The sequence below is a fragment of the Alistipes sp. An54 genome (genome assembly GCF_002159375.1).
Classification (GTDB): domain Bacteria; phylum Bacteroidota; class Bacteroidia; order Bacteroidales; family Rikenellaceae; genus Alistipes; species Alistipes megaguti.
In genome coordinates, this window is sequence record NZ_NFIA01000004.1 from 114,865 (window position 1) to 170,929 (window position 56,065).

Consider the following 56,065-nt stretch of genomic DNA (forward strand, 5'->3'; position numbering starts at 1 on the left):
GCGAGTAGACCGCACCGCCGGCGCACGGTCCGAAGATGGCCGAGATCTGCGGGATGACACCCGAAGCCATCACGTTGCGCTGGAAGATGTTGGCATAGCCGGCCAGGGCGTTGACACCCTCCTGGATACGGGCGCCGCCCGAGTCGTTCATGCCGATGCACGGGGCACCGTTGCGCATGGCCATGTCCATGACCTTGCAGATCTTGTCGGACATCGACAGCGAGAGCGAACCTGCCGTCACCGTAAAGTCCTGAGCGAAGACATAGACCAGACGTCCGTCGATCGTACCGTAACCGGTCACCACGCCGTCGCCGAAGAAGTGCTTCTTCTCCATGCCGAAGTCGTAGCAGCGGTGCGTCACGAACATGTCGAACTCCTCGAACGAACCCTCGTCGAGAAGCATCTGGATACGCTCGCGGGCCGTATACTTGCCCTTGTCGTGCTGTTTGTCGATTGCCTTCTGGCCGCCGCCCATGCGGGCCGTCTCGCGGTTCTCGATCAGTTGGTTGATCTTTTCCTGAATTTGGCTCATAATGTTGATATTGTCCGTCCGGGAGGGTTCCGCCTTACACACGGAACGATCCCGCCCGGAGCGGAATCGTTTGTATTGGTTACTTGTTCTTGTTCTCGCAGAGTTCGGTCAGGATGCCCTGAGTCGATTTCGGGTGCAGGAAGGCGATCGTCATACCCTCGGCGCCCTTGCGCGGCGTCTTGTCGATCAGGCGGATGCCCTTGGCCTCGGCATCGGCCAGCTGCTCTTCGATGTTCTCGCAGGCCAGGGCCATGTGGTGGATACCCACGCCGCGGTTTTCGATATACTTGGCGATGGTCGAGTCCTCCGAAGTGGGCTCCAGCAACTCGATCTTTGTCTGACCCAGTTTGAAGAAGGCCGTACGCACCTTCTGGTCGGCCACCTCCTCGATGGCATAGCATTTCAGACCCAGAACGTTCTCCCAGTAGGGAATGGCTTCATCAAGGCTCTTCACCGCGACGCCAAGATGCTCGATATGAGAAACTTTCATAATTTAGTGGAATTATTGGTTGATTGTTTGTCTTGTTGCTGTTTCAGGCAGTGTTATTTTGCGAACACAAAGATAGGTGAATCTTTGAGATTCGCCAAAATTCGACGGACTTTTTTTGGCCGAAATCGGAACAAGATACGCACGAAAAGCGCCCGCAGGGAAAATTCCGTCCTCGGAAGGGTATTCTTAAATTTTAATAGGAAGTTATGAGAAATGTCCCTTGTTTGAATGAAATACGGCAAAAATTCCCTACCTTTATAGCATTAAAAGTTCATAACCATACTGATTTACAGAGATGAATACGGTTTTGCCATATATGACCATGCCCGGGAATCTTTCGGTTTCCGATAAGGAGTGCCATGTATGTAAAACTGGCTTGTGGCACCTGTCGGCGCAATACACAGGCAACGGAATCTCCCTTGCCTGTGTATGTCGCCGATTTTCATTTATCCGGACAGGCAACGAAATAAACTTCAGCAATATATGACGGACATAAGACGAATATTGATTACAACGGTACTCGCTCTGGTTGTTGGATCCCTTGCGGCGCAGGAGAAGCCCGATACGGTCTATACGTTCCGCTTCGTCACCGATAAATTTTATGTGCCTTTCAACGGTAACGACACGGAACTGGCTCGGTTGGAGCAATGCGTGGAGCGATACAGGCAGGAGATCCTTGCCGGGAACATCCGCGTCCATGTGGACGGCTGGTGCACCGCCGGAGAGAGCGAGGCCGACAACCTTGCGATGGCGAAAGTCCGCTCCAACCGCGTGAAGTCGGAACTGATCGTGCGCCGGCAGCTCACCGAAGCGTGCTTCATCACCCGTAACCACTCCGGGAGCGGCGACTACGTGACGGTACGCATCAGCGTGCCGGAAGAGGAGGCTGTGGCACGGAAGGACGAAGGACGGCAGACCGGGCAGGAAAGTGCCGATACACAGCAGCCGGTGGAAGAGCCGCGCGAAACGGAAGAATCACGCTTTGTTGCCGAACAGATAAGGGCGGACAGCATGGTCGTGGTACATCCCGAAGCCGATGTTCCTGCGGAAACCACCGGGACGGATGCGGAAGGAACCTCCGGCACAGACAGCTACACGCTCTCCCTGCGTGCCAACCTGCTGCGCTGGGCTACGCTCACGCCCGACCTGGGCCTGGAGTGGCGCATCACTCCGTCATGGGGAATCCTCGTGAACGGCTCGTGGACCTCGTGGTCGTGGAACGACAAGGAGCGCCGCTACGCCCTCTGGGAGGTCATGCCGGAAGTGCGCCGGTATATGGGCAGGGAGAAGCGCGGCTACCTCGGTGCGATGTACAAGGCAGGTGGGTTCAACTACAAGTTCTCCGCAACCGGCAAGCAGGGCGACCTGATGGGCGGCGGCATCTGCGGCGGCTACCAGCTCCGTCTGAATAAAGCCTTGTCGCTGGACTTCAATGTGGCCGTGGGCTGCCTGCACGCGGATTATGAGAAATACACGGTCCTCGACGGCGTGCGGGTGCGCCGTGGAACGGAATCGAAAAACTGGTGGGGCCCGGTCAATGCGGGTGTCACCCTGGTATGGAAAATATATTAAAAGAAAATCATGCATATGTTCGGAAAGAAAACCGGCGATTATTGGGACAAGTGTGGCATCCTACGGCACGGGTATAAACTTTTTGCAGTCCTCCTCCTTGCCTTCGGCATGGCGGCGTGCGACGACGACAACACGGCTCCCGAACCGGATCCGGAGCCGACCTCTACCTTCCAGATACACATCGGCGAGGGAAACATCGTGCAGGCGGATTTGGGCGCCCCTGACAACTATCCTCCCGCATACATGGCGGTGCTGGTCATGGAGGACCTGCCGGCCGATGAGAAAATCATCTACATGGGCAGCGTTTATTCGACCGAGGATCGGGAGCCGGACGTGAACGACTGCACCTACCTCATCGACTACTCGGATGACGACCTGATCCAAGGCTGGCAGTGGGAAGTGGAGCCGCTATACTATGGATGCCTGTACCTCTTCCATCCGCTGCCGGGAGCGACGTATTACGTGCGGGGCTATGTGAAGACCAACAAGGCGGAGTACTACTCCAACACGATAGAAATCCGCTCCAGCCTCACCGCCCCGGTAGCGGAGAACCCCGAAGCCTACGAGATTCCCGTGGTCTTCCACCTCTTCCCGGATGCCGAAGGCAACTATCCGGTCAAGGACTGGATGGTGAGGGAACAGCTGGACTATGCCAACCATGTGTACAGCCACTATTTCAACCTCCCCGGGCAGACAGAGACCGGCGTGCGCTTTGTGGCCGCCACCACAGCGCCCGACGGGCAGCCGCTTGAAACTCCCGGCATCGTCCACGAGAAGGAGGCCGTGGAGATCGACTACACGAACGTCGAGCTTGACGACCAATATATCTGGGACAATGAGCACGCGCTCAACGTGTGGGTCGCCCCAATCAATAATGTGTACGTGGATGAGAACAGCATATTTGCCGGGTTCTCGTTTTTCCCCTTCTTCGATGAAGGCGATATGTTGCCGGGGTGCGACACGCCGTATGAGCCAGGTGTCGTCACAGGCATATTCCTGAATACCAGGGCAATGGTGTTGGCCAACGATGTGATGGCGTTTGCCCATGAGGCAGGACATTTCCTGGGATTGGAGCACGTCTATATCGAGGGAGACGACTACTGCGATGATACGCCCTGGTACGATCGCAAAGCCTATGTAGAGACCATGCGGGGCAACATCTCCTTTAAGCGCACGAATGCCGCTACGGGAGAATCCTTCTGGTCCGACAACATCATGGATTACGAGTATGGCTTCATGGCCGGCATCACGCCCGACCAGGTGAAGCGCATCCAACACACCTTGCAGTACGCCTACCTCATTCCGGGCGAAGCGGGCAAGGAAGCGCCTGCGGTACGCTCCGCCGGGCAGCCGCGCCGCTTCGGAGACAAGCCGGTACGGTAAACTGAAAAAACATCCTGCGGATATGAAAACAAGAAAAAGGAGATATGCGACAACGATTCTGGCGACGGCCCTGCTGTTCGCTCCGGGCGGCTGCGTGAAGGACGAACTGCACGACACGCCGCATCCGGACAAGGGCGTAGTGGCAGTGTCAATCGACCTGCCGCAGGGCGCAAGCCGGGAAGACTATACGGTAGAGATTGACGGCACGACCGCCGACGGCAAGGAAGGCCGCTACACCGTTTCCGACCCGCTGCCTCCCGGCGAGTACACCGTGCTGGTCTACAACACGCCGCAGGGGTTCACCGTGACGGACGGCATCGCCCGCGTGGAGCGGACAGACGGCACGGTACGCGCCCTCACCGACTTCATCAATCCCCTGCCGGACTATCTCTATTCGGGTACGAAGCGGATAACCGTCGTGGCGGATGACATCCTGCGCGTGGACCTAAGCGTAGCACAACGGGTGCGCGACCTGCACATCGAACTGACCGTGACCGAGGGCGACCCGGAGCGCATCGCGGCCATAACGGGTACGCTCGGCGGCGTGGCGGAAGCCTACGACCTGTATCGCGGGACACTGACCGGCGAAGCGGTCAGCACACGACCAACCTTCGCCCGTGAGGGTGACAAGGTGTCGGCAGACCTGCGTCTGCTGGGAGTACGGGGCGATGCGCAGACACTGACGCTTGTCCTGACCTTCACCGACGGACAGACACAGACGGTAGAGAGCGACCTGACGGAAATCCTCGCGGACTTTAACGGTGACATGGAAGAAGCCCTGGGCATCGAGGGTGAGCTGCACACGCCGGTCAGGGCCGGTATGGAAGCCACCATAAAGGATTGGAACACCATTCCGGGCGATCCGGTGGAAGCCATGTAAACAGGATAACAAGCAATCTATTATGAAAGCAACCAGATTGAAATGGACTCCCGCCGTCATCATGGCCTTGACGATGACTCTGGCGGCTTGTAATAACGAAGAAACGGCGAATGACCCGCTTGCCGACGGACCGGTAGCCGCACAGGTGACGGCAGGTATCAGTGGCACACGGATCCGGGTCAGTGTTCATGGACAATCGGCAGCGTTTACCGCAGGCGATGTAATTCATGTGGTGGCAGACGGAACAGCCGCCTATGACTATACGTTGCAGGACGGCGGTTCCTGGTCTGCGGGCAGTAACCCGTATTATTTCCAAGACCGTAACGGGGTGTCTTTCCGGGCATGGTATGCCGACCCGGCATTAATTCCTGCGGCCAATGTAATCGACATCGACACCAAGTCGCAGACAGTGAATGCAGAAAACGGCTGGAACCAGTGGGACATTCTCGTCACGCCTGTGGTAAGTACCAGCGTATCTTCCCCGAAAATCAACTTTACGGGTGACTACGCTTTCAGCCATATCATGTCGCAGGTTTCGTTCGTATTCAAGGCAGGCAACGGTATCAGCAACCTTGCCGCATTGACTGGCTACACCGTAAAGGATGTTACCACCGATGCCTCATTCAACACGCAGTCTTGCGATCTGACGACCGGCAGCACCTCCGGCAACATTGCCATGACCGTAACCGGCGAAGCGGACAAACAGGTGGATTACACCCCGATAATCATGGTGCCGCAAACCGTCAGCGGCACATTGAACCTCGAAGTGACCTGTAACGGACAGACCTACAAGACGGCGCTCAATCCTCCGACAGGCGGCCTGCAAGCCGGTTACAGCTATACTTACACCGTGACCATCAGCAATACCGGACTGGAAGCGGGCAACGCGACAATCAACGATTGGTTTACAAACAGTGATCGCGACGGCTCCGGAGATGTCACGTTGCAATAAAACATAATCAACGAAAAACACGAAACCATGAAACCCTATATTCTTCTCGCAGCTACGGCACTTATGCTCGCCGCCTGCACCAACGACGAAGTGACCACCGTGCCCGACGGCGAGGTGGCCCTCAAAGTGAACGCCACCATCAGCGGCACGAATACCCGCGCCAGCGGTACGGACTGGGCGCATGGCGACCGGATCGGCATCACGGGCGGCAATTATACCAACAGGCCGTATGCCTACGAAAGCGGTAAATTCGCCGCAACCGGACAGGAGATCTACTTCGAGGACCCGAACCCTGTAACATTCCGTGCCTACTATCCATACGCCGAGGGTGGCGGAACCGTCACCGCCACTACCGGTGCCGACATGCAGACCGCTGACCAGCAGCCCAAGATAGACTTCCTCCATGCCGGCGGTGCCACAGCCAGCAAGGGCAACCCCGTGGTGAACTTCACGGGCGAGCACGCCTTCTGCCACCGCATGAGCCAGATTACCCTTGAGTTTACCGAGGGGGCAGACATGGACTTCGACAACGGGATGCTGACCGGCTACACGCTCGGCGGTTTGAAGTTGCAAGGCTCGTTCAATACGCAGGACGGAACAGCCACGGCGGACGACAATGCATCGGCAGCCGAACTCACCATCGCACTCAGCGGCGTCACCACCACGAATGACAGGTACACGGCCTCTCCCGTCATCGTCTTTCCGCAGTCAGCCATCGGCATTGACCTCGCCGTCACGGTGAACGGGCAGACTTACAAGGCCAAGCTCACCGTACCTGAGTACAACTCGGCCTTCGGTCTGCAGCCGGGCGTGAACTACCTGTTCCCCGTCATCGTCAGCAAGACCGGACTGACGGCAGGCTCGGCTGACATCAAGGAATGGGTGACCGTAACCGATGATGACAACACGGCCCTGATGTAAACGGCAACAGCCATCCCGTGCGGCAGCGTAAGCACGGAGATATACTATATATGGTGTATCGGGCGGCATCGCGGCCGCCGGTGGCACGAAACCCAATAAAGAAAAACATGACGAGCAAGATGAAACATACTTTAATCCTCGCGGCCACGGCACTCGTGCTTGCCGCCTGCACGCAGGACGAACCGGCCGAGCAAGGCAACGCCTTGCCCGAAGGCGAATACCCCCTGGAACTGACAGCTACCGGTATGATGCAGGCTGTGGCGGCACCCTTTTCGCGCAGTACGATAGACAGCGATTGGGAGGGCGTGCAAAACGTAGCTGTGCAGGTAGGCAACGAAACGAAGGTGTACACCCTTACTTCCTCCGGCGACTACAAGACTGCCACGCTGACCTCCACCAACCCCTTCTATTGGACGAGCACCAACGAGACAAAGACGGTGGAAGCCTGGTATCCCTGCCTTACCACGTTGCCTGAGACATGGGAGGTGCCTGTCGACCAGTCCGCAGGGATGCCCGCCGATAAAGACTTCCTTCATGCCAAACAAACGATCGCATTCGCCGACAGGAACGAAGCGGGGCTGACATTCGGGCATTGCCTGGCGAAGGTAGTGATAAACATCCAGCAATCCGACTATCTCGATAGTTTCGGCGGCGATTTGTCCGTGCTGCTGACTGATTTTCTAACCCGCGGAGAGGTAGATCATAATAACGGTTCGATATATATAGAGGGGGATCGATACTCGAAGGGTGCCTCCATCACGCCGCACCGGCTTGATACACCGGCTGACGGAGCTTTCGCCTCCTACGAAGCGCTTGTCATACCTCAAAGTTGTTATGTGGATCCTTCGCGCTTATCCGCGATAGAAGTCCGTGTAGGAGGCGCTGCCTATAAAGCGAGAATATCAGAATTGACAGGCTTGGGTATCAGTTATTCGTTTCAGGCTAACTCTGTACACACCTTCGACATCACCGTAAAGGAAGAAGGCCTGGAGGTATCGGTCGATACCGGCAGCATGACTTGGGAAGACGGCGCGGATGGCAGTGGCTCGGTAGTGCTATGACCTTACAATACGAAAGAAAATGATACGCAAAAGATGGACATATTGCATCGGAGTATTCCTCTTCCTCTTGCTCGCCTCGTGCGGCCGCAATAACAGGGGTACCGGCACGGATGCCGCCACCTTCATCCCCGATGCGCCCGACTATGCCGACGCCACGATGTGGTACACCCGCCGGAACAGCACGGCGGACAGGAGTGCGGACGTGTTCTACCTCGTCTCCACCTGGGAGACCGACTGGACTGCGGAAGACGGGCGCGTCTGCCACTATGCCGACGTGCATAACGCCACGCACCGCGCCAACATGGACAAGGAGATTTCCCGCATCGCCGGTTATATGGGCGAGGCAGGAGACTTCTATTCGCCCTACTACCGTCACATCACCATCGAGGGCTGGGCGACGCTGAACGAGGATACCATCAGCAACCGCTTCCGCACCGCCTTCAGCGATGTGCAGGCGGCCTTCGACACCTTCCTCCGTCAACGCCCCGACCCCGACCGTCCCTTTGTGCTGGCGGGCTTCAGTCAGGGCGGCAAGGCGGTGGTGGAGCTGCTGAAGACGATGCCCGCAGACGTGGCAAGCCGTCTGGTGGCGGCCTACGTGCTGGGCTATAAGGTGACACCCGCCGACACCCTCGCCACGGAGAACATCCGTCCGGCGCATGGAGCCACGGACACGGGCGTGACCATCTGCTACAACTCCGTGTCCGACGTGCGCTGCATCCAGCCCGTGGTGGCAGCTCCCTGCGCGATGTGCATCAACCCCGTGAACTGGCGCACCGATGCCACGCCCGCCACGCTGCACGACACCATCACCGTCACGGTTTCGCCCCGGCACCATGTGTTGGTAGTGAAGGGCTACAGCGGCTCGGAATACCGGCCCATCCTGGGCTTCCTCAATGTGGGTGACTTCCACAGCGCCGAGCCGTGGCTCTACGAGGAATGTCTGCGCGAGAACATCCGGGCACGGGTGGAGGCGTATTATAAGAATGAAGAAGGAGGAACGAAGAATCAGGAAGGAGAGAAGATATGAAGAGAAACAGATTATTTACAGCAATATGCCTTGCGGCGGCAACCCTGCTCACCGCCTGCACGCAGGACGAACTGGCCGAGCCAGGCAACACCCTGCCCGACGGCGCATATCCCTTGCAGATAGGCCGTGTAAGCATCACCGCAGAAAGCAGCGCAAAACCCTGGACGCGCGTGGCGGAAAACGAAACGGACGGCATGGGCAGCCACTGGACGGGCGGTGAACGCATTGGCGTGCGCATTGGCGACAATGAGGAAACGGGCCTATATATCATAAATGTAGATGATGCGGGAAATGTCACAGTCACCCCCGAAACGTCCGTCTATTGGAAGAACTCCCGGACTGCCGAAGTCACTGCCTGGTATCCCGCTACGGATGGCACAGTAAACCTCCGCAACCAGGACAGGAACGGGCTGACCTACGTGCTGCGCGGCATTGGCACGGGCAACCACCAAACACCCGTCACCCTCAGCTTCACCCACCAGCTTGCCAAGGTGCGCGTGGTGACCAAGGGCACAGCCCGGGTGGGAGGGATTGACATCCATAATAATCCGGTAAGTTGTAACATCCGGCAAGGGAAAATAATACAGAATATGTTTATGAAAGACAGGGTTCCCATGCGCCAGACCACCTGCCAAGACGGCACCGAATGCTGGGAAGCCAATGTAGTACCCGGGGAAGAAATACAGTACATCATAGTTACGAATATAAATTTGAATATTTCACACTCTTGTGAGATTTCACCGAACATAACTCCGGAAGCAGGCAAAGTCCACACCATCACGATTACGGCAAACAGCGAAGGCACGCAGACGATTGACCTCTCTACGCTGACCGACACGCGCGAGATTGCCGATAATGGTACTTACTATGTTACCGGTACGGGTCAATACGGCATACGGGTGACGGGGGGGGGTGAACCGAACATCTACCTGGAGGATGCACGGATAAGTGTGTCGAGCGGTCATGCCATCAGCATCACAGACAATGCCAGTCCGACTATTCATGTGGTAGGCGATAACAACACTGTGCAATGCACAGGCAGAACTCGGGGACAAGAAGGTGCGGGCATCTATGTGGCACAAGGCTCCACCGTTACCATCACAGGCAGCAGCACAGAGGATAAACTGACTGCTATAGGAGGTGGCGGCGGCGCGGGCATCGGCGGTTATTATCTTAACGGCAGTTCCAATTTTTCATGTGGGGACATCTATATAAGTAATGTAACCGTAACAGCAAGAGGAAGTGGTAGTATCCAAAATGATTACGCAAGTGGAATCGGTGCAGCCGGTTCGGCAACTGTCGGAAGTATAAATATCAGTAATGCCGTTGTATATGTCTATGGTACTGGTTCCAGCAATTACGGGGCAGCCGCCATAGGTGGAGGAATTAGTAGCACGAGCGTTACGAATAAGCAAACAGAATTTAGTATTATCATTTCAGATTCGGAAGTTTATGCGACAAGAGGTTCATCCTCTGCATCATATATAGGGATGGCAGGCGATAGGCTTGCTTCACCAGCCAATTACAATATCATTTCCACAGCTCATATAACCAATAGCACCATCTATAATGAAAGCGGGACCGAGATAACGCAATAATGATGAAAATACCCCATACATGGATGCCAACAAACACCCATTGTAACACCATCCCGCCGTCCGGGACCGCCCTGCCCCGCACTCGCTCGACGCCCCCTTTTCCCCGAAAAATTTGCGGCTTCCGACAAAACGTACTATCTTTATAGCGGACAAAACAGGACGCTCCATGAAGAAAGCTCTGCTCATTCTCTTGGCGGTGTGCGGGTTGGGCCTCTCACTCGCCCGAGCCCAGAACATCATCCTCGGTGAAAAGGTCCCCGAGCTCAAACCCGCCGGCTGGATCGACAACCGACACCCCCAGCCCGCACCGATCACCTACGTCGAGTTCTTCCACTCGTCGAATCCCGCCTGCATCACCTCGCTCGAACGTCTCCGCGACCTCTCGGCCCGTTCGAAACCCGCCATGCGCGTGATCGTCGTCACGCGCGAGGACACGGCCCGCATCGCTCCGATGCTCAGACCCTTCCTCTCGCGGCGGATCACGGCCACGATCCATGCCGAACGCGGGTTCGCCGCCTACGGCGTCACGTACGTCCCGTTCGGCGTGCTGATCGACGCCCGCAACCGGGCCCTCTGGATGGGCAACAGCCTGCAACTCAACGAAAAAATCATCGAACAATCAACCCGTTGACACCCATGTCATTTACCAGGATCGACCACTACGAAAAGGAGTATGCCGACACGCATCACGATACGGCGCTCAACGTCGCCGAGGGCGTCGAAGACCAACCCGTCGTAAGCCCCTACTTCAAACGCCACAAGAAACGCCAGCTATCGACCGACGAATATGTCGAGGGAATCCTCGCCGGCAAGATCACCATCCTTTCGCAGGCCATCACGCTCGTCGAATCCTCCAACCCGGCCCACTACGCCCAGGCGCAGGAGATCATCGAACGCTGTCTGCCCCACGCCGGAAAATCCATCCGCATCGGCATCACCGGAGTCCCCGGAGCCGGCAAGTCGACCTTCATCGAGGCCATCGGGAACATGGTCACCTCGCTGCGCCACCGCCTGGCCGTGCTGGCCATCGACCCCTCGTCGGAGCGCAGCGGCGGCTCGATCCTCGGCGACAAGACCCGCATGGAGAGCATCTGCAACAACCCTGACGTCTTCATCCGGCCCTCGCCCTCGGCCGGATCGCTCGGAGGCGTGGCCCGCAAGACCCGTGAGACGATCGTGCTGTGCGAAGCCGCCGGTTTCGACGTCATCTTCATCGAGACGGTCGGCGTCGGGCAGTCCGAAACGGCCGTCCACTCGATGGTCGACCTCTTCATGCTGCTGCAGATCTCGGGCGCCGGCGACGAGTTGCAGGGCATCAAGCGCGGTATCATGGAGATGGCCGACCTGATGGTCATCACCAAGGCCGACGGCGAGAACATCCACAAGGCCGAGTTGGCCCGCACGCAGTTCCAGGGGGCCCTGCGGCTCTTCCCCGTCCCGGAATCGGGCTGGCGCCCCAAGGTCTACACCTCGTCGGCCGTGACGAAAGCCGGTCTGGAGGAGGTCTGGAAGGGCGTCGAGGAGTATCTCGACCACATCCAGCGCAACGGATACTTCCAGCACAACCGCAACCGCCAGAACAAGTACTGGATGTACGAGACGATCAACGAGGCGCTGCGCAGCAGTTTCTACCGCGACCCGGCCGTCGAAAGCCGCATCGGCGAGTACGAACAGCGCGTGTTGGACGACAAGATCTCGTCGTTCGTCGCCGCCAAGGAGTTGCTCGACCTCTATTTCAAGGATGTCAAATAGCGGCCGGGAAACGCCGCCCTCCTGCACAAAAACGGACCGCATGACATGCGGTCCGTTTTATTTATATGGGTGGAATCGCGCTCCCGCGCCCCTACTTGAGGATCGGCAGACGGAGGCCGAAGCGGACCGCCACGATCCGCAGGGCGATGACCGCGGCCGCCGTGATGATCTGCAGCGCGGCCCCTTCGATGCCCGCCCAGCGGCACAGCCAGAAGACAAAGCCGCCGAAGACGCACGCCAGCGCGTAGATCTCCTTACGGAAGATCAGCGGCTCCTCGTTGATCAGGATGTCGCGCAGCACACCGCCCGCCGCGCCGGTCATCGTGCCCATGATCACGGCCACCCACAGCGGAAAACCCGTCGCAAGGGTCTTCTCGATGCCGACAACGGTGAAGAGTCCCAGACCGATGGCGTCGAAGATGAAGAAGGTGTTGTTCAGCCGGATCAGATAGCGCCCCAGCAGGATGACGATCCCCAGGGCGATGGCCGTGACGATGAGGTAGACGCTGTCCAGCATCCAGAACGGCGTCTGCGAAAGCATCAGGTCGCGGAGCGTTCCGCCCCCGATGGCAGTCGTGAAACCCACGACGTAGGCCCCGAACCAGTCAAAGCGCTTGGCCGAGGCGAGCCGGATACCGCTGATGGCAAAGGCCAGCGTTCCGAGCATCTCCAGAATGAAATAGGCGGTCATGGTGCTTCATCGGCGTTATTTGTCCGCAAAGGTCCGGCGCAGCAGGCCGGCCAGTTCGGGAACCCCCTCCGAGGCCCGTTTGCGAATGACCGTCAGCGGATTGCGGATGCCGCACGTATCGGGATTGCCCGGATCGACCAGGTAGATCGGCACGCCGGGCCGTACGTAGCGCACGAGCGAGGCCGCCGGATAGACGGCCAGCGACGTTCCGACGACGACCATGATCTCGGCCCGTGCGGCGATCTCGGCCGCCCGCTCGAACATCGGCACCGATTCGCCGAAGAAGACAATATGCGGCCGCAGCAGCGAACCGTCCGAAGCCCGGGCATCGAGCGGCTGCTCCCACCCCTCGATCGGAACGATGAGGTCGGGGTTGGCCGTCGAACGCAGTTTGCGCAGTTCGCCGTGGAGGTGCGTCACGCGCGTTGAGCCGGCCCGCTCGTGCAGGTCGTCGACATTCTGCGTCAGCACGTCGACGTCGAAATCCCGCTCCAGCGCGGCAATGGCCCGATGGCCGGCATTGGGTTCGCAGCGGAGCATCTCGCGGCGGCGTTCGTTATAGAAGCGGATGACCAGCGCCCGGTTGCGCGCCAGCGCCTCGGGCGTGCAGACATCCTCGATGCGGTAGTTGGCCCACAGGCCGTCGGCATCGCGGAACGTAGCCAGTCCGCTGTCGGCGCTCATCCCCGCGCCGGTAAATACGACGAGTCGTTTCATGGCAGTATGTTTTTCCGGGACAAAGATACGCACTTTTTCCGCAAAACGTGCGCCACGGACGCCCGCTCCACGGTAAAAAAGAGCCGGCCGGCAGGGGCTCCGGCGTCGGGTTCTGGCACAGTTCGTGCAACCGTTCGACGACGTAAACCATAAATGCTACACACCATGAAACAACAGAACATGTCGGCCGCCGATGCCGCCGCCGAGATCTTCGGATCGAAGGAGATGCGCTCGCCGGCTCCCACCCAGTTCATCCCCCGCGGCAAGACCTCGCCCGAAATCGCCTACCAGATGGTCAAGGACGAAACCTACCCGCAGACCCAGCCCCGGCTGAATCTGGCCACCTTCGTCACGACCTACATGGACGACTACGCCACGCGGCTGATGAACGAGGCGATCAACGTCAACTACATCGACGAAACGGAGTATCCGCGCGTGGCCGTCATGTGCGGCCGCTGCATCAACATCCTGGCCAACCTCTGGAACTCGCCCGAAAAGGCCGAATGGAAGGCCGGAGCCGTCGGCATCGGGTCGTCCGAGGCCTGCATGCTGGGCGGTGTGGCCGCCTGGCTGCGCTGGCGCGACCGCCGCAAGGCCGCCGGGAAACCCTACGACAAGCCCAATCTGGTGATGAGCTCGGCCTTCCAGGTCGTCTGGGAGAAGTTCTGCCAGTTGTGGCAGATCGAGATGCGCACGGTGCCCCTCACCCCCGAAAAGAAGACCCTCGACACGGAGGCCGCCCTGAAGCTCTGCGACGAGAACACGATCTGCATCGTCCCGATCGCCGGCGTGACCTGGACCGGTCTGAACGACGATATCGAGGCTCTCGACCGGGCGCTCGACGCCTTCAACCAGAAGACCGGCTACGAGATTCCGATCCATGTCGATGCGGCTTCGGGCGGCTTTATCCTGCCGTTCCTCAACCCCGACGTGAAGTGGGATTTCCGCCTGAAATGGGTACTCTCGATCTCGACCTCGGGCCACAAGTTCGGTCTGGTCTACCCGGGTCTGGGATGGACCGTCTGGAAGGAGAAGAAGTATCTCCCCGACGCGATGTCCTTCTCGGTCAACTACCTCGGCGCCAGCATCACCCAGGTGGGGCTCAACTTCTCGCGTCCGGCGGCGCAGATCCTCGGCCAGTATTACAACTTCATCCGACTGGGATTCGAAGGATACCGCGAGATTCAACAGAACTCGATGGATATCGCCTGCTACTGCCACCGCGAGATCGGCAAGATGCCCTGCTTCCGCAACTACGCCGAGGAGATGGTCAACCCGCTCTTCATCTGGTCGCTGGATCCCGAATACGAAAAAACGGCCAAATGGACCCTCTTCGACCTGCAGGCCGCCCTGCAGCAGAGCGGATGGATGGTCCCGGCCTACACCATGCCCCGCAACATCGAGCAGATGATCGTCATGCGCATCGTCGTGCGGCAAGGCTTCTCGCGCGACATGGCCGACATGCTGCTGGGCGACATCCGCAACGCCGTGGCCGAATTCGAGAAGCTCCGCTACCCGACCACCTCGCGCCTGAAGTTCGAGGCCCACGAACACCAGAAGGGAAAGGTCTACACGCACTGACGGTATATGCATCGCTTACCGTAAATTTAGCGACCGGCCGGCGGAGGGATTCCGTCGGTCGGTTTTGTGTCGGGCGGAACCGGACCGACAAGGGTCCGGAAACGACCGAAATGCTCAAAACCGCCGCTCCCCCGCAGCCGCACCGAACGGCAACATCCACACCAGACTGATCCCGAGGAAAATTCGAACAACTACCGACGGGTCCGGACCTTGACCGACACCGAAAATTTTCCTATCTTTACGCCGCTTTACGAATCCCCGCCCGACATGCGCGAAACATTCGACATCTTCCTCATCGTCATGGCCTCGCTGGCCCTGGTGGTCTTCATCGCCCTGCACTTCTTCGAGGCCGGTTACGGCTACCTCTTCAACCGCCGCTACGGACCGCCCGTTCCGAACAAAATCGGATGGATGCTGATGGAATCCCCCGTCTTCATCCTCATGGCCGTGCTGTGGGCCACCTCCGACCGCATGGGGCAGGCCGCACCGCTTGTCCTCTTCCTCCTCTTCGAGGCCCACTACTTCCAACGTTCGTTCATCTTCCCGCTGCTCATGCGCGGAAACTCGAAGATGCCCCTCGGAATCGTCCTCATGGGCATGCTCTTCAATACGCTCAACGCCCTGATGCAGGGCGGATGGATCTTCTGGGTATCGCCCGCCGACTACTACGACGGCTGGTTCACAAAACCCTACATCTACATCGGAGGCGCGCTCTTCATCGCCGGAATGGCGATCAACCTCCACTCCGACCGCATTATCCGCCACCTGCGCAAACCCGGCGACACGCGGCACTACATCCCCCGCGGCGGCATGTTCCGCTACGTCTCGTCGGCCAACTACTTCGGCGAACTGCTCGAATGGGTCGGATTCGCCGTGGCTTCGTGGTCGTGGGCCGGGGCGGTCTTCGCCTGGTGGACCTTCGCCAACCTCGCACCCCGCGCCGCCTCGCTGCGCCGCCGCTACGAGCAGGAGTTCGGCGAGGAGTTTTCCAAGCTCAAGCGCAAGCGCATCATCCCCTTTATTTACTAACCAAGCCCCGGCCTCAAGGAGCCGCCAAGGAGACCCAACATACCGCCAAAAGTCGCCAAGAAGCCGTCCTGCAACCGCAGCGGACCGGGCTTTCGAAGCCCCAGGAGGCGACTCCGGGCGCAAACAAGCGGACGGCCAATCCGCGGAGGAACCTCGCAAGGCTCCCGGCCCACTGAAAAAACCGAAAAACACACCATAAAGATGGAATCCAAACTTTTCACCCCCTTCAAGCTCGGGCCCGTCACGCTGCGCAACCGCACGATCCGCTCGGCGGCATTCGAGTCCATGGGCAAGGACTTCGGCCCCACACGGCAGCTCAAGGATTACCACGTGGCCGTGGCCCGCGGCGGAATCGGCATGACGACACTGGCCTACGCCGCAGTCTGCCGCAGCGGCCTCTCGTTCAACAAACAGCTGTGGCTCCGCCCGGAAATCGTCCCCGGGCTGCGCGACATCACCGACGCCATCCACCGCGAAGGGGCTGCCGCCGCCATCCAGATCGGCCACTGCGGCAACATGACCCACTGGTCGACCGCCGGGCAGATGCCCATCGGAGCCTCGTGGGGCGTGAACCTCTACGCCTACACCCCGGTGCGCGGCATGAGGCGCAGCGAGATCGAACAGGTGGCCAAGGATTTCGGACGCGCCGTCCACACGGCCCACGACGCCGGATTCGACTCGGTGGAGCTCCACGCCGGGCACGGATACCTCATCTCGCAGTTTCTCTCGCCCTATACGAACCACCGCCATGACGAGTATGGCGGTTCGTTAGAAAACCGCATGCGCTTCATGCGGATGTGCCTCTCGGAGGCCGTCGAGGCCGCCCGTGCCTGCAACATGGCCATCACCGTCAAGCACAACATGTACGACGGCTTCAAGGGCGGCATCCAGATCCCCGAAAGCATCGAGATCGCCAAGGTCATCGAGTCGTTCGGCGTCGACGGCATCGTCCTCTCCGGCGGGTTCGTCTCGAAGGCCCCGATGGCCGTCATGCGCGGGCTGATCCCCCTCTACACGATGAGCTACTACTCGCCCCTCTGGCTGCGTTACTTCATCCGCTGGTGCGGTCCCTTCATGATCAAGCAGTTTCCCTTCAGCGAGTGCTACTTCCTGGAGGATGCCCGGAAGTTCCGCGAGGCGCTGAAGGGCACGCTGATCTACGTCGGCGGGCTCATCAGCCGCGAAGGGATCGAACGGGCCCTCGGGTCGGGGTTCGAACTGGTACAGATGGCCCGGGCGCTGGTCAACGATCCGGCCTTCGTCAACAAACTCCGCGCAGGAGACGAGTCGACCCGCAGCGAATGCGACCACCGCAACTACTGCATTGCCCGGATGTACTCCGTCGACATGAAGTGCTGCAAACACTGTCCGGATCTTCCGCGCAAGATCGTCGAAGAGCTCAAACGTCTCCCCTGATGAAGCGCACGAACGAAATACCGGCCGGTGCGGAGACCGGAACAGTCGCAAAAGCGGGGTACAGTGAGGCGGCAGGCGGCAATAAGGCGGCGTGCGGCAGTGAGGCGGCATACGGCAGTGAGGCGGCATACGGCAGTGAGGCGCAGTCCCGGCGTCGGATGCGGCGCGGAGAGGTACGGCCCGGCACACGCTGGGCGCTGGTGAGCGGCGCCGGTTCGGGCATCGGGCGCTGTTATGCGCGTCGGCTCGCGGCGCTGGGTTACAACCTCGTCCTGGTAGGCAACCGCCGCGAACCGCTCGAGGAGGTCCGCAACGAACTGGCGGCCCGCTGCGAGGGGCGCGAGCTGCGGATCATCGAGTGCGACCTGGCCCGCGAGGAGGCGGCCCGCGAGCTGTTCGACCGCACGCAGGCCGAGGGACTCCCGATCGACGTGCTGATCAACAACGCCGGCCTGTTCTCGTTCCTCGACATTCTCCGAACGCCCGAGGAGCGCATCCGGCAGATCATCCTGCTGCACGACCTGACCAACACACTGCTCTGCCGGCTCTACGCCTCGGAGATGGCCCGTCGCGGGCACGGCGGATACATTCTCAACATGTCCTCCTATTCGCAATGGATGCCCTGGCCGGGACTGGCCCTCTACAGCGCCTCGAAGGCCTATCTGCGGTCGTTCTCGGTCGCCTTTGCCCGGGAGGTCCGCGAGCAGGGGATCCGCGTTACGGCGGTCTCGCCGGCCGGCGTGGCCACGGATCTCTACGGGCTGACACCCCGCTGGCAGCGGATCGGGCTGCGGATTGGCGTGCTGATCTCGGCCGACCGCTGTGCCCGGGCCGGGCTCCGGGCCCTGTGGCGCGGCCGGCGCTCGATCGTCCCCGACTGGTGGAACCGGCTGTGGATCCCGCTGTGCAAGATGCTGCCGATGTGGGTGCTGCGCCCCGTAAGGCGTTTTACCATGAAATTCCAGAAATAAACGGTCCCCGACCGTACAAACGGGCACTTTGAATCCTATGGAAACTATCGAAAATGTCGTCTTCGACCTCGGAGGCGTGCTGGTCGATCTGGATATCGACCGCTGCCGGGCCTCGTTCCGGCGCCTTGGCATGGAGGCCGTGGCCGAACTGATCAACCCCTACTACCCGGCCGAGATGATCGGGCAATTGGAACAAGGACTGATCTCGTTCCGCGAGATGTGCGACCTCATGCGGCAGTTGGCCGCGACGCCCGCGGTGACGGACGAAGCGATCGGCCGTGCCTACGGCGACTTCCTGACGGGGGTTCCGGTCGCGAAGATGCGGCAGATCGAGCAGCTGCGTCGGCGCGGCATCCGCACCTACGTCCTCTCGAACAACAACCCCTCGTCGATGCGCTTCATCCGCGAGATGTTCACGGCCGACGGCAAGTGCATGGAGGATTACTTCGACCGGATCTACCTTTCGTACGAGATGCGCGAGCTGAAGCCCTCGGAGGCGATCTTCCGCAAGATGATTGCCGACAGCGGCATGGTGCCCGAGCGGACGCTCTTCATCGACGACGGGCAGAAGAACGTCGATGCGGCGCAGGCGTTAGGTTTCACCGTCTATAAGCCCGTCCCGGGCGAGGATTTCGGCCACCTGCTCGACAGCATCGGGAGGCCGTAACCGCCGCCGCCAACAATTGGCCACACAGGTTCGGGACGCTTTTCCACCGAAAAGTTTGCCGGAACGGAAAAAAGCCGCTATCTTTGCACAACCTGTTCCGGGCGGACGGGATTCCGCCGCGGAACGGGACTCGGGGTGTAGCGCAGTCCGGTTAGCGCACCTGCTTTGGGAGCAGGGGGTCACAGGTTCGAATCCTGTTACCCCGACCATTGAAAATCAAGGAGTTACAGCAATTTGTAACTCCTTTTATTTTTCCCATTTACACACAATTTACACACAACTTCCCGGATTTTGCAAGTAGGTGCACCCCGCAGAACAATGAAATCGGAGCCCTGATTTATTTGTTAGTTCAACAGCACCTGCAAAGCGTCGGCAAGTTCGGGATACTCGTTACCCTCTTCATCCCATACGGCCTCGACGGTCGTCTGCTCGCTGACCAGCTCGGGGACCATCTCCCACATCCCGCAATAGCTGTCACCGCCCCGGACGGCACGATATTCGGTCTCGTAGTTGACAAAAGCGATATAACCGTTGTGGATGATCTCGAAACCTTCGCTTTCGCCGTCGCACTTGAAGGTGACGTAATCGGCGATCTGCTTGGCGAGGTGCTGAATCTCGGTACGGGTTGCGGGTGTCATGGTTTAATTGCTGTTTTGATTATTACGATGCAAATATAAATATCATTTGATCCTGTCCAAATATTTCACAAGAGAAATCAAAACAACAGTATAATTTTTTGACAATTATATAAACATTAGTATATTTGTGAATATAAATACGACCAAAATGCGAGTTAAAGAGTTATTGAAAAAAAAAGGGATGACCGCAAAAGAACTTGCGGGGATTCTTGGGATGACTGAAACCGGATTAAGCATCGCAATTAGCGATAAAGGGAATCCTCCTTTGAAGCGGCTGGAAGAGATTGCCGCCGCCCTGGGGGTAACGGTTCCGGAGCTGTTCGCCCCGCAGCCGACGAACACGATCACCTGCCCGCATTGCGGCAAGCCGATCAAAATAGAGAAGGGAGAATAATCTCAACAACATTGACCTATGACACAGAAACAAGCCATACAACTATTCGAAGAGCGGAAAGTGCGCACCATCTGGGACGACGAAACGGAAACCTGGTATTTCGCCATTGTCGACGTCGTGGCCGTACTGACGGAGAGCGCTGATGCTGCCGCCTACTGGCGCAAGCTCAAGCAACGGCTCAAAGCAGAGGGAAATGAAACCGTGACAAATTGTCACGCCTTGAAAATGCTCGCCGCTGACGGGAAAATGCGACTCACGGATGTAGCAGATACCGAGCAACTTTTCCGGTTGATCCAGTCGATCCCCTCTCCGAAGGCCGAGCCGTTCAAGCGTTGGATGGCGCAGGTAGCCAGCGACCGCCTCGACCAGATGCAGGATCCGGAGCTGTCTATCCGGCAGGCGATGACCGACTACAAGCGCCTGGGATACTCCGACAACTGGATCAACCAGCGATTGAAGAGTATGGAGGTACGCAAGGAGCTGACCGACGAATGGCAACGCCGGGGCGTTGAAGGGCAGCAATATGCCACGCTTACCGACATTATCACGATGGAGTGGGCCGGACGTACAACCAAAGCCTACAAGCAATACAAAGGGCTGAAAAAAGAGAATCTGCGGGACAACATGACGAACATCGAATTGGCCCTCAACACCCTCGCCGAAGCTGCCGCAACGGAGATTTCGAAGCAGCAACAACCCAAAGGCTTCCAACAGAACGCAAGAGTGGCGAAAAGCGGGGGCAGCGTAGCAAAGGCGGCCCGCAATCAACTGGAATCCCAATTGGGGCACTCGGTTATCTCTCCGATCAATGCCAAGAAAGTGTTGGCAGGGAAAGAGACGGCCCAAATTGAAGAAGAAAAGAAGTAGCCATATCTCACGCCGCTATCCGTCGGATAACGTAAAAACAAAGCAGCCACCCGTTGAGGTGGCTGTTTCCATTATTCCCGGATCGGCTGTTTGCCGATGGACTGAATGATGGAGGCGGCGGCCGTTACCGGGTAGCTGGGGTGATCCTTCGGGGTTGCCCTTTTTCATTCTGCAGCCCGGTGACGGGTATCGAATCCGTCGATCTCTTTGCAGCCCGAAATTTCAATTGTTTTTCACGTCGTGGATAACCATCCACCCGAATGATTCCAAGCGAAAATACCACGCTTTTCGTTAAAAAGGACCGGGGTCTGTATCCTGTGGCTCCTCCGGACCGTTGTAGTCGGTGAGGTTCGTGACACTCCGATTGAACCGGAAGCAAACCTCCCCGGTGCGGCCGTCCCGCTGTTTGGCAATGATGAACCGCCCGACACCGTGCGAGGAGATGGTCCCGTAGCGGCCCGTCTCGAGGGTCTGAATGCCGTAATACTCCGGGCGCATGATGAACAGCACCATATCGGCGTCCTGCTCGATGGCTCCCGATTCGCGGAGGTCAGACAGCAGCGGCGTTTTGTCAGGTCGTTCCTCAACCTTGCGGGAGAGCTGCGCCAGGATGATAACCGGAATATCCAGCTCTTTGGCCAGTTGTTTGGCCGAGCGCGACATATTGGCTACCTCGCGTTCGCGGCTCTGCTGGCGGTCGTCGCCGTCGAGCAGCTGCAGGTAGTCAATCACCACCATCCCGCACTTGCCCCGGCGGTGCATTCTCCGGCATTGCGCCCGTATCTGCGTCATCGACGTGGCCGGACGGTCGCTGATATGGATCGGCAAAGCCGCGAGTTCGGCCTCAACCCGTTCCAGCGTCTCCCATACCCCGGAGGTGATACTCCCGGAACGGTAGGCGTTGGCGTCGACATTGCTCCGGCCGATCAGCAACCGGTCGGACAACTGCGTATCGCGCATTTCCAGCGAGAAGAAGCAAACCGGTGTCCCCTGCCGGGCGGCGCTGGCCATGAAGTGCAGCGCGGCGGCACTCTTGCCCATACCGGGACGTCCGGCCACAACGACCAGCTGCCCGCCACGCCAGCCGCCCGTATAGGTGTCGAGGCTCCGCAGACCTGTCGAGGTCCCCACGGGCTGCCCGGAGGCGTAGGCCCGGCACCGGCTTTCGAGCTGCTGGAGCGATTCCCGGAGGATTGCACCCAGGGGCCGCAGGTCGTTGGTCGAAGTAGCCCGGTCGCCGATCAGGGAGATCTCCGCCGTCGCCCAGTCGAGCACCCCCTCGGGATCGGAGGCTGCACGGGTCGCCAGTTCGTAGCTGAACACCACCAACCGACGGCGGGTCTCGATGTCTTTCAACTGGCGGGCCCAGGATACGCAGTTCACCCCCGTGCCTACGTCATTCGACAATCCGACCAGGTAAGCCACCGACACCTGGGGCTCTTTGCCCGTCGAGGTGCGCAACGTCGAGGCAACGCTCGCCAGGTCGACACTCTTTCCCCGATCATCGAGCGCGAGAATCGTCTCGTAAATGCGACGGTTCGTCGGGTCGGCAAAGGTCTCTCCCGTCAGCAGGCTCCGCACATCGGGCAGGTAAGCCGGTTCGAGGATCAGCGCACCCAGCACGGCACGCTCCAGCTCCGGGGATTCCGGCAGCCCCTGCGCGGGAATATCAGTCGAGGAGTTCATACGGGCGTTGCGGCTCATGGCTTGGTGTGTTTGAGGGGTTCTGACGACGGGTCCACGTCCGAACGGCGGCCCGCCAGTCCTTCATTTTGTTCGAGCCTACCATCCAGCCCTTCGATTCGTAGAAGTCCACGAACTGACGGGCGTCGACGGCATAGCCTTTTTCGGAAATATAGTCGCTCACCTCCTGGAGCGAGGGAGCCACAAACGCCGTGCGTTTCGTGGCGACTTTCTCCATACTCTCCTTCTCTTTTACTTTACTTTCCTTTCCTTTAATAGCGAGGCTTTGCGATTGCAATGTGATCGCATTGCGATCCGTTTGCGATGCACCCCACCGGAAGGCGTTTCCCAAACGTCCTGCTTCCGAGCGTTTTGCGCGTTTCTCGTTAAAGACCTGCATCCGGCGATTCAGGCTCTCCGAAAAGAAGATCCGGTCGTCCTTTACCGTGAAAAGTTCATAGTTGTAGACCACCGTTCGCACCTTCTCGGCCGAGGTGTTGTAACGACGTGCCAGGGCAGGGATATTGGCCACGGGATAGGTGTAATCGGGTTGGTCGCGGAGGGTTTCGACCAGCATCCAATAGATGCCGTAACCCTCCATCCCCAACTGCTCGATCATCAGTACGCATTTGGGATCATCCTTGGCGTTGCTGTCGTGCGCAAAGTAGTAGCAATCCTTGTTCATAGCGCACCGTGGATAAAGTAACGCTTGAACTTCAGAACGCTGTCCCGGACCTTCTCGCGAACCCATACGTCCGACACGTCGATTCCCATCTTGCGCAGGTAGCGGATCGTGCTCCGGGGATCGGGAATGCTCAACCGTTCGGCAATCTCAAAGGTCGACCACATCCCGCCGCATACAAGCAACGAAAACACGCGGAATTCGCTGTTTCTTAAATGATAGATATTACCTTTGTGGAAGACTGCGTAAAATGCCCCTGCGCGTCGGCCCTGGACGCCGGGGGCGTGTTGTTTCTGATCCATACCCCCGGCTTTTTATTTACGGTTGGCACTTTCGGCAAGACGCAGCGCAGCAGCCGCGCGGCGATCCTCGACATTCATCCCGTCGGTCTCGACGGGTTCGTTCTTGCGCCGGAAGTCGGCGAGTTTCGGAAGGATGGCATTTACGGCTTCGCTGATGATCGTTTGCAGTTGTGCCGGAGTGGTAACGATTACGGTGTTGTCCATAGCGTCGTGATTTTTTGATGAAACACTGGCCCGCGTCCGGGCTTTGGTGATCGATCACGATGCAAAGAAGCAAACAAAATGGACGTCGGACTAAACGTCGGACGTCCTAAATTTTATTCAATGCCTATCTTTTTCAGCCATTCGGCTGCGGCTTCTTTTGCCGATCGTTCTGGTTTTTTATATGCTACGGTATCTTGCGGCCTGGCTTTTATATTTCCACCTGTAACAGCCTCAACAAAAGCTGCAAGGGTCGTTTTATCTTTCGTTTTTCTTAATCCCAATCGATCGATCAACCCCCAAACTGCAGCGATTCGGTGAGTGCGAGGCATCTTTTGGTAATTAAATCTCGTTTCCAATTCTTGTTGCTCTTCAGACTCTTTGAGTTGTTTTTCACCGTGCAGATATAGGTCTTTCACCCTTTTAATATCCAAGTCATAAATAGAGGTTATTCGATCTACCAATCGGATAAAAGAACGCATATCCAATAGTGCATGATTCAAAACCCGCTCCATTCGATCTATGTTTCTCGAATTGAGCTCCAACTCCTCGAATATTTCATCCTCACAATTCAACGATATCGTATCATTAAATACGTTATAACAAACAAGATAATTCTCCGACAGATGGTGTAACTGCAGATAATTCCGAACTGCGGCTTTCTGCGCTTCGTGATCTGCCTGACGATCATTATTGACGGGCTGGTAAGTTATTGTGGGGCGGATTCTCTTCAAAGCCTCCGTAATCAGGACATAATCACTCATCATATCATACAGTAGATGTTCCCGATGCCCTTTCGTAGGAGCCTTGTAAAATACGAACTCCAATTTATCGAACCTGCTCACCCCGCCGGATAATCGCTCATATTCCAGATAGGCCCGATATAGATGAAGCCGTATGCCTGGGATATTGCCTATATTTGATTCCATGGCCGACAAACCTGCTCTTTGCATATTATCTTTCCATTGCAACACTCCATATGCGAAACTGAGCAAATTACGTCCCGCTTCATATCTTGGGTCTCTGTCCCGACCAAGCAATTCATATATTAAACGCATCGTGACTATCTCTAAAATTTCGTTAGTATTTCTGCATTCTTTTCCCGCTCCTCGCGGATAACTCCCTGCTGCTTGGCTATGTTGAGGATTGCCCGAAGCGTCCGCAGATGGATGGCTATTGTGGTCTGTGCCTTACCCTCCTTTCGTAGGAACAGCGCATATTTCTCCAACCAGGAGACCGCAATGGATTCGAAACGAATACGAGGCCACGCAAACCGCTCCAGCCCTTTGAGCACGTTGTCGTAAATCAACATATTGCCGACCTGCTGGGCTTTTCTCAATGCCTCCATCCGGGCCCGCTTGTAGGTGACGCGAATTTTACGGGACACTTTCCGGACTTTTTCGGGTGCGCGGTGTCGAGCATAGGGGATTCGGTTTGCGGGGCAAAAGTACGCAGAAATCCCCCGAAAAGCAAGTTATCGGAGCCGTAGAGCCATCAGGCATCAGGCAGCGTCCGAGTGGTAAAGGCCGTAAAGGCTGCAAAGCGGCGAGACAGGCGACCGAGGAACGGCGGGACCGGGAATGCAGCGGTCCCGGAAGAAAACGGGAATCGGATGGCAGCGAGTCTCGGGAGGGGTGTCGGAAGAAAACCAAGCTCCAGACGATCGCAACAATCTGGTAATCAATCGGATAGATCGACGCGGGAGGTGCCGCCGTACAATATCGGACGAAAAAAACGGACTCTGAGCACATCGTCGGGACGTTTTTTTTCTGAAAATTATTTTGCGATTTCGGATTTTAGAGTTATCTTTGTGCGCTCTTAGAAAGATAAGGGCATCCGTTCGGGGTGTAGCGCAGTCCGGTTAGCGCGCCAGCTTCGGGAGTTGGAGGTCGCTGGTTCGAATCCAGTCTCCCCGACGAATTCAAACGAAAACCTTTGCTTCGGCAAAGGTTTTTTTGTTTCCGCTCCGGCAGATATCCGCCGGCCCTCTTCAAGGCATGAGGGCGTCGGCGGACTTTTCTTTTATACACCCCATCGCGGCGGAAACCAGAGACGGAGCAAGAGGACAAATACAAGACAAGAACAAGAGGCCGAAAAATAGAAGAGGAAGTAAAGGACGGGGGAAACAAAGCGAAGCGGAACGAAGAGAGGAAAAGAGCGTGGAAGGGGGTAAAATGGAGAGCCGGGAAGCCCAACGTGTCGGACAAACCGGGGAATGGTCACGTTGGGAAACCGGAGGGGACGTTGGAGCCCCCACTCTCAGAGCCTCTTGTAGTGACAATAGAGCAACGAGCCGTCGTCGTCGTGCAGGTGCATGCCGCCGCCCTGGCAGTAGCGGAACACCGCACAGTCGGCACACTCGCCGCGCCGCGCCCACTCGCGATTGCGAAACGGTTCGAAACGCTGCTCCCAAACCTCCCAGAAGCGGTCGCGATAGATGCTCCCCTGATGGAAGTTGGCCCGGATCGACGTACAGCCCGAAATGGCGCCGTCGACACGGATCGATGCCACCGTAACACCGGCCGCACATTCGTAGAAGTGGTCGCGAACCTCGGCCTCATAGCCTCCCAGAAAGCCCTCGCAGGCGTAACTGACATCGATACGCCCTTCGCGACGCGTCTGCCGGATGAACTCCAGCAGGGCGCGGAACTGTGCATCGGTCATCCGCAGCGTGGGGTCCTCCTTGGCCCGCCCCATCGGAAAAATCGAGAAGAGCCGCCAATGCTCTACCCCCTCGGCGATAAGCATCTCGCGAAAGGGCTCCAGCTGCGGAATCAAGGCCCCCGTCACACAGGTCACCACATCGTACGACAACGAGGGTTCGCGCACGATCAGTCGGATGGCATTCAACGCCCGTTCGTAACTCAGGGGATTTTGACGGATGTAATTGTGCTCGCGCTCAAAACCGTCGAGACTCACCGAAACGGACCTCAGTCCGGCATCCAACAGCGAGCGGAAGCGTCGCGGGGTCAGGGCCATGCCGTTGGTGACCATTCCCCAGGGGTATCCGCGGCGGGTCACCTCCTGTCCGGCCCGTTCGAGATCCTCGCGCACGAGGACCTCGCCGCCCGAAAAGATGATGAGCACCTCCGAAGGGTCGACATGGGGCGTGATCTCCTCGTCGAGAACCCGCAGGAAGTCCTCGAGCGGCATATCGGCCACGCCGGGATCCACGCGGCAATCGCTGCCGCAATGACGGCACGCCAGATTGCACCGCAGCGTACACTCCCAAAAAAGCGTATCGAGACGGTGTTCGGCAACCTTCGCATCGTGAAGATCCGCAAAGATATTCAGGGCCAACCGTTTGCGCAGCCCCACGCGACGATTTCTCATAACAGATTTCTTCCCTTTTCCGGGCCGGGGAGACAGATCTTCACGTCTACGTTCACCACGGACAGATTCGGACACGCTCCATCACCGGCAACAGATTCCGCCCTCGGTCGGCTCCGGACTCCTCCACAACCGGCCCGCGCTTCATCCACAACCGATTCTCCGGCCCCCGGATTCCACCCACGGCCGGCGGCTACTTGCCGGCTGGAGCCTCCTCCTCAGTGACGGGCTGCTCGGCAACCGGCGGCAGTGAATCGGGACGCTCACGCTCCAACCGTTCCATGCGCTTGATCCGCGCACTGTCCGACAGGGGCGGACGCACACCGTACATCAACACGATACGCGGCGGAACCTTCGTGTGTTTCAATGCGGCCGTGTCGGCCGGTTGCGAGGCCGGTTGCTGCGGCTCCGCAGGCTTCTGCTGCGGCGCCTGACGAACTGTCGAACAGGCCGTCGAGAAGCCCAACAACGCCGCCAATGCCAGTTTCCACTTTCTGTTCTTCATACTCCGAACCATTGGATTCTTTTCACAAAGATAGAAAAATTTTCCCCGGAACGAAAAAATCGGGCAAAAAGTTTTGAATCTCAAGCTTTTTTGTTTTACTTTGTCTTAATTTTATTACTATTAATACTATTTTCTATGACAGGCAAAGTAAAATGGTTCGATAGCAAGAAAGGCTACGGATTCATTACGACGGAGAACGGCAAGGAGATCTTCGTGCATTTCTCGGGCATCGTAAAGGAGGGTTTCAAATCCCTGAACGAAGGTCAGAAAGTTGAGTTCGAAATCGGCAACGGCGCCAAGGGCGAACAGGCCATCAACGTAACCGTGGTCGAGTAAAGCATACCCCCCACCGGCCGTGTCGGCAACTCTCTCCGCCGACACGGCCGACACTCGCGGGACGTCCTCCAATTGGACGTCCTTTTTTTTGCCCGAATGAAAAAATAATCGTATTTTTGGGCGGCTGAAAGAATTATTAAGGATTTTTCAAAATCATAAAACCAATTAACCATGAAAGAAGCTATCGCAATTCTCACCGGTGGAGGTCCCGCTCCCGGCATGAACACCGTCGTCGGCAGCGTCGCCAAGACCTTCCTGCGCAAGGGTTACCGTGTCATCGGTCTCCACGAAGGTTACACCGGCCTGTTCAACCCCTCGCCCCGCACGGTCGATATCGACTACCCGATGGCCGACGGCATCTTCAACCAGGGCGGTTCGTTCCTGCAGATGAGCCGCTTCAAACCCACCGATGCCGATTTCGAAAACAACTTCAACCTCAAGTTCTTCACCGACAACAACATCAAACTGCTTGTAACGGTCGGTGGCGATGACACCGCATCGACGGCCAACCGCATCGCCAAGTTCCTCGAGGCCAAGAAGTACCCCATCGCCAACATCCACGTTCCGAAGACCATCGACAACGACCTCCCGCTGCCGAAGGGGACCCCGACGTTCGGTTACGAGTCGGCCAAGGACAAGGGCGCCGTCATCGCCCGCGCCGTCTACGTCGACGCCCGCACCAGCGGCAACTGGTTCGTACTGGCTGCCATGGGCCGCTCGGCCGGCCACCTGGCATTCGGTATCGGCGAGGCCTGCCACTACCCGATGATCGTCATCCCCGAGATGTTCGACAAGACCGAAATCACCGTCGAGAAGATCGTCAACCTCGTCATCTCGTCGATCATCAAGCGTAAGATCATGGGCATGGACTACGGTGCCGCCGTCATCTCCGAGGGTGTCTTCCACGCCCTGTCGGACGAGGAGATCCGCAAGAGCGGCGTTCACTTCACCTACGACGAGCACGGACACCCCGAGCTGGGCAAGGTTTCGAAGGCCCACATCTTCAACGAGATGATCGAGAAGAAGCTCAAGGAGCTCGGCATCAAGGTCAAGAGCCGTCCCGTGGAGCTCGGCTACGAGATCCGCTGCCAGACCCCGATCGCCTACGACCTGACCTACTGCTCGGAACTGGGTATCGGCGTGCACAAGCTCTTCTCCGAGGGCAAGACCGGCTGCATGGTCTATGTCGACTCGGAGGGCAACGTTTCGCCGCTCTACCTGAAGGATCTGCAGGATCCCACCACGGGCAAGATTCCGCCCCGTCTGGTCGACATCAAGTCGGACCGCTTCACGTCGGTGGTCGAGAATATCCTCAACGCCATCACGCCGGCCGACTACGAAGCCGCTAAGAAATATGTGGCCAATCCCGAGGAGTACGACTTCCACAAGATCCTGAACTGGAAATAGGAGTCTCACAACCCGCCATACGGATCCCGGAGCCTTTCGCAGGCCCCGGGATTTTTTTTTGAGGGGAGGGGGGGGGAGGACGCCGGGCCGATCAGCGACGCCGGACCGGTCAGAAGAGTTCCGGCGCAGGGCTCAGCGGGTGAAAGGGGGCTGCAGGATGAAGATTGATCACCTCGCGGAGACGTGTCCGGGCCCTTTCGACGGTGTAGTATGTCCCGCCTTCGGGCAAACCGTCGTACCAGGCCACGACGACCTGTGCATGGTCGACCAGAAAGTCGTTGCGCCGGGCATAACAGCCGCGGTGGTACTCCTCGGAAAGGACCTCGATGCTGTCGGCCGCGGCCAGAATCCGCTCGTAGCGAAGGCGCTGGGCCGCCGGAAAGCGGGCCGCCTGATGGCGGAACGGAACGACGGCAACGAGCCGGACCTCCGCATGCCGCTGCCGCAGGAGCAGAACCGCCTCGGCCGCCGCGAGGTCGAACCCGACGGCCATACCGCTCAGAAAAGTCCGGAAGCCACGTTCGTAAAGCGCCTCGAGAGTCGGGAGCAACAGCTCGCGAGCTTCGTCACGATAGGTGCGATGGCCGGTGAAGGCGACACAGGTGCGCGGATTGAGGATCATACGATCAAAGATAGCGCTTTGGCCCGGAGTTTGCAAGAAAAACCGCTGAATTCAAAAACTTCAGCAACCATGAAAAACACAGGAATTGCCATCGTTTCGCTCGTGGGCGGGATGATCATCGGTTCGGCTCTGACAATGTTGTTCACGCCCCAGTCGGGGGCCGACCTACGCCGCAAGATCAAGAATTCGATCGACGACGAGATCGACCGCGTCAAGAACAAGCTCAGCGAGGTCGAGGAGCAGATCGAAGAGGCACGCTGCCGCTGCGAGGAGAATTAGCCCTCAAAAACCCGCACGATGGAGAGACACGCAACAGCCGAGGCACAAAACCGCGGCGACCGGGAGCGGCGGGAGCCCCGACGGGAGTTCCACACCCTGCCGCACCAGCCCCTCGGGCCATCCGAGGAGAAGACCGATTCGGACGACCCGAAGGAGCGTTCCACCCTTCGCAGAGAGCGGTCAGCCGGGCGTTTCGTAGTGGTCTTTCTGCTCTTCGGAACGCTGGTCGGCATCGCCCTGCTGCTGTTGCTGACGGCGCTGGTGGTCTGGCTCTCGCAGGTCACCGGATCGTTCATCGTCGCCACGTTGATCCTCGGCGGCGCCTTTGCCCTGCTGGCTGCGGGACTCTACCTGCTCACGATCCGCGAGGCCGTGGAGCAGATCCGCGCCCGGGCCGAAACGGTCTACGAGGTGGCACGCCTGGCCCGCACGGGCTACGAATGGCTCTCCGAAAAGATTTCGATGCTGATCGGCATCTACAATCTGTTGCGAAAAGGCTGAGAAAACCCGACAATCCGCCCGCCCGGGAGCCGGCCGCAAACGACCGAAAACGAAAAGCCGGTGCCTTTGACAGGCACCGGCTTTTTTCATCAGGCAACCCGCAGGCTGCCGTTCGACTATTTGCCGAAGTAACGCTTGTAGAGTCCTTCGAAGCCCTTGCCGTGACGAGCCTCGTCCTTGGCCATCTCGTGAACCGTATCGTGAACGGCATCGAGGTTCTCCTGCTTGGCCAGACGAGCCAGACGCATCTTGTCCTCGCAGGCGCCGCACTCGGCCTCCATACGCTTCTCGAGGTTGGTCTTCGTATCCCAAACCACCTCACCGATCAGCTCGGCGAACTTCGAAGCGTGCTCGGCCTCTTCCCAGGCGTAGCGCTTGTAAGCCTCGGCGATCTCGGGATAGCCCTCGCGATCGGCCTGACGGCTCATGGCCAGATACATGCCCACCTCGGTGCACTCGCCCATGAAGTGGTTCTGCAGACCCTCCCAGAGCTCCTTGCTGGCGCCCTTGCCGTCACCGATCTTGTGCTCGGTTACGAACTCCATCTTCGAGTCCGACTCAACAACCTCTACGAACTTGTCCTTACCTGCCTTGCACATCGGGCACTGCTCGGGTGCCTCGGGACCTTCGTGAATGTACCCACATACGGTACAACGCCATTTCTTTGCCATAATCTTTTGTACTATTAAAAGGTGTGTTAATTGCTTTTTGTTTGTTTGTCATGCAAAGATAAGAAGAGATTTCGATTTTTGTATAAAAATTCGATTGTCTTTTCTGATCGCATGATAAGCGCAGCTTATACGGCGAGAGGTCAGCCCCGGCGGTCGATCACCTCCTCGATCTGCGCCACATCCACGGAATCCTTGACCAGCACCCGTTTGTTGCGGTCCAGAAGGTAGAGCGCCGGAATGGCGTGCAGGTCGTAGAGCAGTTCATTGCGGATCACGCATCCCTTGTCGTAGGCATTGATCCACGACGCGGGCATCTCATCGCGATAGGCGCGCCACTCCGAGAGATCCTCGTCGGGATAGATGGCCAGCACCTGAAGCCGGCCGTGTTCGATCATCTCCGTGAGCATCGGCGACGAAGAGATCGCTTCGCGGATTTCGCGGCACATGGCACACCCCGGATTGTTGATGAACAGCAGCACATACTCGGCATCCAGTCCGTAGAGCGTGCCGCTGCGCCCCGAAGCCAGCGTATAGCGGAAGTCGTTGGCCGGCTGACCGAGGCGGTTCTGCCGGGCGATCTGCAGATCATACTGCGGGGCGATGCGCTCGTACTCGTCGTACCACGGAGCGCGCAGCTGCGCCTCGAGCACCGGGATATAGAATTCGTCGTTGCGCAGCGGCGAGTTGGGGTCGTGCAGCACCACCTCGGCCATCTTCGAGAAGTAGTCGAGCATCCGCCGCGAGGTCGAGGCACGCCGCATGAGCGAATCCATCGGGGCGCCGTCCGTCGGGCGGCCGCCGAGCAGAACGACATAACGGGCATAGGCCTCAAAGAGCTGCGACGAGTCGACCCGGGTCAGGAAGAGCGTATCGGAGAAGTCGAAGCGGTCCCAGTAGTGCCAGCGGAGCCACTCCTGCTGTTCGGCCGCCGAAAGGCGCGAAGGCGGAATGGCCGGCAGGAAGACGGCCGGTTGCGGGGCCGCGGCATCGGAAGCGGGCGCCTTGCGGCGGCGTCCGCACGAGGTCATCACCACCAGCACGCACAACAGAAGGATCGAGAGTCGTTTCATTGTTTCAAGCGTTTTGGTCCCGAAGAACAAATATACGCATTTCCGGCGACAATTCCACAACCGAGGGCTCCAAAAGCCGCACCATGCGTTTTTTGCACGGTAGTTGCAACCCTTCGAGGCGACAAAACTCAAATCAAACCATTATGGATGTAAAGAAAACTACCACTTCCACGGGCTTCAAGCTGAGCGTCATGACCCTGGCGATCATGAACGTGACGGCCGTGGTGAGCCTTCGCGGGCTGCCGGCCGAGGCGGTCTACGGACCCTCGTCGGCCTTCTACTACCTCTTTGCCGCGATCGTCTTCCTGATCCCCACGGCAATGGTTGCCGCCGAACTGGCCGCCATGTTCTCCGACAAGCAGGGAGGCGTCTTCCGCTGGGTGGGCGAGGCGTTCGGGGCCCGCACGGGCTTCCTGGCCATCTGGCTGCAGTGGATCGAATCGACGATCTGGTACCCCACGGTGCTCACCTTCGGCGCCGTGACCATCGCCTTCATCGGCACGAACGAGCCCCACGACATGTCGCTCGCCTCGAACAAGGTCTTCACCCTCTGCATGGTGATGGCCATCTACTGGATCGCCACCTTCATCGCCCTGAAGGGCCTCGACTGGGTGGGCAAGATCAGCAAATGGGGCGGCATGATCGGAACGATCATTCCGGCCGGACTGCTCATCGTCCTGGGCGTGGTCTACATCGCCTCCGAAGGCCACAACAACATGGACATGTCGCAGGGTTTCTTCCCCGACCTGTCGAAATTCGACAACCTGGTGCTGGCCAGCAGCATCTTCCTCTTCTACGCCGGCATGGAGATGATGGGCATCCACGTCATGGATGTCAAGAATCCGTCGAAGAACTATCCGCGGGCGATCATCATCGGCTCGCTCGCCACGGTGGCCATCTTCGTGCTGGGGACCTTCTCGCTGGGCTTCATCATCCCGGCCAAGGACATCAGCCTCACGCAATCGCTGCTCATCGGCTTCGACAACTACTTCAAGTATCTGCACCTGTCGTGGGCCGGTCCGATCATCGCCATTGCCCTGATGTTCGGCGTACTGGCCGGCGTGCTGACCTGGGTGGCCGGCCCCTCGAAGGGTATCTTCGCCGTCGGCAAGGCGGGCTACCTGCCCCCCTTCTTCCAGAAGACCAACCGCGCCGGCGTACAGCGCAACATCCTGCTCATCCAGGGCGCCATCGTCACGCTGCTGGCTCTTCTGTTCGTGGTGATGCCCTCCGTGCAGTCGTTCTACCAGATCCTCTCGCAGCTCACCGTGCTGCTCTACCTGATCATGTACATGCTGATGTTCTCGGCGGCCATCGTTCTGCGCTACAAGATGAAGCAGGCCCAGCGCCCCTTCCGCCTGGGCCGCAGCGGGAACGGCCTGATGTGGCTCATCGGACTGGTCGGCTTCTTCGGTTCGCTGCTGGCCTTCGTGCTGAGCTTCGTACCGCCCAGCCAGATCTCCACGGGCAGCAATACGGTGTGGTATTCGGTGCTGGTCATCGGCTGTCTGGTCGTCGTGGCCATTCCGTTCGTCATCTACGCAATGCGCAAACCTTCGTGGCGTGATCCGCAGGCCGCCGCCGAGTTCGCCCCCTTCCACTGGGAGCAGCCCGCCCCGAAGGCTTCCCCCGCTTCAGTCAAGACTCCAACCGATAAAAACAACCGACAATAAACCATACGCACCATGATTCGTAAAATCGACAAAAAGACGGTCGACGAGGTCCTCCGGGCGGCCTACGACCACTGCAAGAGCGAAACCAGCGGCAAGAATGCCGACTATATTCCCTTTCTGAAGAACGTGCCGTCGACGCTCTTCGGCATCGCAGCCACGCTGCCCGACGGCACGCTTCTGACGGTCGGCGACACCGACTACCGCTTCGGCATCGAATCCGTGTCGAAGGTCCCGACGGCACTGCTCGTCATGGAGCAGTACAGCGACCGCGAGGTGCTGCACAAGATCGGCGCCGACGCCACGGGACTCCCCTTCAACTCGATCATGGCCATCCTGCTCGAGAACGACCACCCCTCCACGCCGCTGGTCAACGCCGGAGCCATCGCAGCCTGCTCGATGGTCAAACCCGCAGGCGACAGCACGGGCAAGTGGCGCGCGATCGTCGACTTTCTCACGGCGCTGGCCGGATCGCCCGTCGAGGTGATCGACGAGCTCTACCGCTCCGAAAGCGACACCAACTTCAACAACCGCTCGATCGCCTGGCTGCTGAAGAACTACAACCGCATCTACGACCAACCCGAAATGGCGCTGGATCTCTACACGCGGCAGTGTTCGATCGGCGTGACGGCCGCACAACTGGCCACCGTGGCGGCGACGATTGCCAACGGCGGAGTCAATCCGCAGACGGGCAAACGGGTCTTCCGCGCCGAGCTGACGCCGCGCATCGTCTCGCTGATGGCCACCGTGGGCTTCTACGAACACACGGGCGACTGGCTCTTCCAGACGGGTCTTCCGGCCAAATCGGGGGTCGGCGGCGGCATCATGGGCGTCGTACCGGGCGTCATGGGTCTCGCCTCCTTCGCACCCCCGCTCGACTCGGCCGGCAACTCCGTCCGGGCGCAGAAGGCCCTGGCCTACATCGCCCGTGAACTGGACCTCAACCTCTTCGGCACCACCCGCTGCATGGTGACCACTCCGGCCTCGGCCGGGGTCTGACGCCGCTGCCGCCATCCGAAACGGGCCGGCAGGGGCTCGACGCTCCGGATGCACCGGACGCGCCGCCTCTCTGCCACTCCCCCTCCCCCCCCCCACACACACAAACGAAAGAGCCGCAACCCTTCGCAGGGCTGCGGCTCTTCTTCGTATCGGCATCCGCCGCGGGAGGAGGGCTAAAGCGTCTCCGCCTCGACACCCTTGAACAGGGCGACATCCTCCGGCGTGGAGTTCATTACGTAAGTGTAGGCCTCGGTGATCTTGCCCTCGGCCAGTTTGGCGAAGATGCGGGCCGAAGCCTCGTACTCCGCCGCCTTGCCGGCCTGACGGGCCAGCAGGTAGCCGATGATGATGTGACCGGCCGTCTCGACCAGTCGGCGGGCATGGAAATCCTTGAAGCCATGGGCCTCCTTCTCGCCGGCCTCGACGTGAGCCACCATCTCCGTAAACTTCACCGTCAGCGCCTTGAGCCTGGCAACCACCGGAGCCATCGTCTCCGCATACTCCTCGGCGGCATAGCGGCCGATCTGCTCGACGAACGTACCCTTCGTCACGGCGTTGATCGCCGCCACGACCTGCAGCTGCGACGTACCCTCGTAGATGTTCATGATACGGGCGTCGCGGTACAGCCGCTCGCAGGGGTAATCCTTCATGAAGCCCGAACCGCCGTGGATCTGGATGGCGTCGTAGGCCAGCTGATTGGCATACTCCGACGAGAAGAGCTTCACCAGCGGCGTGAAGCCGTCGGCCAGACGGTTGTAGGACTTCATCTCCTGGCGCTCTTCGGGCTCCAGCGAACGCTCGTGCGAGATGTGCGAGTACTGCTTGTAGACCTCGACGAAGCGAGCCGTCTCATAGAGCAGCGCACGGGCACCCTGCAGCTTGGCCTTCATGTTCGAGAGCATCTCCGAAACGGCGGCGAACTCGATGATCGGTTTGCCGAACTGTGCACGCTCGTGGGCATACTTCAGCGCCTCGCGGTAAGCAGCCTCGCACAGACCCACCGACTGGGCTCCGATACCCAGACGCGCGGCATTCATCAGCGACATGACGTACTTGATCAGACCCATCTTCCGATCGCCGACCAGCTGGGCCGGAGCGTTCGTAAAGACCAGTTCGCACGTCGGCGAGCCCTTGATACCCAGTTTGTTCTCGATGCGGCGCACCTTCACGCCGCCGTCGCGCTTGTCATAGACGAGCATCGACAGACCGCGGGCGTCGGTCGTTCCCTCCTCCGTACGGGCCAGGACGAGCGAAACCTCGCCGTCGCCGTTCGTGATGAAACGCTTCACGCCGTTGAGCAGCCACGTCTGCCGCTCCTCCGACCAGGTGGCCTTCAGCATCACCGAACCCAGATCCGAACCGGCATCGGGCTCCGTGAGGTCCATGGCGCACGTCGCACCGGCCGAAACCCACTTCAGGTATTTCTCCTTCTGCTCCTCCGAGGCGAACTCGTTGAGCGTCTCGGCGCAATCCTGCAGTCCCCAGATGTTCTCGAAGCTGGCATCGGCGCGGGCCACCATCTCGTTGGCCATGACGAAGCAGATCAGCGGGAAGTTCAGACCGTCGTACTTGCGCGGGAGAGTCATGCCGCTCAGTCCGGCATCAACCACGGCCTTCATGTTCTCGACCGTTCCCGAAGCATACTCCACGTGGTCGTTCACCACGCGCGGGCCCTCGTGGTCGACACCCTCGGCATTGGGCGCGATGACGTCGCCGCACACCTGGCCGGCAATCTCCAGCACGCGACGGTAGTTGTCCATCGCATCGTCGAAATCCTGCGGCGCGTAGTCGTAGAGATCCTTCTCGGCGAAACCGCGCTCCTTCAGCTCCACGATCTTCCGCATCAGCGGGTGATCGAGCTGGAACTGCAAATCCTTGTTATCTGAAAAGAAATTAGCCATTACTTCGAGTTTTGCTTGTAGTATTTGATCATCTTGGGGATAATTTCGTTGACGTCGCCCGTGATGGCGTAGTCGGCGATCTTGTTGATCGGGGCATCGGGATCGGTGTTGATCGAGATGACCATCGACGACTGGTCCATACCGGCCGTGTGCTGGATCTGCCCCGAGATGCCGCAGGCGATGTAGAGTTTCGGACGCACCGTGACGCCGGTCTGGCCGACCTGACGCTCATGCTCCGTGAAACCGGCGTCGACCGCCGCACGGCTGGCACCCACCTCGGCACCCAGCACGTCGGCCAGATCGTAGACCAGTTTGAAATTCTCCTTCGAACCCATGCCGTAACCGCCGGCCACGATGATCGAAGCCCCCTTGATATCGATCTTGCGCTCCTCGATCTGACGGTCGATGATCTTCACCGCAAGGTCCGTATCCCTGACGAACCGGCGCCAGTCGATCGTCTTCACCTCGCCCTTGCCCGGCTGGGCGGCATACTCCTTGCGCATGACGCCCTCGCGGACGGTGGCCATCTGCGGACGGTGATCCGGGTTGACGATCGTGGCGATGATGTTGCCGCCGAAGGCCGGACGGATCTGGTACAACAGGTTGGTGTACTCCTTGCCGGTCTTGGCATCCTTGTGGTCACCGATCACGAGCTGCGTGCAGTCGGCCGTCAGACCGCTGTGCAGCGCCGACGAAACGCGCGGCGCAAAGTCGCGGCCCACGGGCGTGGCGCCAAACAGGGCAATCTGCGGCTTCTCCTGCTCGATCAGCCCGCACATGACCGACGTATGGGGCAGCGTGCGGAAGGGCTCGAAGATCTCGTCGTCGGCCACCCACACCGTATCGGCTCCATATTTGGCCAGCTCCTTCTCCAGACCGGCCACGTTGTGACCCAGCACGACGGCTTCGAGCTTCACGCCCAGTGTCGAGGCCAGTTCGCGGCCCTTGGTCAGCAGTTCGAGACTCACATCGGCGACCTTGCCGCCCTCCATCTCGATATATACGAATACGTTGTTCATCTCTGTGCGCATTAACCGAGCGTGTGGCTCGCAATAAGTTCAACCATCAGTGAATTGATATCCTCGTCCGACGAGGTGAGGCGTTTGGCCTCCTTGGCGGCGAAGACCACGTTCTCGATCTTCTTGACCTTCGTCGGCGAGCCCTGCAGACCCAGCTGCGCGGGATCGGGGTTGACGTCGGCGGCAGCCCACTCGACGATCTGCAGATAGGGCTTCGCGGCGGCACGTTGTGCGGCGGGCGAATCGGGTGCTGCGGCGATCTCCGAACCGGCCAGCGCACCCTTGTACTTCATCACGCGCTTGGCGTTGCGCGGGCGGCACTCGGCAGCCGATGCGTTGACCGTCACCACGGCCGGAATCGGGCACTCGACCGTCTCGACACCGTGCTCCAGACGGCGCTTGATCACCAGCGAGTGCTCCTTGACGTCGAGGATCTCCTCGGCGTAGGTCACCTGCGGCAGACCGAGCTTCTCGGCCACCTGGGGACCGACCTGGGCCGTATCGCCGTCGATAGCCTGACGTCCGGCGAAGATCACGTCGGGCTGAATCTTCTTCAGGGCACACGACAGGGCGTAGGAGGTTGCCAGCGTATCGGAGCCGGCGAACTCGCGGCCCGAAAGCAGGTAGCCGCCGTCGGCGCCGCGGAACAGGGCATCACGGATGATGTCGGCGGCACGCTGGGGGCCCATCGTCAGAATGTGGACCGTCGATCCTTCGACGCGGTCCTTGAGCCGCAGAGCGGCCTCGAGGGCATTGAGGTCCTCGGGATTGAAAATGGCCGGGAGTGCCGCACGATTGACCGTACCTTCAGGGGTCATCGCGTCCTTGCCCACGTTGCGGGTATCGGGCACCTGTTTGGCCAGAACCAGAATTTTAAGGTTTTGCAACATATTGAATTTAAATCGAATGTTTTTCTTGGTTGTTTCGTTCGCAACAGCGGAGAGAACATCGGATCGACGCGCGGAACCGGATCGGAAACCCGCCTCCGTTCCACCAGGTCGAGGCGCAGGACCGGATCGGAAACCCGCCGTCGGAGTCTTCGTCCGAAGCGCTGAACCGGACGGAAACCCTCCACCCTTCGGCCGCCTCCAAAACGGGCTTCTAAGCCCGCGGACGGACGATGGTTTCACCGCGGTCAGGGCCCACGGAGATGATCCGCACGGGCACGCCGGTCTGGTGCTCGATGAACTCCACGTAACGCTTGAAGGCCTCGGGGAACTCCTCGTAGGTGCGGCACTTGCGCAGGTCACACTTCCAGCCCTCGAACTCCGTGTAGACGGGCTTCAGGTCGTCGGTAATCGCATAGGGGAACTCCGTGGTGCGGCGGCCGCCGATCTCGTAGGCTGTAGCGATCTTGATCGTATCGAAATCGTTCATCACGTCGGACTTCATCATGATGAGCTGCGTCACGCCGTTGATCATGATCGAATACTTCAGGGCCACCATGTCGAGCCATCCGCAGCGGCGGCGACGTCCCGTCACGGCACCGAATTCATGACCGATGTTGCTGAGTTTCTCGCCCGTCTCGTCGAAGAGCTCCGTGGGGAAGGGGCCGCTGCCCACACGGGTGCAGTAGGCCTTGAAGATGCCGTAGACGTCGCCGATGCGGCTGGGCGCAACACCCAGACCCGTGCAGACGCCTGCGCAGACCGTATTCGACGAGGTGACGAAGGGATAGGAGCCGAAATCGACGTCGAGCAGCGTGCCCTGCGCCCCCTCGGCCAGAATGGCCTTGTCCTGAGCCAGGCAGTCGTTGACGAAATACTCGCTGTCGATCATGTGGAAACGGCGGAGGTACTTCACGGCGTCGAACCACTGGGCCTCGAGTTCGGTGATGTCGTACCTGTAGTCCAGACTGCGGAGGATCCGTTCGTGACGGGCCTTGGCCGCAGCGTAGATCTTCTCGAAATCGGGGCTCAGCAGGTCGCCCACACGCATGCCGTTGCGGCTGACTTTGTCCGTATAGGTCGGGCCGATGCCCTTGCCCGTGGTGCCGATCCTGGCACTGCCCTTGGCGGCCTCGTAGGCGGCGTCGAGGATGCGGTGAGTCGGCAGAATGAGGTGGGCCTTTTTCGAGATGCAGAGCTGTTGGGTGATGTCATGGCCGCTCTTGGCGAGCTCTTCGGCCTCGGCCCGGAACAGGATGGCATCGAGCACTACGCCGTTGCCGATGATGTTGGTCTTGCCGCCCTGGAAGATTCCCGAGGGGATCGAACGGAGCACGTATTTTTCCCCGCCGAACTCCAGCGTATGACCGGCATTGGGGCCGCCCTGGAAGCGGGCTACCACCTCGTAATGGGGCGTAAGCACGTCCACGACCTTACCCTTGCCCTCGTCACCCCACTGGAGGCCGAGGATCACGTCTACTTTTTTCATTGTATCCGAATCAATTTATTGGTTACAAAAGTTTTTTGCTTCCAAAGGTACAAAATAATCCGCGAAAAGCACAATTGCCCGGACGGGACTTTTCAACAAATTATAAAAAAAGGGCCCCGACGGAGCGTGTTTCCCCGTCGAGGCGTGTAAGAAGGCGTATAAGAATCATCAGAGACAGACGGCCGCACCGATCGGGCCCAGGCCGGACTTCTCCCCCGCTGCTGCGGCTGTACGGGCAGCCTCGCAACCGCCGCCCCAGCTATCCGGGCCCCGCGCAACCGCAGGCCGGGAACCGGCCTGCGGCGTAAATCCGCCCGTGTCTACGCGCTACCGTTCGACCAGCGAGGTAATGCCGTCGAAACGGATGCTCTGGGTGGCCATGCGGCAGTAGACCGTGGTCAGATCGGAATTCGCGCGTACGTCGGCCTGAAGCGTCGCGGCGCAGGTCGACAGATCGAGCGTCTGCAAGGCGTTGCCCCGCGCATCGAGCGTCACGAGCGAGGTATTCGACGTGAGGTCCAGCTCCGCCAGCGCATTCTCCGAGCAGTCCAGCCACACCAGCGCACGCAGATCCTCCACATCGAGCCACACGAGATCGTTTTCCCGGCAGTCGAGGCGCGAAAGATGCGCACAGGCGGTCAGATCCAGCTCCGTGAGGGCATTTCCCGAGCAATCGAGCCGCTCAAGATTGACGAATTCCCGCAGATCCGCGAGCGAAGCGATCCCTTCACCCGGGCACGCGATCTCCCGCACGCGCTGCGCTTCGTAGCGCGAGATGCGTGAATCGTTGTCCAGATCGAAGCGTTCGAGACAGAACGCCTCGAAGCGTTTGTCGAAAAAGGTGAGGTATACGTATCGGTTCCGCTCGTCACTGTCGCGATCGGCCAGGCCGCACGAAGAGGCAAGCAGCGAGAGCAGGACGGGCAGCAGGCGCAGGCGCCGCACCGTGTCAGATGTCCACATCATCGTCCGACGATTCGGAGAGATCCGATGCATCGTCATCGCCCCCCTGCAGTTCGTCGGCCCCCTTCAGATCGTCGTCGTAGTAATCCTTGTCGTCGTCGTCCTGCGCCGAGTCGTCGATCTTCACGTCGATCTTGATCATATAGGCCACATCGTCCGTGTCAAAGGGCACGGCATAAAAAAAACCACCGTTGGGTTTGTCTACGCGAATCATCGAATCGGTGAATCCCAGCGGATATTTCTCCTTGACGGCCTCCTGCATTTCGGGGGTCAGATTGTGGAAACTCGTTACGATATGTTTCTTTGCCATATTCTGTTTAGCCATCGTTGTGGTGCGAAATTTTCTGCAAGTATAAGCAAAATTTGAATATCGCACCACATCTGTAATTTTTTTTTGCATTTTTTTTGTTTTAGCCCCATGTTCCGAGCAAAATATGTAACTTTACGCACGTTATTCCATAGGTATGATACGCGAACGCATCGAGGAGCTGCGCCGCCAGCTCGAACTGCACAACTACAAATATTACGTCGAAAACAACCCCGAAATTTCGGATTTCGAGTTCGATACGATGATGCGCGAACTCCAGGACCTGGAGCGCGAACACCCCGAATATGCCGATCCCAATTCGCCGACGATGCGCGTCGGGAGCGACCTGACGTCGGAGTTTGCCACCGTGCGCCACCGCTACCCGATGCTCTCGCTCGGGAACACCTACTCGCTCGACGAACTGCACGAATTCATCGACCGCATCGAACGCGAGGCCGGCCCCACGGACTATGTCTGCGAGCTGAAATTCGACGGCACGGCCATCTCGCTCACCTACGACAACGGCGCGCTGACGCAGGCCGCCACGCGCGGCGACGGCGTCACGGGCGACGACGTGACGGCCAACGTCCGCACCGTACGCTCCGTACCGCTGCACCTGCGCGACGGCGACTGGCCGGCCCATTTCGAGATCCGGGGCGAGATCCTCATGCCCTACGCCTCGTTCGACCGTCTGAACGCCGAACGCGAGGCCAACGGCGAGCCGCTCTTCGCCAATCCGCGCAACGCCGCCGCCGGGACGCTCAAGCAGCAGTCGTCGGCCGTCGTGGCACGCCGCGGTCTGGACTGCACGCTCTACCAGCTGGCGGGCGACAACCTGCCCTTCCGCACCCACTGGGAGAGTCTTCAGAAGGCCCGCGAGTGGGGCTTCAAGATCTCGGACCACATGCGCATCTGCCACAACGTGGCCGAGGTCGACGACTTCATCCGCCACTGGGATACGGCCCGCCACGGGCTTCCCTTCCCGACCGACGGCGTGGTGATCAAGGTCAACGACTTCGCCGTACGCCGCCAGCTGGGCTTCACGGCCAAGGCCCCGAAGTGGGCCGTAGCCTACAAGTTCAAGGCCGAACAGGCCCTCACGCGCATCGACAGCGTCTCGTTCCAGGTGGGCCGCACGGGGGCCATCACACCGGTGGCCAACCTCGAGCCCGTGCTGCTGGCCGGCACCACCGTGCGCCGGGCCACGCTCCACAACGCCGAGCAGATGGCGCGGCTCGACATCCGCCCGGGCGACATGGTCTACGTCGAAAAGGGGGGCGAGATCATCCCCAAGATCACGGGCGTCGACCTCTCGCAGCGTCCGGCCGACAGCCAGCCCTTCCGCTACATCGACCGCTGCCCCGTATGCGGCACGCCGCTGGTGCGCTACGAGGGCGAAGCCAAACACTACTGCCCGAACCAGAGCGGCTGCCGTCCGCAGATCATCGGCCGCATCATCCACTTCATCCGCCGCAAGGCCCTCGACATCGAGGGGCTGGGCGAGGAGACCGTCGAACTGCTCTACGACAACGGGCTGGTGCGCACCGTGGCCGACCTCTACGACCTGCGCGCCGAACAGCTCTCGCCGCTGCCGCGCCTGGGCGAAAAGTCGGCCGAGAACATCATCCGCTCGATCGAGCGCTCGAAGGAGGTCCCCTACGCACGGGTGCTCTTCGGACTGGGCATCCGTTTCGTGGGCGAGACCACGGCCCGCTATCTGGCCGACCATTTCCGCTCGCTGGAGGGGCTGATGCAGGCCTCGCGCGAGGAGCTGGTCGAGGCCGAGGAGATCGGCCAGCGCATCGCCGACTCGATTCTCGAATACTTCGCCGATGCGGCCAATCTGGAGATCATCCGCCGGCTGCGGGCCGCCGGGCTGCAGTTCGAGACCGCGGAGCGCAAGCTGGCCTCGGAGGCGCTGGCCGGGAAGAGTTTCGTCGTCTCGGGGCGCTTCTCGCGCAGCCGCGACGAGATGAAGGCGCTGATCGAATCGCACGGGGGGCGCAATCTGGCCGCCGTCTCGGGCAACGTCGACTACATCGTCGCCGGCGAGAAGATGGGGCCCGCCAAACTCAAGAAGGCCGAGAAGCTCGGCATCCGCATCATCGACGAGGAGGAGTTCTTCCGGATGATCAACGGCGAGGGAGCCCCAGCCACGCAGGCCCGGCCTGCCCCGGCGGCGGAGGCGCAACCGGCGGCAGAATCCGGCACATCCGCAGCCCCGGCCACGGATCCGCTCCCGAAGAGCGCGCCGCAGCCGGACGCCGACACGCAATCCGGCAAGGGCGCGGAACAGCGTCTTTTTGACTAACGACCGAAAACCGCAAACAATAAAAAAGAGACCGATATGACACAGCACGAACTGGCCGGCGTAGGCGCCGCCTTGATCACCCCCTTTACACGGGAGGGAAGGGTCGACTACGAAGCCCTGGCCCGCATGATTGACTACGTGATCGAGGGCGGCGTGGACTACATCGTCGCCCTGGGGACGACGGCCGAAACCCCGACCCTCTACATGCCCGAACGGGCCGTGATCGCCATGTTCATCACCAACCAGATTGCCGGGCGTGTGCCGCTGGTGATGGGTTGCGGCGGCAACTCGACGTCGGAGGTGCTGGACCAGCTGCGCGAATTCGACCTGCGCGGCGCCGATGCCATCCTGAGCGTGACGCCCTACTACAACAAACCCTCGCAGGAGGGGCTCTACCAGCACTTCCGCACCATTTCGGAGCACTCGCCCCTGCCGGTGATCCTCTACAACATCCCGGGCCGCTCGGGGGTCAACATGACCGCCGAAACGACGCTGCGCATCGCCCGCGACTTTCCCAACATCATCGGCATCAAGGAGGCCTCGGGCAAGATCGACCAGATGCAGCGGATTCTCGACCAACGTCCCGAAGGGTTCCTCGTGCTGTCGGGCGACGACGGCATGGCCATCGAGCTGATGCGTCGCGGCGGCGACGGCGTGATCTCGGTGGCGGCCAACGCCTTTCCCGGGCGCTTCATGAGCTGCATCAACCACGCCAAGAGGGGCGACTTCGAGGCGGCCGACCGCGAGTACGAGGCACTCGACGAGGCCGTCAAGGCGCTCTTCGAGGAGGGCAACCCCGTCGGGGTGAAATGCGCCCTCTCGGTGATGGGGATTATCGGCGACACGATGCGCCTGCCGCTCGTTCCGGGCACGGAGCACCTGCGTGAACGATTCAAAAGCTTGATCGCGAGATACGATTTGCGCTGATTTTGCGTTCCTATCGGAAAACAACCGACATGAAACGACTTCTGTTGCTGCTTACGCTGCTCGTGCCGCTGCTCGCCGCGGCGCGCGTCCCCGACGAGGAGATGATCCTCGACCGGACGCTCGATGCCGAATCGCCGTTCTACTATCCGGCCCTCATGCTGCGCTACAATGCCGGCGATGCGACACTCACCGACGAGGATTACTACTATCTCTATTACGGCTTCGCCTACCGCGACGAGTACAAGCCGCTGGCCACGAATCCCGATCTGGACAAGATGCTGCTGCTCATCGCCGGTATCGACCCCGAGAAACCGGACGTGGCGACGCTCGAATCGCTCGTCTCGCTGGGCAACGACGCCCTGGCCCGCGATCCGTTCAGCCCGAAGATCCTCAACATGATGTCGTTCGCCTACGGAGCACTGGGCGACAAGGTGCGCGAGAAGGCCTATGCCGACCGCATGAACGGCGTACTGCGCACGATCATCGACTCGGGCGACGGATTCACCGAAAAGACCCCGCGCCACGTGCTGATGTTCGACCATGCGCTCGACGTGCTGGCCGCCGAGGAGCTCTCCTACGGCAAGGCACGCATCATCAGCCGCACCGTGGAGTTCGTGCCGCTGCTCACGCCCTACGTCGTCGACGGAAAGAAACGCAAGGGATTCTACTTCGATTTCGGGCGCGTCTACTGGAACAAGCCCGAAGGCTATACCTACAAACGTGACCGGACATGGCAGTTCAACAACTTAAAGCCGCGTACCTACAAATGATGAAATACCTGTTCCGTGCCGCAGCGGTGAGACGGTCGCTGGTGGCTCCCCTGCTGCTGACCGTCGTGCTGCTTTCGGACGCCTGCTCGAAGGAGGAGCCGCAACCGCGGTTTGAGGTCTCGTCCACGGAGATTTTCCTCTCGAGCGACGCCTCGGGCGAGGAGAGCATCACGGTCCGGGCCAACCGGCCGTGGGAAGTGACCTACACGGGTGAGAACTTCACGGTGACGAAGACATTGACGGACGGAACGGCCAGCGAAGGGTGTGTCACGGTCACCCCCACCCAAGCCAACGACGAACCCAACCGCCGAAGACTGGGGTCGATCCTCCTGCACTTCGACAACGACCGGCAACAGATCGAGGTGGCGGTCTACCAGCGCCCCGCCACGGCCACACGTACCGTGCTGCTCTACATGCCGGGGCAGAGCCTGCTGAAATATTACAAAGAGAACATCGCGCGTCTGCGCAGCGCCGTCAACACGGACAACCCGGGTGACGGGCGAATGCTGATCTGCTACCAGCCCGAATCGCACTACACGGCCGTGCTCGAGGAGCTCCGCTACGACTCCTCCACGGGAAGCTGTAAGACCATCACGCTGAAGCACTACGACACGTTCGACACGGGAAAACCCGAAGATGTGGCCCGACTCTTTGCCGATGCCGCCGAGGAGGCCCCGGCCGAGCGCTACGGACTGATCATCGGCTGCCACGGCAAGGCGTGGATTCCGGCCTCGAGCGGTGCCCTGCCGCGTTCGCGACGGGCGGGCGGTGCGGCGGCCGATGTCTGGACTCCCGCCGCAGGGGCCAAACCGACACGTTCGTTCGGCGATACGGGTCACGAGCTCGACATCACGGAGCTGGCCTCGGTGCTCGAGGCCCTGCCGTTCCGCTTCGACTACCTGATCTTCGACGACTGCTTCATGTCCAGCATCGAGACGCTCTACGACCTGCGCCACGCGATCGACTATGTCGTGGCCTCACCCTGCGAGATCATGGCCGCAGGATTCCCCTACGACCGGATCCTCCCACACCTGTTCGACGACGAGGAGCTGCGGCCGCAACTGGGTGAGATCTGCCGCGAATTCTGGAACTTCTACCAGAACGACTGGAACACGATCTCCGGAAACGAACAGTCGGGCTGCATCTCGCTCACGGTGATGTCGGAACTTGAGGCACTGGCCTCGGAGATGCGACGGGTGGTCGAGGCGCCGAAAACCGACTTCGAGCTCTCCGAACTCCAGTATTACAAGGGAGGCAGCACGAAACTCTTTTACGATCTGGGCCACTACGTCCAACTGAGCTGCGGCGACCAGGGGACGATCGACACGTTCGAGGCACAGTTGGAGCGGGCCGTACCCTCGGAGTACCGTTTCCACACGCCCAGCTACTATTCTGCCTACAACAACCTCCTCAACCCGATCACCTGCTACACGGGAATTACGACCAGCGAGCCCGAAACCACCGAGCCCTATGCTTCGGATTTCCGGCACACCTCCTGGTATCTGGCCACCCACTGACAGTAGGCAAACAGCAACGCGCCATGATCTCCCCGACCTTAGAAGAGCTCTTCAATGCACACTTCCGCAGTGCCGCCTACGTGGCCGAGGAGATCGTGCACTCGAAGTCCGCAGCCGAGGATATCGTGCAGGACGTCTTCGTCAAACTGGCCCGCATGGACCTCTCGAAAATTGACTCTCCGACCAAGTACCTCTACCGTTGCGTGCGCAACGCCGCCCTGGACTACGCCTCCACCCACCGCCTGCGCCGCTGGGAGGAGCTCAACGGAAAGGAAGTGATCGCCGACGAGGTGAATTTCGACCTCAGCCGCGACGACGTCGAACGCGCCAACCGACTCCACCGGCTCTACCAGGCCATCGAACGGGCCCTCAAGGTCGAATAGCCTCCGCCGAACACCCGCCTCGGGCACTCCGGTCTGCCGGTTTGCCCGAGGCACAAAAAAACCCGATACGGAAATCCGTATCGGGTTTTTTCGTTATTCCGAACGACGGGAAGGCGTCATCCGCCGCCAGGGAGACCCCAGGTTCAGCATCTCAGATTCAGCGCCTCCCCATTCAGCCCTCCCTGTTCAGCCCTCCTGGTTCAGTGCCCCTGGTTCAGTCCGGCGCCCTGTCCTACTCGTAGAGTCCGGACTTGAGGCGCTCGACCTCCTCGCGGGTGAGGAAACGCCACGCCCCGCGCTTGAGGTTCTTCTTCGTCAGACCGGCGTAGTAAACGCGGTCGAGTTTCGTGACGGTGTAGCCCAGGAACTCGAAGATGCGGCGCACGATGCGGTTGCGGCCCGAGTGGATCTCGATGCCGATCTCCTGCTTGTTCTCCTTGACGTAGGAGATTTCGTCAGCGAAGATCTCACCGTCCTCGAGCGTGATGCCCTCGGCGATGCGGTCCATGTCGGCACGCGTCAGCGGCTTGTCGAGCGTCACCTGGTAGATCTTCTTCTTCTGATACGACGGATGGGTCAGCTGCTTGGTCAGATCGCCGTCGTTGGTGAAGAGCAGCAGTCCGAGGCTGTTCTTGTCGAGGCGTCCCACCGGATAGATCCGCTCGGTGCAGGCCCCCTTGACCAGCTCCATGACGGTTTTGCCGGCGTGCGGATCGTCGAGCGACGTGACGTAGCCCTTGGGCTTGTTCAGCACCAGATAGACCTTCTTCTCGCCGTGTACGGGTTCGTCGTTGAAGCGCACCTCGTCCGTCGGCAGCACCTTCGTGCCCAGTTCGGTCACCACCTTGCCGTTGACCGTCACCACACCGGCCTGGATGAAGTTGTCGGCCTCGCGGCGCGAACAGATGCCCGACTGGGCGATGAAGCGGTTCAGACGCATCTCACCGGTCTGCTTCGCGGGGTCGAACTTCGGATAGGAGACTGCGGGGCGCTCGCCGCCGCGGCTGCTGCGGTCGTTACGGTCGTTGCGGTCGTTGCGCTTGTCGCCATAGCGGCCCTCCGACGGCTTGCCGGCAAACTTGCCGCCCTTGCGGTCGCTGCGGTCGTTGCGGTCGGAGAATTTGCCGCTGCGCTGCTCGCCGTAGGCCGGTTTGGAGCCGCGGCTGTAGGAGCGCTGCGGACGATCCTCGCGATTGAAGCGGTCCTCGCGGTTGTCGCGCTCGCCGAACGAACGGCGCGGACGCTCGTCGCGGTTGAAGCGGTCGTCGCGATTGAAGCGATCCTCGCGGTTGTCGCGCTCGCCGAACGAACGGTGCGGACGGTCATCACGGTTGAAGCGGTCGTCGCGGTTGAAGCGATCCTCGCGGTTGTCCTGCTCGCCGAACGAACGGCGCGGACGCTCGTCGCGGTTGAAGCGGTTATCGTTTTCGCCATAGGAACGATGCGGGCGGTCGCCCTCCGTGCGGGAGTTCGCGTCGAAGCGGGGACGCTCGCCGTACGGGCGGTGCGGACGCTCACCGTCGTCGTGGTGGGGATGTTCGAAACGGGGCCGGTTTTCGGCCGTGAAGTTGGGGTTGTACGAGGCCCGGTGTTCGGGCCGGTACGACCGGGACGGTTGCTCCGAATCGGCAGCGTCACGCTGCAAACGCGGGCGACGCTCGACGCGCTCCGCCGTAGCAATCACGGTGCGCTTGCGCTTGTCGCGTGCGAAGCGCTCGAGCACCGGGGTCGAGTCGTTTTTCGAATCTTTCATGTTCGTATCTTCTATAAGATGAATTTGCGCGGCAAAGGTAATCCATTTTTCCGGATTCCAACACATTGCATGCCCGAAATCGAGAAAAAGTCGCCGTCGCCCGAAAATTCGCCGTTTTTGCCTTATCTTTGCACCCGTCATGCAACGAATGAACCGCGACATATTGCGTCTGGCGCTGCCGAACATCGTCTCGAACATCACCGTACCCCTGATGGGCATCGTCTCGACGGCCATCGCCGGACACTGGGGCGAGGACTCCGCCGCGACGATCGGCGCGCTGGCCATCGGCGTGTCGATCTTCAACTTCATCTACTGGAACTGCTCGTTCGTGCGCATGGGCACCAGCGGACTGACGGCCCAGGCCTACGGCGCCGGCAACTACGCCGAATGCACCAACATGCTGGCCCGGGCCCTGGCCGTGGCGGCCGTCATGGGGGGTTTGATGCTGGCGCTGCAGTACCCGCTGGGCGAACTGGCCCTGTGGGCCATGAACGGCGGCGAGATGACCCGCGCCTACTTCTACACGCGCATCTGGGCCGTGCCGGCCGGCATCCTGCTCTTCGGCTTCAACGGCTGGTTCACCGGCATGCAGAACGCCCTCTTCCCGATGGTGACGGCCGTCACGGTCAACGTGATCCACCTTGGGTGCAGCCTCTTCTTCGCCTTCGGTCTCGATCTGGGCATCGTCGGTATCGCCTGGGCCTCGGTGGTGGCGCAATGGTGCGGCGTGGCCCTTTCGACCCTACTGCTCATGGCCCGTTACCGGCGGCTGCTGACCGCCGTACGCTGGTCGGAGGTCGTCGACCTGCAGCCGCTGCGTCGCTTCTTCCGCATCAACCGCGACATCATCCTGCGCACGCTCTGCATCGTGGCCGTCTATACCTTCTTCACCGGCGCCTCGGCCCGCATGGAGGACCACACGCTGCTGGCCGTCAACGCGCTGCTGCTGGAGCTCTTCACCCTCTTTTCGTACATGAACGACGGCTTTGCCTACGCCGCCGAGGCCCTCACCGGCCGCTTTATCGGCGCCCGCGACCGGCAGTCGCTCGGCCAGAGCATGCACCGCTGTCTGGTGTGGGGAACGGTGATTGCCGCCCTGTTCGTGGGGATCTACCTCATCTGGTGGCGCGATCTGGTGGGGCTCTTCGTCGACCACTCGGCATCGAACGCGGCGCAGATCGTCGAGCTGGCAGGCCGCTACATCGTCTGGATCATCCTGATCCCCGTGGCCTCGGCCCTGCCCTTCATCATGGACGGCATCATGGTGGGCGCCACCGAGACGCGCATCATGCGCAACTCGATGTTCTGGGCCACGGCGGCCTACTTTGCCATCTTCTACGCCCTGCGGCCGTGGATCGGCAACAATGCCCTCTGGCTGGCCTTCACGCTCTACATGCTCCTGCGCGGGGCGTTCCAGTACATCATGACGCACCGCCTGCGCACGATCCTCGAAAAGGCCTGACCCCGGCTCAGTCTCCCTTCATCCAGGTCTCCTCCAGCAGCGGATTCCAGTCGCGGCGGAACTGCTCCGACCCGGTCTTCTTGGCGAAAATCCGCTCCGGAGTGTAGAGCGCCGCCTCCTCGTCCGTGAGTTCGCGCGACCACGCGACACGCCCCCGGCGGTCGGCTCCCGGCCCCGTACAGCGGTACTCGGCGTAGTAGACATCGCCCTTGCGGGCCGAGTCGTGCCAGTCGCGCCACCCTTCGGGACAGATCGCCGCCGGCAGTTCGCAGCGGATCCACACCGTGCGGGCGGTCGATTTCCAGGGACGGCCCAGGTAGAGACGCCCTACCGAGGAGTCGGCCGTCACGCGGCAATCGCGGAAGACATAGCCGTAGAGGTTGCGCTCGGTGGTCGAGGCGGCGGTCAGGAAGCTGTCGGCCTTGCCGTGAATCCGGCAGCGGTCGAAGAGGACGATCGAGGGGCCGAAGATGAAGTCCGTCGTCCCTTCGATCCACGAGTCGGTGACCCAGATGCGCGACACGTACCCCTTGGTGAAGAAGGTGTCCTGATCGCCCACCAGGCGGCAGCGGTTGATGTGAATGCGGTCGCCGCGGGTTTCGAGCGCCACGGCCTGCCCGACGCGCCCGGCATCGTTCTCGACGGTCAGCCCCTCGAGGATCACGTCGTCGGCCTGCAGCGAAAGGGTCCACGTGTCGTAGGTCGACATCTCGTAGCCGTCGACCACGCGCCCCGAAAAGTCGTTCCAGACGATGCGCACCTCCTCCGCACCGCCCACACCGACGATCCGCACGCAATTCTTGTAGACGTCCAACGTCACCTTTTCGCGGTACGTGCCGGGCAGGATGCGGACGGTGCACCAGCCGTCGGGTTTCGAGGGCAAGGCGTCGAGGCACTCCTGCACGGTACGGAAGTCACCCCCACCATTGCAGTCGACCGTATAGACAGTCTCTTCGGCAAAGGCCCGGACCGCGAAAAGGGAACAAAAAGCAAAAAGAGTCAGCAATTTCATAGTTCGCATCCATCTTGTTTCACATCTGCTGTCCAAAACCGCAAGCCCCCTCCGAGGAGGGGGTTGGGGGAGGGTCGGATTTGCATACGACGCCGCAGGCGGCGGGCAACAACCGGAAGAAAGCCAATCCCGGCCAAACCCGGAAAACCACAAATCCCTACAACGTTACGCCCGACTTGAAGATGGCGATCTCCTTGAAGCCCGTGCGCTCGTGCTTGAGGTGTTCGCCGTCGGCCGTGGCGAGGATCTTGTCGATCAGCCGTTCCAGCACGGCGTGGGGCTCCTCGTCCTCGACGAGCGTGCCGGCGTTGAAGTCGATCCAGTTCGACTTGAACTGCGCGAGCGGCGTGTTGGTCGCAATCTTCATCGTCGGGACGAACGACCCGAAGGGCGTGCCGCGCCCCGTGGTGAACAGCACCATCTGACACCCCGAAAGGGCCAGTGCCGAGGCGGCCACCAAGTCGTTGCCCGGTGCCTGCAACAGGTTCAGCCCCTGACGGACGATCGGCTGCGCATAGCCCAGCACGTCGACCACCGGTTGTGCACCCCCCTTCTGCACACACCCCAACGACTTCTCCTCGAGGGTCGTGATGCCGCCCTTCTTGTTTCCGGGCGAGGGATTTTCGTAGATCGGCTGGTCGTAGCGGCGGAAGTAGTCTTTGAAGTCGTTGATCAGATGGACCGTCTCGTCAAAGACCGTACGGTCCGTGGCGCGGTCCATCAGAATGGTCTCGGCGCCGAACATTTCGGGCACCTCCGTCAGCACGGTCGTGCCGCCCTGCGCCACCAGCCAGTCGGAGAACAGCCCCACCAGCGGATTGGCCGTGATACCCGAAAAGCCGTCCGAACCGCCGCACTTCAGTCCCACCTTCAGATACGACAGCGGCAACGGCTGGCGTCGGTCTTCGCGGGTTTTCCCGACCAGCTCGCGGCAGATCTCGAAACCCGTCTCGACTTCGTCCTCGACCTCCTGCGCAATGAGAAATTTCACGCGCTCGTCGTCCCACTCGCCGATCTCCTCCCGAAGGGCCGAGACCTGGTTGTTCTCGCACCCGAGACCCAGCATCAGCACCGCACCCGCATTCGGATGCTTCACCAGGCGGGCCAGCGCCCGGCGCGTATTGGCATGGTCGTCGCCCAGTTGCGAACAGCCGTAATTGTGCGCGTAGACGCGCACGTCGTCCAGATGCGAGCAGTCGCACTCGCGGCGCACCCGCTCGGCAATGGCCTGCGCCTGCCCGTTGACACACCCCACCGATGGCACGATCCACAGCTCGTTGCGGATCCCCATCTGCCCGTTGCGGCGCAGATAGCCCTGCACGCGCAGGTCGTTGCGTTTCGGGATCGCGAGCGGATAGACCCGCGGCGTATAGGTGTACGAGAGGTCGTCGCAGAGGTTGGTCTTCAGGTTGTGCGAGTGGATCCACTCCCCGGCGGCCACCGGCCGCGTGACGTGACCGATCGGATAGCCGTACTTGATGACATTCTCCCCCTCGGCCAGATCCCGCAGGGCGAACTTGTGGCCCCGGGCCACCGCCTCGCGGAGTGTCACCTCGCGGCCGTCGATCTGCAGATGCTCGCCCGCGGCGAGATCCGCCAGCGCCACGGCCACATTGTCCGCGGCATTGATTTTCAGAAAACGTTTCATATCATCCTGCGCTGAAAAAGACGAAACCGGAGCCTCTGCCGGCTTCCCGGTTCAGACGCCCGCCCCGCGCGACACCGCATCTGCGGCATTCGCTGAGGGTCCGTGGCCGCCCGGCACTCCGACACGCCTCCGGCTTCGCCTCTCGGATTAGAAGCTGCTTGTTACTTGTTCAGGAACTTCTCAAGGGCCCCCTTCATGCCCAGCGACTCGATGTCGGCCACATACCCGGCCACGGCCTCGACAAATCCCGGCACCTCCGAGAAATCGACCGTGAAGATGCCGCTCTCGTGCACGATCTTGCGGATCGTCCCCACGAGGTCCTCCGAATTCCAGTTCGTACGGATGTAGTCGACAAACTCCTTCGTGTCGTCGGGTTCGAAACCGCTCTTCGGGCCGTACAGCACCATCAGCGCCGCAAAGGTGAAGCACTCGCGCCGAGCCAGCTTCCCGGCCTTGAACCAGTTGTCCTTGACGGTCGGATAGTTGCGCGCCTCCCACTTCGACAACGAGTTGAGCGAGATCGACCGCAGCATGTGCTTGATGAAGGGGTTGTAGAAACGCTCGAGAATCCCGGCGGCGAACTTCTTCAGCTCCTCCTGATCCTCATCGATCATCGGAATTACCTCCTGGGCGACCATCTCGTTGATGAAGCGCTCGATCGACGGCGTGTTGAAGGCATCCATCACCGTCTCGCAGCCCATCTGCAGGGCGATGGGCACCATGCCCGTGTGCGAACCGTTCAGAATGCGGACCTTCTTGTCGCGGAACTGCTTGATCGAGGGCATGAAGATGACGTGCAGGCCGGCCTTGTCCAGCGGCAGCACCTTCTGCACCTCCTTGTAACCCTCGCCGCCGATAGCCCACAGGTGGTACAGCTCGGCCTTGACCACGAGGTTGTCGTTGTAGCCGATCTCCTCCTTGATTTCGTTGATCGTGTCGCGCGGGAAGCCCGGCACGATGCGGTCGACCAGCGTGTCGCAGAAGTGGCAGTTGCGCTCCACCCAGTCGATAAAGTCGGCCCCCAGGCCGTTGTACATCGCATGGCGGATCACATACTCGTGCAGCGTCGAGCCGTTGTTCTCGATCAGCTCGCAGCAGATGATGCACAGCCCCTTCGTCGGATCGCCGTTGAAGTGCTTGAAGCGCTTGTACAGCAGTGCGGTCATCTTCGCCGGATAGGACTTCGGCGGACGAGCCTCCAGATCGTCACCCTCCTCGTAGCGAATACCCGCCTCGGTGGTGTTCGAGATGGTGATCTTCAGGTCGGGCGAGAGGAAGTAGTGCTCGTACTTCTCGTAGTCGACATACGGATTGAACGAATCCATGACGCTCTTCACCAGACGGATGTCCTTCTTGGGCCGGCGGTTCTCGATGCCCTCCAGATAGACGTGGTAGAGGTTGTCCTGCCTGTTGAGCAGGTCGATCATCCCCAGTACCTTGTGCTCGGGATCGAGGATCGGCTGGCAGATGGCCACGCCGGAGTTCATGACGCCCTTCTCGTTGGCGATGTCGATCTGCCAGTCCACGAAGGCGCGCAGGAAGTTTCCTTCACCAAACTGAAGGATGTGAACGGGGCGGTCGACCTTCTCGACGGTCGACCTATTCAATTCCTTAATCATTGTTTTTCAGAATTTTGGATTCCGGAAGGGCCGACGGTGAAATTCGGTCTTTCCTCCACCGCCGGCCCGGAATCCGTCCGTTATTCGATTACGATGGGCTTGTATTTCGGAACGAGCGTCTTCATGACGATCCAGCCGACGAGATAGGCCACGGCGCAGATGCAGAAGACCACGAAATAACCGGCCGGCTTGCCCTCGAAGCCCATGAACTGCATGCCGGTCTCATCGGCGTGCACGAAGAGCCATCCGGCAAACCACTGCAGGATCATCGACCCCACACCGCCGGCCATGCCGCCGATACCTGTTACCGTGGCGATGGCCGATTTGGGGAACATGTCGCCCACCGTGGAGAAGATGTTGGCCGACCACGACTGGTGAGCCGCACCGCCGATACCGATCAGAATGATCGGGAACCAGGGCGAGATGGTGCCCAGCGGCTGGGCCAGCAGTACCAGCAGCGGGAAGAAGGCGAAGATCAGCATCGCACGCATACGCGCCGCATAGGGGTTCAGCCCCGTCTTGTTGATGATGATCGTCGGGAGTTTGCCGCCGTAGATCGACAGCATCGTGATGGCGTAGAGCGTGAAGATCAGCGCCACGCCCAGCCCCTCGGACATCTTGATGCCGAACTGCGAATTCAGATACGACGGGGTCCAGAAGAGGAAGAACCACCACACGCCGTCGGTCATGAACTTGC

The 56,065-nt window shown here is 60.0% G+C and carries 56 protein-coding genes and 2 tRNA genes (2 of these 58 running past the window's edge); 31 read left to right on the top strand and 27 right to left on the bottom strand.

Features of this window, described 5'->3' with window-relative positions; genetic code table 11:
* On the bottom strand, window positions 1-532 hold the 5' portion of the coding sequence (locus tag B5G09_RS05425) for an acyl-CoA carboxylase subunit beta (protein WP_087310671.1). The gene continues 1,034 nt to the left of window position 1, outside the view; the window shows 532 of its 1,566 coding nt (coding positions 1-532); it begins with the start codon at window positions 530-532; the stop codon falls past the left edge of the window.
* A 79-nt stretch (window positions 533-611) separates the two neighbouring features.
* Window positions 612-1,022: a methylmalonyl-CoA epimerase gene (gene mce / locus B5G09_RS05430; protein ID WP_087310562.1), complete on the bottom strand. Its 411-nt coding sequence runs from the start codon at window positions 1,020-1,022 to the stop codon at window positions 612-614.
* 483 nt (window positions 1,023-1,505) lie between these two features.
* On the opposite strand from mce, the gene B5G09_RS05435 reads away from it, so the two are divergent.
* From B5G09_RS05435 to meaB, 10 genes are all read left to right on the top strand, one after another.
* Window positions 1,506-2,594, top strand: coding sequence for a DUF3575 domain-containing protein (locus B5G09_RS05435; RefSeq protein WP_087404363.1), 1,089 nt, complete (start codon window positions 1,506-1,508; stop codon window positions 2,592-2,594).
* Window positions 2,595-2,609: 15 nt separating this feature from the next.
* Complete coding sequence (locus tag B5G09_RS05440; protein ID WP_162608243.1) at window positions 2,610-3,977, top strand: M43 family zinc metalloprotease; 1,368 nt, start codon at window positions 2,610-2,612, stop codon at window positions 3,975-3,977.
* A 22-nt stretch (window positions 3,978-3,999) separates the two neighbouring features.
* Window positions 4,000-4,857 (top strand): FimB/Mfa2 family fimbrial subunit, encoded by an 858-nt coding sequence (locus tag B5G09_RS05445; RefSeq protein WP_087404365.1) that lies wholly within the window; start codon window positions 4,000-4,002, stop codon window positions 4,855-4,857.
* A 22-nt stretch (window positions 4,858-4,879) separates the two neighbouring features.
* Window positions 4,880-5,809 carry a fimbrillin family protein gene (locus B5G09_RS05450; protein ID WP_087404366.1) on the top strand — a complete coding sequence of 310 codons (930 nt, stop codon included), beginning with the start codon at window positions 4,880-4,882 and terminating at the stop codon, window positions 5,807-5,809.
* Window positions 5,810-5,836: 27 nt separating this feature from the next.
* Window positions 5,837-6,730, top strand: a complete 894-nt coding sequence (locus tag B5G09_RS05455; RefSeq protein WP_087404367.1) for a fimbrillin family protein — start codon at window positions 5,837-5,839, stop codon at window positions 6,728-6,730.
* A gap of 119 nt (window positions 6,731-6,849) precedes the next feature.
* Window positions 6,850-7,791 (top strand): fimbrillin family protein, encoded by a 942-nt coding sequence (locus B5G09_RS05460; protein ID WP_162608244.1) that lies wholly within the window; start codon window positions 6,850-6,852, stop codon window positions 7,789-7,791.
* 19 nt (window positions 7,792-7,810) lie between these two features.
* Window positions 7,811-8,821, top strand: coding sequence for a DUF3089 domain-containing protein (locus B5G09_RS05465; protein ID WP_087404369.1), 1,011 nt, complete (start codon window positions 7,811-7,813; stop codon window positions 8,819-8,821).
* Window positions 8,818-10,419, top strand: a complete 1,602-nt coding sequence (locus tag B5G09_RS05470) for a fimbrillin family protein (protein WP_087404370.1) — start codon at window positions 8,818-8,820, stop codon at window positions 10,417-10,419. Before B5G09_RS05465 ends, B5G09_RS05470 begins: the two co-directional genes overlap by 4 nt.
* 166 nt (window positions 10,420-10,585) lie before the next feature.
* Window positions 10,586-11,050, top strand: coding sequence for a hypothetical protein (locus B5G09_RS05475; protein ID WP_087404371.1), 465 nt, complete (start codon window positions 10,586-10,588; stop codon window positions 11,048-11,050).
* Between the two features lie 5 nt (window positions 11,051-11,055).
* Window positions 11,056-12,171, top strand: coding sequence for a methylmalonyl Co-A mutase-associated GTPase MeaB (gene meaB / locus B5G09_RS05480; protein ID WP_087404372.1), 1,116 nt, complete (start codon window positions 11,056-11,058; stop codon window positions 12,169-12,171).
* A 91-nt stretch (window positions 12,172-12,262) separates the two neighbouring features.
* On the opposite strand, the gene B5G09_RS05485 is transcribed toward meaB, so the two are convergent.
* Window positions 12,263-12,862 (bottom strand): trimeric intracellular cation channel family protein, encoded by a 600-nt coding sequence (locus B5G09_RS05485; RefSeq protein ID WP_087310585.1) that lies wholly within the window; start codon window positions 12,860-12,862, stop codon window positions 12,263-12,265.
* Window positions 12,863-12,877: 15 nt separating this feature from the next.
* Complete coding sequence (locus B5G09_RS05490) at window positions 12,878-13,579, bottom strand: Sir2 family NAD-dependent protein deacetylase (RefSeq protein WP_087404373.1); 702 nt, start codon at window positions 13,577-13,579, stop codon at window positions 12,878-12,880.
* A 165-nt stretch (window positions 13,580-13,744) separates the two neighbouring features.
* Between B5G09_RS05490 and B5G09_RS05495 the strand changes: the two genes are divergently transcribed.
* From B5G09_RS05495 to B5G09_RS05520, 6 genes are all read left to right on the top strand, one after another.
* Window positions 13,745-15,160, top strand: a complete 1,416-nt coding sequence (locus tag B5G09_RS05495) for a glutamate decarboxylase (protein ID WP_087404374.1) — start codon at window positions 13,745-13,747, stop codon at window positions 15,158-15,160.
* 267 nt (window positions 15,161-15,427) lie between these two features.
* Window positions 15,428-16,189: a DUF1295 domain-containing protein gene (locus B5G09_RS05500; protein ID WP_087404450.1), complete on the top strand. Its 762-nt coding sequence runs from the start codon at window positions 15,428-15,430 to the stop codon at window positions 16,187-16,189.
* A 201-nt stretch (window positions 16,190-16,390) separates the two neighbouring features.
* Window positions 16,391-17,605 carry an NADH:flavin oxidoreductase gene (locus B5G09_RS05505; protein WP_087310593.1) on the top strand — a complete coding sequence of 405 codons (1,215 nt, stop codon included), beginning with the start codon at window positions 16,391-16,393 and terminating at the stop codon, window positions 17,603-17,605.
* A complete protein-coding gene (locus tag B5G09_RS05510) occupies window positions 17,605-18,576 on the top strand; it encodes an SDR family NAD(P)-dependent oxidoreductase (RefSeq protein WP_241147581.1) in 972 nt (323 codons plus the stop codon). Before B5G09_RS05505 ends, B5G09_RS05510 begins: the two co-directional genes overlap by 1 nt.
* 37 nt (window positions 18,577-18,613) lie before the next feature.
* Entirely contained in the window at window positions 18,614-19,243 is a 630-nt protein-coding gene (locus tag B5G09_RS05515; protein ID WP_087404375.1) for an HAD family phosphatase, read from the top strand.
* 131 nt (window positions 19,244-19,374) lie between these two features.
* Window positions 19,375-19,452 (top strand) — tRNA-Pro (locus B5G09_RS05520).
* Window positions 19,453-19,587: 135 nt separating this feature from the next.
* Here the strand turns inward: B5G09_RS05520 and B5G09_RS05525 are convergent.
* A complete protein-coding gene (locus tag B5G09_RS05525; RefSeq protein ID WP_087404376.1) occupies window positions 19,588-19,881 on the bottom strand; it encodes a hypothetical protein in 294 nt (97 codons plus the stop codon).
* Window positions 19,882-20,029: 148 nt separating this feature from the next.
* Between B5G09_RS05525 and B5G09_RS05530 the strand changes: the two genes are divergently transcribed.
* On the top strand, window positions 20,030-20,275 hold the full coding sequence (locus B5G09_RS05530) for a helix-turn-helix transcriptional regulator (RefSeq protein ID WP_087404377.1): 246 nt from the start codon (window positions 20,030-20,032) through the stop codon (window positions 20,273-20,275).
* Window positions 20,276-20,293: 18 nt separating this feature from the next.
* Window positions 20,294-21,142 (top strand): Bro-N domain-containing protein, encoded by an 849-nt coding sequence (locus tag B5G09_RS05535; RefSeq protein ID WP_087404378.1) that lies wholly within the window; start codon window positions 20,294-20,296, stop codon window positions 21,140-21,142.
* A 291-nt stretch (window positions 21,143-21,433) separates the two neighbouring features.
* Here the strand turns inward: B5G09_RS05535 and dnaB are convergent, their stop codons facing one another.
* From dnaB to B5G09_RS05565, 6 genes are all read right to left on the bottom strand, one after another.
* Window positions 21,434-22,846 (bottom strand): replicative DNA helicase, encoded by a 1,413-nt coding sequence (gene dnaB / locus B5G09_RS05540; protein ID WP_087404379.1) that lies wholly within the window; start codon window positions 22,844-22,846, stop codon window positions 21,434-21,436.
* Window positions 22,812-23,510: a DUF4373 domain-containing protein gene (locus tag B5G09_RS05545; protein WP_162608245.1), complete on the bottom strand. Its 699-nt coding sequence runs from the start codon at window positions 23,508-23,510 to the stop codon at window positions 22,812-22,814. The genes dnaB and B5G09_RS05545 overlap by 35 nt, the downstream gene beginning before the upstream one ends.
* Window positions 23,507-23,809: a helix-turn-helix domain-containing protein gene (locus B5G09_RS05550; protein WP_087404381.1), complete on the bottom strand. Its 303-nt coding sequence runs from the start codon at window positions 23,807-23,809 to the stop codon at window positions 23,507-23,509. The genes B5G09_RS05545 and B5G09_RS05550 overlap by 4 nt, the downstream gene beginning before the upstream one ends.
* A gap of 12 nt (window positions 23,810-23,821) precedes the next feature.
* Window positions 23,822-24,013: a hypothetical protein gene (locus B5G09_RS05555; protein WP_087404382.1), complete on the bottom strand. Its 192-nt coding sequence runs from the start codon at window positions 24,011-24,013 to the stop codon at window positions 23,822-23,824.
* A 113-nt stretch (window positions 24,014-24,126) separates the two neighbouring features.
* Window positions 24,127-25,068 carry a hypothetical protein gene (locus B5G09_RS05560; protein WP_143256485.1) on the bottom strand — a complete coding sequence of 314 codons (942 nt, stop codon included), beginning with the start codon at window positions 25,066-25,068 and terminating at the stop codon, window positions 24,127-24,129.
* Between the two features lie 11 nt (window positions 25,069-25,079).
* Window positions 25,080-25,397 carry a phage integrase SAM-like domain-containing protein gene (locus tag B5G09_RS05565; RefSeq protein ID WP_087404384.1) on the bottom strand — a complete coding sequence of 106 codons (318 nt, stop codon included), beginning with the start codon at window positions 25,395-25,397 and terminating at the stop codon, window positions 25,080-25,082.
* A 454-nt stretch (window positions 25,398-25,851) separates the two neighbouring features.
* Between B5G09_RS05565 and B5G09_RS05570 the strand changes: the two genes are divergently transcribed.
* Window positions 25,852-25,926: transfer RNA gene (locus tag B5G09_RS05570), tRNA-Pro, on the top strand.
* Between the two features lie 343 nt (window positions 25,927-26,269).
* On the opposite strand, the gene B5G09_RS05575 is transcribed toward B5G09_RS05570, so the two are convergent.
* Window positions 26,270-27,343: a TIGR04133 family radical SAM/SPASM protein gene (locus B5G09_RS05575; protein ID WP_087404385.1), complete on the bottom strand. Its 1,074-nt coding sequence runs from the start codon at window positions 27,341-27,343 to the stop codon at window positions 26,270-26,272.
* Window positions 27,344-27,533: 190 nt separating this feature from the next.
* Window positions 27,534-27,845, bottom strand: a complete 312-nt coding sequence (locus B5G09_RS05580; RefSeq protein ID WP_087404386.1) for a hypothetical protein — start codon at window positions 27,843-27,845, stop codon at window positions 27,534-27,536.
* A gap of 135 nt (window positions 27,846-27,980) precedes the next feature.
* Between B5G09_RS05580 and B5G09_RS05585 the strand changes: the two genes are divergently transcribed.
* Window positions 27,981-28,181, top strand: a complete 201-nt coding sequence (locus tag B5G09_RS05585) for a cold-shock protein (protein WP_087310604.1) — start codon at window positions 27,981-27,983, stop codon at window positions 28,179-28,181.
* A gap of 171 nt (window positions 28,182-28,352) precedes the next feature.
* On the top strand, window positions 28,353-29,588 hold the full coding sequence (locus B5G09_RS05590; protein ID WP_087404387.1) for a 6-phosphofructokinase: 1,236 nt from the start codon (window positions 28,353-28,355) through the stop codon (window positions 29,586-29,588).
* 109 nt (window positions 29,589-29,697) lie between these two features.
* Here B5G09_RS05590 and B5G09_RS05595 read toward each other — a convergent pair whose 3' ends face one another.
* Entirely contained in the window at window positions 29,698-30,210 is a 513-nt protein-coding gene (locus B5G09_RS05595) for an SLOG family protein (protein WP_087404388.1), read from the bottom strand.
* A 69-nt stretch (window positions 30,211-30,279) separates the two neighbouring features.
* On the opposite strand from B5G09_RS05595, the gene B5G09_RS05600 reads away from it, so the two are divergent.
* Complete coding sequence (locus B5G09_RS05600; RefSeq protein WP_087310610.1) at window positions 30,280-30,489, top strand: YtxH domain-containing protein; 210 nt, start codon at window positions 30,280-30,282, stop codon at window positions 30,487-30,489.
* Between the two features lie 18 nt (window positions 30,490-30,507).
* A complete protein-coding gene (locus B5G09_RS14315; RefSeq protein WP_241147582.1) occupies window positions 30,508-30,990 on the top strand; it encodes a hypothetical protein in 483 nt (160 codons plus the stop codon).
* Window positions 30,991-31,106: 116 nt separating this feature from the next.
* Here the strand turns inward: B5G09_RS14315 and B5G09_RS05610 are convergent, their stop codons facing one another.
* On the bottom strand, window positions 31,107-31,661 hold the full coding sequence (locus B5G09_RS05610) for an NADH peroxidase (protein ID WP_087310614.1): 555 nt from the start codon (window positions 31,659-31,661) through the stop codon (window positions 31,107-31,109).
* A 140-nt stretch (window positions 31,662-31,801) separates the two neighbouring features.
* Window positions 31,802-32,731: a DUF5106 domain-containing protein gene (locus tag B5G09_RS05615; protein WP_087404389.1), complete on the bottom strand. Its 930-nt coding sequence runs from the start codon at window positions 32,729-32,731 to the stop codon at window positions 31,802-31,804.
* Between the two features lie 143 nt (window positions 32,732-32,874).
* Here B5G09_RS05615 and gadC point away from each other — a divergent pair, with 143 nt between their 5' ends.
* Complete coding sequence (gene gadC / locus B5G09_RS05620) at window positions 32,875-34,404, top strand: putative glutamine/gamma-aminobutyrate antiporter GadC (RefSeq protein ID WP_087404390.1); 1,530 nt, start codon at window positions 32,875-32,877, stop codon at window positions 34,402-34,404.
* Window positions 34,405-34,416: 12 nt separating this feature from the next.
* Window positions 34,417-35,400, top strand: a complete 984-nt coding sequence (gene glsA, locus B5G09_RS05625; RefSeq protein ID WP_087404391.1) for a glutaminase A — start codon at window positions 34,417-34,419, stop codon at window positions 35,398-35,400.
* 173 nt (window positions 35,401-35,573) lie between these two features.
* On the opposite strand, the gene B5G09_RS05630 is transcribed toward glsA, so the two are convergent.
* From B5G09_RS05630 to B5G09_RS05660, 6 genes are all read right to left on the bottom strand, one after another.
* Window positions 35,574-37,301 (bottom strand): acyl-CoA dehydrogenase family protein, encoded by a 1,728-nt coding sequence (locus B5G09_RS05630; RefSeq protein ID WP_087404392.1) that lies wholly within the window; start codon window positions 37,299-37,301, stop codon window positions 35,574-35,576.
* Window positions 37,301-38,320 (bottom strand): electron transfer flavoprotein subunit alpha/FixB family protein, encoded by a 1,020-nt coding sequence (locus B5G09_RS05635; protein WP_087404453.1) that lies wholly within the window; start codon window positions 38,318-38,320, stop codon window positions 37,301-37,303. Before B5G09_RS05635 ends, B5G09_RS05630 begins: the two co-directional genes overlap by 1 nt.
* Window positions 38,321-38,331: 11 nt before the next feature.
* Complete coding sequence (locus tag B5G09_RS05640; protein ID WP_087310624.1) at window positions 38,332-39,210, bottom strand: electron transfer flavoprotein subunit beta/FixA family protein; 879 nt, start codon at window positions 39,208-39,210, stop codon at window positions 38,332-38,334.
* Window positions 39,211-39,421: 211 nt separating this feature from the next.
* Entirely contained in the window at window positions 39,422-40,696 is a 1,275-nt protein-coding gene (locus B5G09_RS05650) for an adenylosuccinate synthase (protein WP_087404394.1), read from the bottom strand.
* 327 nt (window positions 40,697-41,023) lie between these two features.
* A complete protein-coding gene (locus B5G09_RS05655; protein WP_232009225.1) occupies window positions 41,024-41,662 on the bottom strand; it encodes a leucine-rich repeat domain-containing protein in 639 nt (212 codons plus the stop codon).
* Window positions 41,646-41,969, bottom strand: a complete 324-nt coding sequence (locus B5G09_RS05660) for a hypothetical protein (protein WP_232009226.1) — start codon at window positions 41,967-41,969, stop codon at window positions 41,646-41,648. Before B5G09_RS05660 ends, B5G09_RS05655 begins: the two co-directional genes overlap by 17 nt.
* A gap of 154 nt (window positions 41,970-42,123) precedes the next feature.
* Here B5G09_RS05660 and ligA point away from each other — a divergent pair, with 154 nt between their 5' ends.
* The 5 genes from ligA to B5G09_RS05685 are packed head-to-tail and all read left to right on the top strand — an operon-like array spanning window position 42,124 to window position 47,874.
* A complete protein-coding gene (ligA, locus tag B5G09_RS05665) occupies window positions 42,124-44,277 on the top strand; it encodes an NAD-dependent DNA ligase LigA (RefSeq protein ID WP_087404396.1) in 2,154 nt (717 codons plus the stop codon).
* Window positions 44,278-44,313: 36 nt separating this feature from the next.
* Entirely contained in the window at window positions 44,314-45,204 is an 891-nt protein-coding gene (gene dapA, locus B5G09_RS05670; protein WP_087404397.1) for a 4-hydroxy-tetrahydrodipicolinate synthase, read from the top strand.
* Window positions 45,205-45,233: 29 nt separating this feature from the next.
* Window positions 45,234-45,974 carry a DUF4919 domain-containing protein gene (locus B5G09_RS05675; protein ID WP_087404398.1) on the top strand — a complete coding sequence of 247 codons (741 nt, stop codon included), beginning with the start codon at window positions 45,234-45,236 and terminating at the stop codon, window positions 45,972-45,974.
* Window positions 45,974-47,491 carry a clostripain-related cysteine peptidase gene (locus B5G09_RS05680; RefSeq protein WP_087404399.1) on the top strand — a complete coding sequence of 506 codons (1,518 nt, stop codon included), beginning with the start codon at window positions 45,974-45,976 and terminating at the stop codon, window positions 47,489-47,491. The genes B5G09_RS05675 and B5G09_RS05680 overlap by 1 nt, the downstream gene beginning before the upstream one ends.
* 23 nt (window positions 47,492-47,514) lie before the next feature.
* Complete coding sequence (locus tag B5G09_RS05685; RefSeq protein WP_087404400.1) at window positions 47,515-47,874, top strand: sigma factor; 360 nt, start codon at window positions 47,515-47,517, stop codon at window positions 47,872-47,874.
* 232 nt (window positions 47,875-48,106) lie between these two features.
* Here B5G09_RS05685 and B5G09_RS05690 read toward each other — a convergent pair whose 3' ends face one another.
* Window positions 48,107-49,627 carry a pseudouridine synthase gene (locus B5G09_RS05690; RefSeq protein WP_087404401.1) on the bottom strand — a complete coding sequence of 507 codons (1,521 nt, stop codon included), beginning with the start codon at window positions 49,625-49,627 and terminating at the stop codon, window positions 48,107-48,109.
* A gap of 148 nt (window positions 49,628-49,775) precedes the next feature.
* Here B5G09_RS05690 and B5G09_RS05695 point away from each other — a divergent pair, with 148 nt between their 5' ends.
* Window positions 49,776-51,089, top strand: a complete 1,314-nt coding sequence (locus B5G09_RS05695; protein ID WP_087404454.1) for an MATE family efflux transporter — start codon at window positions 49,776-49,778, stop codon at window positions 51,087-51,089.
* A gap of 7 nt (window positions 51,090-51,096) precedes the next feature.
* Here B5G09_RS05695 and B5G09_RS05700 read toward each other — a convergent pair whose 3' ends face one another.
* The 4 genes from B5G09_RS05700 to B5G09_RS05715 form a co-directional block, all read right to left on the bottom strand.
* On the bottom strand, window positions 51,097-52,101 hold the full coding sequence (locus tag B5G09_RS05700) for a pectinesterase family protein (protein ID WP_087404402.1): 1,005 nt from the start codon (window positions 52,099-52,101) through the stop codon (window positions 51,097-51,099).
* A gap of 157 nt (window positions 52,102-52,258) precedes the next feature.
* A complete protein-coding gene (locus B5G09_RS05705) occupies window positions 52,259-53,749 on the bottom strand; it encodes an altronate dehydratase family protein (RefSeq protein ID WP_087404403.1) in 1,491 nt (496 codons plus the stop codon).
* 161 nt (window positions 53,750-53,910) lie between these two features.
* Window positions 53,911-55,368: a tagaturonate reductase gene (locus B5G09_RS05710; protein ID WP_087404404.1), complete on the bottom strand. Its 1,458-nt coding sequence runs from the start codon at window positions 55,366-55,368 to the stop codon at window positions 53,911-53,913.
* 80 nt (window positions 55,369-55,448) lie between these two features.
* Window positions 55,449-56,065 carry the final stretch of an MFS transporter gene (locus tag B5G09_RS05715; RefSeq protein WP_143256489.1) on the bottom strand. 808 nt of this gene lie beyond the right edge of the window, so the window shows 617 of its 1,425 coding nt (coding positions 809-1,425); the start codon falls outside the window, past its right edge — the gene reads right to left on this strand; the stop codon is at window positions 55,449-55,451.

What these genes read in the sequence shown, in the direction of transcription:
- mce (WP_087310562.1), bottom strand. Translation starts at nt 1,022, where the DNA reads ATGAAAGTTTCTCATATCGAGCATCTTGGCGTCGCGGTGAAGAGCCTT.
- B5G09_RS05435 (WP_087404363.1), top strand. Translation starts at nt 1,506, where the DNA reads ATGACGGACATAAGACGAATATTGATTACAACGGTACTCGCTCTGGTT.
- B5G09_RS05440 (WP_162608243.1), top strand. Translation starts at nt 2,610, where the DNA reads ATGTTCGGAAAGAAAACCGGCGATTATTGGGACAAGTGTGGCATCCTA.
- B5G09_RS05445 (WP_087404365.1), top strand. Translation starts at nt 4,000, where the DNA reads ATGAAAACAAGAAAAAGGAGATATGCGACAACGATTCTGGCGACGGCC.
- B5G09_RS05450 (WP_087404366.1), top strand. Translation starts at nt 4,880, where the DNA reads ATGAAAGCAACCAGATTGAAATGGACTCCCGCCGTCATCATGGCCTTG.
- B5G09_RS05455 (WP_087404367.1), top strand. Translation starts at nt 5,837, where the DNA reads ATGAAACCCTATATTCTTCTCGCAGCTACGGCACTTATGCTCGCCGCC.
- B5G09_RS05460 (WP_162608244.1), top strand. Translation starts at nt 6,850, where the DNA reads ATGAAACATACTTTAATCCTCGCGGCCACGGCACTCGTGCTTGCCGCC.
- B5G09_RS05465 (WP_087404369.1), top strand. Translation starts at nt 7,811, where the DNA reads ATGATACGCAAAAGATGGACATATTGCATCGGAGTATTCCTCTTCCTC.
- B5G09_RS05470 (WP_087404370.1), top strand. Translation starts at nt 8,818, where the DNA reads ATGAAGAGAAACAGATTATTTACAGCAATATGCCTTGCGGCGGCAACC.
- B5G09_RS05475 (WP_087404371.1), top strand. Translation starts at nt 10,586, where the DNA reads ATGAAGAAAGCTCTGCTCATTCTCTTGGCGGTGTGCGGGTTGGGCCTC.
- meaB (WP_087404372.1), top strand. Translation starts at nt 11,056, where the DNA reads ATGTCATTTACCAGGATCGACCACTACGAAAAGGAGTATGCCGACACG.
- B5G09_RS05485 (WP_087310585.1), bottom strand. Translation starts at nt 12,862, where the DNA reads ATGACCGCCTATTTCATTCTGGAGATGCTCGGAACGCTGGCCTTTGCC.
- B5G09_RS05490 (WP_087404373.1), bottom strand. Translation starts at nt 13,579, where the DNA reads ATGAAACGACTCGTCGTATTTACCGGCGCGGGGATGAGCGCCGACAGC.
- B5G09_RS05495 (WP_087404374.1), top strand. Translation starts at nt 13,745, where the DNA reads ATGAAACAACAGAACATGTCGGCCGCCGATGCCGCCGCCGAGATCTTC.
- B5G09_RS05500 (WP_087404450.1), top strand. Translation starts at nt 15,428, where the DNA reads ATGCGCGAAACATTCGACATCTTCCTCATCGTCATGGCCTCGCTGGCC.
- B5G09_RS05505 (WP_087310593.1), top strand. Translation starts at nt 16,391, where the DNA reads ATGGAATCCAAACTTTTCACCCCCTTCAAGCTCGGGCCCGTCACGCTG.
- B5G09_RS05510 (WP_241147581.1), top strand. Translation starts at nt 17,605, where the DNA reads ATGAAGCGCACGAACGAAATACCGGCCGGTGCGGAGACCGGAACAGTC.
- B5G09_RS05515 (WP_087404375.1), top strand. Translation starts at nt 18,614, where the DNA reads ATGGAAACTATCGAAAATGTCGTCTTCGACCTCGGAGGCGTGCTGGTC.
- B5G09_RS05525 (WP_087404376.1), bottom strand. Translation starts at nt 19,881, where the DNA reads ATGACACCCGCAACCCGTACCGAGATTCAGCACCTCGCCAAGCAGATC.
- B5G09_RS05530 (WP_087404377.1), top strand. Translation starts at nt 20,030, where the DNA reads ATGCGAGTTAAAGAGTTATTGAAAAAAAAAGGGATGACCGCAAAAGAA.
- B5G09_RS05535 (WP_087404378.1), top strand. Translation starts at nt 20,294, where the DNA reads ATGACACAGAAACAAGCCATACAACTATTCGAAGAGCGGAAAGTGCGC.
- dnaB (WP_087404379.1), bottom strand. Translation starts at nt 22,846, where the DNA reads ATGAGCCGCAACGCCCGTATGAACTCCTCGACTGATATTCCCGCGCAG.
- B5G09_RS05545 (WP_162608245.1), bottom strand. Translation starts at nt 23,510, where the DNA reads ATGAACAAGGATTGCTACTACTTTGCGCACGACAGCAACGCCAAGGAT.
- B5G09_RS05550 (WP_087404381.1), bottom strand. Translation starts at nt 23,809, where the DNA reads ATGGATCAGAAACAACACGCCCCCGGCGTCCAGGGCCGACGCGCAGGG.
- B5G09_RS05555 (WP_087404382.1), bottom strand. Translation starts at nt 24,013, where the DNA reads ATGGACAACACCGTAATCGTTACCACTCCGGCACAACTGCAAACGATC.
- B5G09_RS05560 (WP_143256485.1), bottom strand. Translation starts at nt 25,068, where the DNA reads ATGCGTTTAATATATGAATTGCTTGGTCGGGACAGAGACCCAAGATAT.
- B5G09_RS05575 (WP_087404385.1), bottom strand. Translation starts at nt 27,343, where the DNA reads ATGAGAAATCGTCGCGTGGGGCTGCGCAAACGGTTGGCCCTGAATATC.
- B5G09_RS05580 (WP_087404386.1), bottom strand. Translation starts at nt 27,845, where the DNA reads ATGAAGAACAGAAAGTGGAAACTGGCATTGGCGGCGTTGTTGGGCTTC.
- B5G09_RS05585 (WP_087310604.1), top strand. Translation starts at nt 27,981, where the DNA reads ATGACAGGCAAAGTAAAATGGTTCGATAGCAAGAAAGGCTACGGATTC.
- B5G09_RS05590 (WP_087404387.1), top strand. Translation starts at nt 28,353, where the DNA reads ATGAAAGAAGCTATCGCAATTCTCACCGGTGGAGGTCCCGCTCCCGGC.
- B5G09_RS05595 (WP_087404388.1), bottom strand. Translation starts at nt 30,210, where the DNA reads ATGATCCTCAATCCGCGCACCTGTGTCGCCTTCACCGGCCATCGCACC.
- B5G09_RS05600 (WP_087310610.1), top strand. Translation starts at nt 30,280, where the DNA reads ATGAAAAACACAGGAATTGCCATCGTTTCGCTCGTGGGCGGGATGATC.
- B5G09_RS14315 (WP_241147582.1), top strand. Translation starts at nt 30,508, where the DNA reads ATGGAGAGACACGCAACAGCCGAGGCACAAAACCGCGGCGACCGGGAG.
- B5G09_RS05610 (WP_087310614.1), bottom strand. Translation starts at nt 31,661, where the DNA reads ATGGCAAAGAAATGGCGTTGTACCGTATGTGGGTACATTCACGAAGGT.
- B5G09_RS05615 (WP_087404389.1), bottom strand. Translation starts at nt 32,731, where the DNA reads ATGAAACGACTCTCGATCCTTCTGTTGTGCGTGCTGGTGGTGATGACC.
- gadC (WP_087404390.1), top strand. Translation starts at nt 32,875, where the DNA reads ATGGATGTAAAGAAAACTACCACTTCCACGGGCTTCAAGCTGAGCGTC.
- glsA (WP_087404391.1), top strand. Translation starts at nt 34,417, where the DNA reads ATGATTCGTAAAATCGACAAAAAGACGGTCGACGAGGTCCTCCGGGCG.
- B5G09_RS05630 (WP_087404392.1), bottom strand. Translation starts at nt 37,301, where the DNA reads ATGGCTAATTTCTTTTCAGATAACAAGGATTTGCAGTTCCAGCTCGAT.
- B5G09_RS05635 (WP_087404453.1), bottom strand. Translation starts at nt 38,320, where the DNA reads ATGAACAACGTATTCGTATATATCGAGATGGAGGGCGGCAAGGTCGCC.
- B5G09_RS05640 (WP_087310624.1), bottom strand. Translation starts at nt 39,210, where the DNA reads ATGTTGCAAAACCTTAAAATTCTGGTTCTGGCCAAACAGGTGCCCGAT.
- B5G09_RS05650 (WP_087404394.1), bottom strand. Translation starts at nt 40,696, where the DNA reads ATGAAAAAAGTAGACGTGATCCTCGGCCTCCAGTGGGGTGACGAGGGC.
- B5G09_RS05655 (WP_232009225.1), bottom strand. Translation starts at nt 41,662, where the DNA reads ATGATGTGGACATCTGACACGGTGCGGCGCCTGCGCCTGCTGCCCGTC.
- B5G09_RS05660 (WP_232009226.1), bottom strand. Translation starts at nt 41,969, where the DNA reads ATGGCAAAGAAACATATCGTAACGAGTTTCCACAATCTGACCCCCGAA.
- ligA (WP_087404396.1), top strand. Translation starts at nt 42,124, where the DNA reads ATGATACGCGAACGCATCGAGGAGCTGCGCCGCCAGCTCGAACTGCAC.
- dapA (WP_087404397.1), top strand. Translation starts at nt 44,314, where the DNA reads ATGACACAGCACGAACTGGCCGGCGTAGGCGCCGCCTTGATCACCCCC.
- B5G09_RS05675 (WP_087404398.1), top strand. Translation starts at nt 45,234, where the DNA reads ATGAAACGACTTCTGTTGCTGCTTACGCTGCTCGTGCCGCTGCTCGCC.
- B5G09_RS05680 (WP_087404399.1), top strand. Translation starts at nt 45,974, where the DNA reads ATGAAATACCTGTTCCGTGCCGCAGCGGTGAGACGGTCGCTGGTGGCT.
- B5G09_RS05685 (WP_087404400.1), top strand. Translation starts at nt 47,515, where the DNA reads ATGATCTCCCCGACCTTAGAAGAGCTCTTCAATGCACACTTCCGCAGT.
- B5G09_RS05690 (WP_087404401.1), bottom strand. Translation starts at nt 49,627, where the DNA reads ATGAAAGATTCGAAAAACGACTCGACCCCGGTGCTCGAGCGCTTCGCA.
- B5G09_RS05695 (WP_087404454.1), top strand. Translation starts at nt 49,776, where the DNA reads ATGAACCGCGACATATTGCGTCTGGCGCTGCCGAACATCGTCTCGAAC.
- B5G09_RS05700 (WP_087404402.1), bottom strand. Translation starts at nt 52,101, where the DNA reads ATGAAATTGCTGACTCTTTTTGCTTTTTGTTCCCTTTTCGCGGTCCGG.
- B5G09_RS05705 (WP_087404403.1), bottom strand. Translation starts at nt 53,749, where the DNA reads ATGAAACGTTTTCTGAAAATCAATGCCGCGGACAATGTGGCCGTGGCG.
- B5G09_RS05710 (WP_087404404.1), bottom strand. Translation starts at nt 55,368, where the DNA reads ATGATTAAGGAATTGAATAGGTCGACCGTCGAGAAGGTCGACCGCCCC.